42 protein-coding genes and 4 pseudogenes are annotated in these 57671 nt (G+C 34.7%); 42 read left to right on the top strand and 4 right to left on the bottom strand.

Annotated elements, in window-relative coordinates; all coding sequences use genetic code 11:
- Positions 1-121: 121 nt before the first annotated feature.
- Positions 122-1978 carry an asparagine synthase-related protein gene (locus ACYVFA_RS07650; protein WP_460471222.1) on the top strand — a complete coding sequence of 619 codons (1857 nt, stop codon included), beginning with the start codon at positions 122-124 and terminating at the stop codon, positions 1976-1978.
- 12 nt (positions 1979-1990) lie between these two features.
- Here ACYVFA_RS07650 and ACYVFA_RS07645 read toward each other — a convergent pair whose 3' ends face one another.
- Positions 1991-3508, bottom strand: a complete 1518-nt coding sequence (locus tag ACYVFA_RS07645; RefSeq protein ID WP_460471221.1) for a DUF6734 family protein — start codon at positions 3506-3508, stop codon at positions 1991-1993.
- A gap of 510 nt (positions 3509-4018) precedes the next feature.
- On the opposite strand from ACYVFA_RS07645, the gene ACYVFA_RS07640 reads away from it, so the two are divergent.
- Genes ACYVFA_RS07640 through ACYVFA_RS07620 form a run of 5 tightly spaced genes read left to right on the top strand, consistent with a single transcriptional unit; the run spans position 4019 to position 8013 of the window.
- On the top strand, positions 4019-4441 hold the full coding sequence (locus ACYVFA_RS07640) for a PqqD family protein (protein ID WP_460471220.1): 423 nt from the start codon (positions 4019-4021) through the stop codon (positions 4439-4441).
- 6 nt (positions 4442-4447) lie between these two features.
- Positions 4448-5434, top strand: coding sequence for a phosphoenolpyruvate carboxykinase (ATP) (locus ACYVFA_RS07635; protein WP_460471219.1), 987 nt, complete (start codon positions 4448-4450; stop codon positions 5432-5434).
- Positions 5424-6095, top strand: a complete 672-nt coding sequence (locus ACYVFA_RS07630) for a glycosyltransferase family 2 protein (protein ID WP_460471218.1) — start codon at positions 5424-5426, stop codon at positions 6093-6095. Before ACYVFA_RS07635 ends, ACYVFA_RS07630 begins: the two co-directional genes overlap by 11 nt.
- Positions 6092-7213, top strand: coding sequence for a nucleotidyltransferase family protein (locus tag ACYVFA_RS07625; protein ID WP_460471217.1), 1122 nt, complete (start codon positions 6092-6094; stop codon positions 7211-7213). The genes ACYVFA_RS07630 and ACYVFA_RS07625 overlap by 4 nt, the downstream gene beginning before the upstream one ends.
- Positions 7213-8013: a lipid II flippase family protein gene (locus ACYVFA_RS07620; RefSeq protein ID WP_460471216.1), complete on the top strand. Its 801-nt coding sequence runs from the start codon at positions 7213-7215 to the stop codon at positions 8011-8013. Before ACYVFA_RS07625 ends, ACYVFA_RS07620 begins: the two co-directional genes overlap by 1 nt.
- A 38-nt stretch (positions 8014-8051) precedes the next feature.
- Here the strand turns inward: ACYVFA_RS07620 and ACYVFA_RS07615 are convergent.
- A pseudogene (locus tag ACYVFA_RS07615) lies at positions 8052-8294 on the bottom strand (magnesium chelatase subunit ChlI family protein); the annotation flags it as partial.
- A gap of 848 nt (positions 8295-9142) precedes the next feature.
- On the opposite strand from ACYVFA_RS07615, the gene ACYVFA_RS07610 reads away from it, so the two are divergent.
- Positions 9143-16669: a 3-coathanger stack domain-containing protein gene (locus ACYVFA_RS07610; RefSeq protein ID WP_460471215.1), complete on the top strand. Its 7527-nt coding sequence runs from the start codon at positions 9143-9145 to the stop codon at positions 16667-16669.
- A gap of 225 nt (positions 16670-16894) precedes the next feature.
- Here ACYVFA_RS07610 and ACYVFA_RS07605 read toward each other — a convergent pair.
- Positions 16895-18454, bottom strand: a pseudogene (locus tag ACYVFA_RS07605) (YifB family Mg chelatase-like AAA ATPase); the annotation flags it as partial.
- Positions 18455-18668: 214 nt separating this feature from the next.
- Here ACYVFA_RS07605 and ACYVFA_RS07600 point away from each other — a divergent pair.
- The 4 genes from ACYVFA_RS07600 to ACYVFA_RS07585 are packed head-to-tail and all read left to right on the top strand — an operon-like array spanning position 18669 to position 21465.
- The gene (locus ACYVFA_RS07600) at positions 18669-19529 is read left to right on the top strand and encodes an ABC transporter ATP-binding protein (protein WP_460471214.1); all 861 of its coding nucleotides are present in this window, start codon (positions 18669-18671) and stop codon (positions 19527-19529) included.
- Positions 19530-19539: 10 nt separating this feature from the next.
- Complete coding sequence (locus ACYVFA_RS07595; protein ID WP_460471213.1) at positions 19540-20373, top strand: hypothetical protein; 834 nt, start codon at positions 19540-19542, stop codon at positions 20371-20373.
- A gap of 4 nt (positions 20374-20377) precedes the next feature.
- The gene (locus tag ACYVFA_RS07590) at positions 20378-20773 is read left to right on the top strand and encodes a GntR family transcriptional regulator (RefSeq protein ID WP_460471212.1); all 396 of its coding nucleotides are present in this window, start codon (positions 20378-20380) and stop codon (positions 20771-20773) included.
- A complete protein-coding gene (locus ACYVFA_RS07585) occupies positions 20770-21465 on the top strand; it encodes a hypothetical protein (RefSeq protein ID WP_460471211.1) in 696 nt (231 codons plus the stop codon). The genes ACYVFA_RS07590 and ACYVFA_RS07585 overlap by 4 nt, the downstream gene beginning before the upstream one ends.
- A gap of 61 nt (positions 21466-21526) precedes the next feature.
- Here ACYVFA_RS07585 and ACYVFA_RS07580 read toward each other — a convergent pair whose 3' ends face one another.
- A complete protein-coding gene (locus ACYVFA_RS07580) occupies positions 21527-23008 on the bottom strand; it encodes a zinc-binding metallopeptidase family protein (protein WP_460471210.1) in 1482 nt (493 codons plus the stop codon).
- A 267-nt stretch (positions 23009-23275) separates the two neighbouring features.
- On the opposite strand from ACYVFA_RS07580, the gene ACYVFA_RS07575 reads away from it, so the two are divergent.
- The 31 genes and pseudogenes from ACYVFA_RS07575 to ACYVFA_RS07425 all read left to right on the top strand — a co-directional run bounded on the left by ACYVFA_RS07575 (position 23276) and on the right by ACYVFA_RS07425 (position 57577).
- A complete protein-coding gene (locus ACYVFA_RS07575; RefSeq protein ID WP_460471209.1) occupies positions 23276-25363 on the top strand; it encodes a S9 family peptidase in 2088 nt (695 codons plus the stop codon).
- A 230-nt stretch (positions 25364-25593) separates the two neighbouring features.
- On the top strand, positions 25594-27306 hold the full coding sequence (gene porG, locus ACYVFA_RS07570) for a type IX secretion system protein PorG (protein WP_460471208.1): 1713 nt from the start codon (positions 25594-25596) through the stop codon (positions 27304-27306).
- Positions 27307-27597: 291 nt separating this feature from the next.
- Positions 27598-28557, top strand: coding sequence for a hypothetical protein (locus ACYVFA_RS07565; RefSeq protein WP_460471207.1), 960 nt, complete (start codon positions 27598-27600; stop codon positions 28555-28557).
- A 50-nt stretch (positions 28558-28607) separates the two neighbouring features.
- Positions 28608-29567, top strand: coding sequence for a quinolinate synthase NadA (gene nadA / locus ACYVFA_RS07560; protein ID WP_460471206.1), 960 nt, complete (start codon positions 28608-28610; stop codon positions 29565-29567).
- 87 nt (positions 29568-29654) lie between these two features.
- Positions 29655-30119, top strand: coding sequence for a nucleoside deaminase (locus tag ACYVFA_RS07555; RefSeq protein ID WP_460471317.1), 465 nt, complete (start codon positions 29655-29657; stop codon positions 30117-30119).
- Between the two features lie 77 nt (positions 30120-30196).
- On the top strand, positions 30197-30823 hold the full coding sequence (locus ACYVFA_RS07550) for a superoxide dismutase (protein WP_460471205.1): 627 nt from the start codon (positions 30197-30199) through the stop codon (positions 30821-30823).
- Between the two features lie 195 nt (positions 30824-31018).
- Positions 31019-32038, top strand: coding sequence for a UDP-N-acetylglucosamine 4,6-dehydratase (inverting) (gene pseB, locus ACYVFA_RS07545; RefSeq protein WP_460471204.1), 1020 nt, complete (start codon positions 31019-31021; stop codon positions 32036-32038).
- A gap of 6 nt (positions 32039-32044) precedes the next feature.
- Positions 32045-33229: a DegT/DnrJ/EryC1/StrS family aminotransferase gene (pseC, locus tag ACYVFA_RS07540; protein ID WP_460471203.1), complete on the top strand. Its 1185-nt coding sequence runs from the start codon at positions 32045-32047 to the stop codon at positions 33227-33229.
- Between the two features lie 2 nt (positions 33230-33231).
- Positions 33232-33864 carry a class I SAM-dependent methyltransferase gene (locus ACYVFA_RS07535; protein ID WP_460471202.1) on the top strand — a complete coding sequence of 211 codons (633 nt, stop codon included), beginning with the start codon at positions 33232-33234 and terminating at the stop codon, positions 33862-33864.
- Between the two features lie 7 nt (positions 33865-33871).
- Positions 33872-34558: a glycosyltransferase family protein gene (gene pseF, locus ACYVFA_RS07530; protein ID WP_460471201.1), complete on the top strand. Its 687-nt coding sequence runs from the start codon at positions 33872-33874 to the stop codon at positions 34556-34558.
- Positions 34555-35574, top strand: a complete 1020-nt coding sequence (locus ACYVFA_RS07525; protein WP_460471200.1) for a GNAT family N-acetyltransferase — start codon at positions 34555-34557, stop codon at positions 35572-35574. Before pseF ends, ACYVFA_RS07525 begins: the two co-directional genes overlap by 4 nt.
- Positions 35571-36602: a pseudaminic acid synthase gene (gene pseI / locus ACYVFA_RS07520; protein ID WP_460471199.1), complete on the top strand. Its 1032-nt coding sequence runs from the start codon at positions 35571-35573 to the stop codon at positions 36600-36602. Before ACYVFA_RS07525 ends, pseI begins: the two co-directional genes overlap by 4 nt.
- Before the next feature lie 302 nt (positions 36603-36904).
- A complete protein-coding gene (gene rfbA, locus ACYVFA_RS07515) occupies positions 36905-37768 on the top strand; it encodes a sugar nucleotidyltransferase (RefSeq protein ID WP_460471198.1) in 864 nt (287 codons plus the stop codon).
- A gap of 101 nt (positions 37769-37869) precedes the next feature.
- Positions 37870-40215, top strand: a complete 2346-nt coding sequence (locus ACYVFA_RS07510) for an SLBB domain-containing protein (protein WP_460471197.1) — start codon at positions 37870-37872, stop codon at positions 40213-40215.
- 171 nt (positions 40216-40386) lie between these two features.
- A complete protein-coding gene (locus ACYVFA_RS07505) occupies positions 40387-41424 on the top strand; it encodes a GumC domain-containing protein (RefSeq protein WP_460471196.1) in 1038 nt (345 codons plus the stop codon).
- Between the two features lie 10 nt (positions 41425-41434).
- Complete coding sequence (gene tviB, locus ACYVFA_RS07500) at positions 41435-42703, top strand: nucleotide sugar dehydrogenase (RefSeq protein WP_460471195.1); 1269 nt, start codon at positions 41435-41437, stop codon at positions 42701-42703.
- A gap of 2 nt (positions 42704-42705) precedes the next feature.
- Positions 42706-43680 carry an SDR family oxidoreductase gene (locus ACYVFA_RS07495; RefSeq protein ID WP_460471194.1) on the top strand — a complete coding sequence of 325 codons (975 nt, stop codon included), beginning with the start codon at positions 42706-42708 and terminating at the stop codon, positions 43678-43680.
- Positions 43681-43896: 216 nt separating this feature from the next.
- Positions 43897-45174 carry an oligosaccharide flippase family protein gene (locus ACYVFA_RS07490; protein ID WP_460471193.1) on the top strand — a complete coding sequence of 426 codons (1278 nt, stop codon included), beginning with the start codon at positions 43897-43899 and terminating at the stop codon, positions 45172-45174.
- A 183-nt stretch (positions 45175-45357) separates the two neighbouring features.
- Positions 45358-45744: a transposase gene (locus tag ACYVFA_RS07485; RefSeq protein ID WP_460471192.1), complete on the top strand. Its 387-nt coding sequence runs from the start codon at positions 45358-45360 to the stop codon at positions 45742-45744.
- A gap of 286 nt (positions 45745-46030) precedes the next feature.
- On the top strand, positions 46031-46591 hold the full coding sequence (locus tag ACYVFA_RS07480; protein WP_460471191.1) for a transposase: 561 nt from the start codon (positions 46031-46033) through the stop codon (positions 46589-46591).
- A gap of 88 nt (positions 46592-46679) precedes the next feature.
- On the top strand, positions 46680-47789 hold the full coding sequence (locus ACYVFA_RS07475; RefSeq protein ID WP_460471190.1) for a glycosyltransferase: 1110 nt from the start codon (positions 46680-46682) through the stop codon (positions 47787-47789).
- Positions 47779-48873, top strand: coding sequence for a glycosyltransferase family protein (locus ACYVFA_RS07470; protein ID WP_460471189.1), 1095 nt, complete (start codon positions 47779-47781; stop codon positions 48871-48873). Before ACYVFA_RS07475 ends, ACYVFA_RS07470 begins: the two co-directional genes overlap by 11 nt.
- A gap of 88 nt (positions 48874-48961) precedes the next feature.
- Positions 48962-50857 (top strand): asparagine synthetase B family protein, encoded by a 1896-nt coding sequence (asnB, locus tag ACYVFA_RS07465; RefSeq protein ID WP_460471188.1) that lies wholly within the window; start codon positions 48962-48964, stop codon positions 50855-50857.
- A 365-nt stretch (positions 50858-51222) separates the two neighbouring features.
- Complete coding sequence (locus tag ACYVFA_RS07460; protein ID WP_460471187.1) at positions 51223-51657, top strand: helix-turn-helix domain-containing protein; 435 nt, start codon at positions 51223-51225, stop codon at positions 51655-51657.
- Between the two features lie 2 nt (positions 51658-51659).
- On the top strand, positions 51660-51881 hold the full coding sequence (locus ACYVFA_RS07455) for a hypothetical protein (protein ID WP_460471186.1): 222 nt from the start codon (positions 51660-51662) through the stop codon (positions 51879-51881).
- Between the two features lie 202 nt (positions 51882-52083).
- A pseudogene (locus ACYVFA_RS07450) lies at positions 52084-52269 on the top strand (transposase); the annotation flags it as partial.
- Positions 52270-52545: 276 nt separating this feature from the next.
- Positions 52546-53952, top strand: coding sequence for an MBOAT family O-acyltransferase (locus ACYVFA_RS07445; protein WP_460471185.1), 1407 nt, complete (start codon positions 52546-52548; stop codon positions 53950-53952).
- A gap of 3 nt (positions 53953-53955) precedes the next feature.
- Positions 53956-54894, top strand: coding sequence for a hypothetical protein (locus tag ACYVFA_RS07440; RefSeq protein ID WP_460471184.1), 939 nt, complete (start codon positions 53956-53958; stop codon positions 54892-54894).
- 91 nt (positions 54895-54985) lie between these two features.
- Positions 54986-55312 carry a transposase gene (locus ACYVFA_RS07435; protein ID WP_460471183.1) on the top strand — a complete coding sequence of 109 codons (327 nt, stop codon included), beginning with the start codon at positions 54986-54988 and terminating at the stop codon, positions 55310-55312.
- Between the two features lie 135 nt (positions 55313-55447).
- Positions 55448-56194, top strand: a pseudogene (locus ACYVFA_RS07430) (IS3 family transposase); the annotation flags it as partial.
- 120 nt (positions 56195-56314) lie between these two features.
- Positions 56315-57577: a hypothetical protein gene (locus ACYVFA_RS07425; RefSeq protein ID WP_460471182.1), complete on the top strand. Its 1263-nt coding sequence runs from the start codon at positions 56315-56317 to the stop codon at positions 57575-57577.
- The last annotated feature ends 94 nt before the right edge of the window (positions 57578-57671 follow it).

The raw sequence follows: 57671 nt of genomic DNA, 5'->3' as shown, positions 1-57671 counted from the left end.
GGCGAAGCAAATATCTGGAACAAACATTTGTATGCTTGGCTCGAATGTAAAAACGAGGTTATAAGCAGGAAATCAGAATCAGGAAAGTTTTTCAATAATCAATCGTATACAAGGATTTTATATGGATGCTATTTTCGGGCTTATTAAAAAGACTCATTACATTATTGACAATAATGATAGTTTAATCAAAAAACTTAAGTCAAAGTCAGCTTCTTATCATGCCATAAAAGGGATAAATGAGATTATTATTGGTAGTATTCCTCCTCTGGGTAGTTTGTCCTCAAACCATGTTTATTCTTTAGGCGAATTAACCATTATAGCGAATGCCAGAATCGATAATAGAATCCAATTATCCAGCAAGTTAAATATCCCTCCTAGCGATCAAAAAAAGATGAGTGATGCTGAATTGATATTGATTTGTTTCCAAAAATGGAACAAATTATGCTTAGAACATTTAGAGGGAGACTTTGCTTTTGCTATCTGGAATCAGGAATCTCAGGAACTATTTTCAGCAACTGATCATTTAGGACAGCGCTCTTTATATTATCATGAATCTACTAATTATTTTATTATCTGTAGTTGTATAAAGGAGTTGACAGCTTTAGTTGATACTCCTAAAATAATTAATGATGAGTATATCATTAATTATTATTTCAGAATTCATAATCCCGCAAATACATTTGATAAAAATATACATTTGCTCCCAGCAGGTAGTTATTTAAGTTACTACTCTGATAAACCTTTGCAAATTAATAAATATTGGGTGCTCCTTAACAAAAGAAAATATGCATTCACTAAAGATGAAGACTGGTATGCATGTGCAAGAACATTAATATTTCAATCTATTGAAAAAAGAATATCAGAAGATAAGCAGATAGGTATTACTTTGAGTGGCGGGCTTGACTCGTCTTCTATTGCTTGCATACTGGCCTCTATACTTAAAGAAAAAAACAGGTCACTGTATGCCTTTTCATCAGTATTACCATTAAATCATCAGGAAAAGGATGAACGGCCTTTTATTGAGCACATACTTCAAATATATGATAATATTGATATAACTTATATAGAGTTGCCGGAATCAGGTACATTTCAGAATCTGGAAAAAAACTTTTATATAGATGAAGCTATCCCAAATACTTTTCATTATGTTGATCATGCAATTTTAAAGGCGGCTCAATACAAAGGTGTAAACAATCTTTTTACAGGCTATGGCGGAGATTTCTGGATTTCATGGAAAGGTGAATCTGTCATATTTCAATTAATACTTGATGGGCATTATCAACAAGCGCTAGGCTTGCTTAAAGCATCTCAACAATACAAGAAACATTCGATTTTAGCGAGTGTATGGAGGAATTTGTTTATGCATATCCCTATTTACAAAGGCCTAAAAAGTAAATTAAGCATAGGAGAGTTGAAAAGTTTTTTCAGAAAAGATTTTATTAAGAATTATTCCGACTTATTAGTTCCTGAGCCACAATCGTATAAAGAAAGGACAGCTCAAAAAGTAGAAGATGGCACGATAGGGAAATTGCTGACCTCTATTTATAATAGAAATCAGTATTATGGAATTGACTCATCCGTTCCTTTTTTCGACAAATCCTTATTGGAATTTTTTCTTGAAGTGCCTCAGCAGCTTTTTATTAAAAACGGTGTTCCAAGAAGTCTACTTCGAGAGAGTATGAAAGGCATATTACCAGAGTATATCAGGCAACGTCCCGACAAGCGTCCTTATGCACCAGATTTTAAGAACCGCCTAGAGAATGATAAAGACACGATTCTAAAAATAGTAAATGAGGAAGACACTGATTTTATATTTGAAAAGTATATAGATAAGTCGGCACTCATTAGAAATATAGATATGCTAGGTACTTCAACTTTTCACTCTTCTCAGACAAGCATTATCATTTCACTTATTCAAACTATCAATATTATTGCTGCATTAAAAGCGCTAAAAAAGCAGCAGTATTTATTTGTATAGAGATTTTAATTTTTACGGGTTGATGATCGAATCAACTGTTAAATTAATTAAATTAAGGTTAATCAACTCTTTCAATATTTCATGAATGGTCTTTTCAATTTTCTGCTTATTTTGAGCTGGATATTTATTGAGCCATAATGTGGTTAACTCTTCAAAGCTGGTTTCTCCCTGAAACATTTCTACCAATTCACACTGGGGTTCTGTTAACATAAACTCCTGAAAACATTCTTTTTGTGAATCTATAATTAGGTTGTACCAATAATATTGAGATTCATAACATAAATCGTTGAACCAATTGTTTTTACTCTTCAATATACGAGTCTGGTTTAGCTCGAAAACCAACCCTTTTACCTCTTCAAGATTTTTTAAACAGAAATTCAGGTGTGATTCGAAATGCAGAAACATGGTATCTGAATCTGTTGTTTTCAACATACTCTTTAATACTTCCACTCTCCTTTTTTCAAATTCAAGACAATCAATCAGTTTTTCATCTTCAGACGGATTGACTTTGTATTCTTCCACGCTAATGTCAAAAATAGTCTGAGTTCTAAGGAATGGATGGTCTAAAACATCTTGTACTTTGTCGAATAACCATTTCAGATGAGGAAGTAGCTTTTCCCTTTCAGGATTTAAGAAGTAGGATAATCCGGTCATTTCTCTTTTCTCTGACTGATAAATAGCATTAATTTTTTCTAATTGCTCGGGCCAGAACTTTTGAAGCCAGAATTCTACGAAATTACAGTAATTAAGCCTGCAACGATAGGAGCCCAATAAATGAATAAAATTAGGAGTTTTTGAAACTGGTGAAATCTGGTTAAAATCAAGTACTTCAATAAAGTTACATCTGAAAACGGACCTCTTCAGAAATCTAAGCTTGGTTTGCAGATAATTGGCAAAATAGATGAATAGTAATTGCTCGGTAAAAACGCAAACAAATTCATAATTCTGCTTATTCTTTTCAAAAACTTCTAGGTTCTTATCGATAAAAAGTACCGCTTCCTGATAAAAATCTTTAAAGAATTTCAATTTGTTTCCTCCAACAATTCCCATATTGGCTGCTAAACATGCTTTTACATTCGGTACTTTTAAGAAATCAGGTAAATATCCATTGTCTGTCTGAATATTTTGCAGAATGTTTTTATACATTACTTCATCCATTTCTAGGCATTGCGCAAATATTTCTGCTTCAAAAAAATCTTTGTCTGGCAAATCAAACCAGAACGCGTCGCCATCTACATGCACAAAGGGCTCTTCCTGTAAAGAGTAATTAAGGACCTTTGCCAAACTCCACGATTTCGATATTAATTCTTCCTGATTATCTAAGGTTTTATTAATTTTATTATAATTTAAACCCAATTTGTCTATGAGCATTTCATACCCGGCCGAATTACAATATAAATGAACTTCCTTGAAATTTTTCTGCAGTAAATAATAACTTAAAGACCAACCTATGTATTCGAAGCGCTTATTTATCCAACCTCCGGTATTGCTTGATTTGGAAGTAATCCAAAAACTCTGAACAGCATTCATTCTTAAATTTCTTAATTATTATTTAATTTTGTCAGGTAATATTTGTATAATGCAAGCTTAAACAGGCAAACCGGATGAGGGCTCTCTGAACAACAGCCTTGTCTTTGATTTTTCAGTAGGCAAGATAAAAGGTTTGTCAATTATACCCAAAAATCATTTACAAATACCCTAAAGTTTTATTGAGTCAGACGTCATCAGGAAGTTAAATATTGGTCAGACAAAATCATTCAATAGGTTATCTTTCGTATCAGTTGCTTTAAGCAGATGAATAGAAATAGCCAATTGAAAAAAATCTTCTTGTAGTTCAGAACTTCCTTTAAAACAAACCAACTATATAGGTAGAAATCCTTACTAGCAACTAAGCGTTTGCTTTAATAAGGAGAATCAATTCCCTTTTGCAAAAAGTATAGTTTTAATCGTAATTTTCAAAGGCTGAAGAAAAGAAAATCTGCATAACAGAAAAAATATTATAAAAGTCTTTATAAGCTATTTTTAATTAAATTAACCTAAATGAAAACTTACCAGTTAGATAGTGCCACCATTGCACAAGAGGTTTTTGGAAACGAAGCAGTTTTAATTAATATCCCACTAGGAAAGTATTATAGTATCAGAGGAACTACGGGAATCAGAGTACTGGAATTGTTGCAGGAGCCAGCAAATGCAGAAAGTATATTAACCACTGTTCAGAATGAATTTCAGTTAGATGAAACCACTGCCAGCGCAGAAATAGTATATTTTCTTGACCAATTAGCAAATGAGAATATTATTACTGAAGCATCGGCAGCAGTTCCGGGGGTTGGTGAAGAATCTGCTATCAAACTTCCCTATGAAAAGCTTGAACTGGAGATATTTGACGATATGCAGGAGCTTATCTTGCTCGACCCGATACATGATGTAGAATCGTTCAGAGGATGGCCACAAAAAAGTAATTGAGGAGAAATGCTTAATTTTGAGAAAGAGGAATTACTAAAGACTGAAAATATTTATAGTATCGGCGGGCAGACTTTTAAGATTCTATCGTATGGAGAATTCAATTCGGAGAAATATCTCAGAGGTCTGGCACATTTAGCAGTCCGGAGCGAAACAGAAGAAATGGTAAGGGTGCATCTGATCGAGTCAAAAAGTACTGGCTCAACTCCTCCGGAGGAATGGTTAAACTGGCCCACCATTGACCCCTATAGTGGTGAATTATTAGACTTTGGAGATAACCGTGCTCTGTTTAACTCAACAGAGCCTTATTTTATATTTGTAGATTACGCCTCTCGTGATATCTATTACTGGATAGATGACTTTTGCCGTCTGTCACCCAACGAAACGGCATCTCCTTTAAGAATGGTTTTCCATTTATGGTTTGATCCTACTGAGTTATTCTTATGCCATGCGGCCGGATTAGGTTTCTCTAAGAAAGGTATTTTACTAACCGGGAAAAGTGGTTCGGGTAAATCGACAAGTACATTGTCTTGTCTGAACACAGAACTCAAATATGCCGGAGATGACTTCATTCTGGTTGATTCAGAGAAGAGCATGGTTTATAGCCTTTACAGTGCTGCAAAATTAAATATCGACCAATTTGATAATTTCCCTCACCTAAAACCACTGATAAGCAATATTGAGCATGTACCGAGAGAAAAAGGGCATGTATATATCAACGAATCTTTTACTGACTCTATGATAAACCAATTCAGTATTCAGGCCATTCTTTTGCCCACTATTACCGGGCTGGAAAATACCTTTATCAAAGAATGCTCTAAAATTGATGCAATCAAAGCACTGGTTCCTTCTTCGGTCTGGATTTTAAGAACCAATAAGAAATCTGTTGAAAAGATGAAACTGCTGATTTCAAAAACACCAACGTTTCGATTGATGGCGGGTGTAAATCTGGAACAAATTGCACCAACTCTAATAGATTTCATTAATGAAAATTAGTATAATTATTACAGCTTATAATGTAGAAAAGTACGTTGCCGAAGCAATAGAATCTGCTTTAAAACAAACCTATAAAAACATTGAGATTATCGTAATCAACGACGGTTCTACTGATAATACCCTACAGATTCTTGAAACTTTTAAAGATAAAATATTATTGGTCAACCAGGAGAATATTGGGATTGCCAAAACTTTGAATAAGGGCTTAAAATTAGCAAGTGGAGAGCTGGTGGCTTTTCTTGATGGAGACGACGTCTGGACAGAAAACAAACTGGAAAAACAGATTAAAGAATTTGAGCACAACCCGGATCTTGAAACTACATTCGGAAAAATGGAGCAATTTCTGAGTCCGGAATTATTATCAGATAAAGACAGATACCAGTTTTATAAAGGAGAGGTGGCGGCTCAAGTGAAAATCACTTCATTGTTCAGAAAAAAAGTGTTTGAAAAGTATGGATATTTCCCTGAAGTACAAACCCTTGATTTTATTATCTGGTTTGATTCGGCCAAGTTACAAGGAATTGTTTTTAATCAGACTGAAGATTTAGTAGCATACCGAAGAGTAAGAAGCAATTCTCATTCGCAGGGGCAGAATTATTACCCTAATCTGTTGAAGTTTTTAAAGGACAGAATCAATAATAAAAGAGCATTAAATTCATGAAATATACGGGTGGGCATTTCCCAAACGAAAAACAAACACTATTATTAAAAGCAGCACTGAGCGAACGTTTGAAAGCCATCAGGTACTTTACTGAATGGTTGGAGGTGAATCATTTAGCTAATCTTGATATGACTTCTCCGAATTTTCTCTCTGATTTCATGGATAGTCTTGATTTGGGGAGTCATAGAATGTTGCCCTTAGTCATTCATAATTTAGGAGAGCAAACTCATCCATATTTTGGCTTTTTACTCGGAACAAGAAAAAACTATTGGGTACGCAATAAACAAATTGAACATAAAGCACTACAGATACAGAAGTTTTTAGAGCAGCATGGTATACCTAGTATGCAAATAAAAGGCTTAGATGTAGCTAACCGGTTTTATGAGAATACGGCTCACAGGCCAATGAATGATGGAGATATTCTGATACCTTATCAATTTCGTAAAAAGGCAATTGAATTAGCAGAGGCTGGCGTTTTTGGGAATAAAACAAAAATCTATCATCTATCGATGAAGGACTTTACCCATGCCATCCATCTTGAATTTGATGGCAGTGTTGATATTGACTTACACTGGAATACTTTTCGGGAATATATATATACCCCCAGTTCCTGCGATTTTATCTGGGACAAGGCAACCAAAGAAACAAAATCGGGTGTAAGTAATTATCGGATGTCGGCCACTCATGCACTTTTTTTGAGTATGGTTCATGGAAGAAATTTTGATTCTACACCCCCTTTCAGATGGGTAGCTGATGCCAGAATTATTATTGACAAATCGGAAATTGATTGGGAAGAATTACTTGAAATAATTAATCGGTTTCAGTTTAAACCTTTTCTCAAAAAGGCGTTTCCTTATCTGGTTGAACAACATCAGTTTAATATACCTAACGATTTTCTGGAAAAATTAAGCCAGCTTAAAACTGATGAACTGGAAGAGAAGTATTACCGATCTATATCAGGCAATATCAGAAAATATGGATTAGTAAGTATGTTATGGGGCGGGACTGCCAAGAGAATTCTTTATCATAGATTATTTTTGCGAGAATCAGACATCTCGCTTACCAGATTTATCGTCTCATGGTATTTTAACAGAATAAAAGCATCATTCCTTAGTTAATGATTATCAACCTGGTTTTACTCCTTACTTTTTTTATCAATTTTTTTAGTATCGCCGTACTTTCAGTACGGTTGGTTGGTATACGTACTAACAAAATGGCGGCTTCGTATGCAGTTTATAATATTATTTTCTTAACTGTCAGGTTTTTAAATACATTTCAGGCGCCTCTTTTAGTAAAAACAATTGAAAAGTCGATTCTTAAAGGGCAGGGGCCAGACAACTGGTTGTTTTTCAAATTATGTCTGGTTTCTTTGCTAGGGAGTATTATCGGAGGATTATTTATACCCACTCTTCAGAGAACGATGTATCAGACAGTAGAAAAAGTATATCAGAAAAATTCATTGATAAGAGTCATCGCCAAGTCTTTTACGCTTAATTCTTTACGTCACTTTCTGCAATCGTTTTCTTTACCTAAGTTGTCAAACATTAGCAGGTTGAATCGCATAAGTGATATGCCTAAGCATATTATTTTAATGAATGTAATTATTACTTCATTAACCACCATCAGTGTGCTTTCATGTTTATATGCAGGCTATATAAATCCGGATTTGCGCACAACCTCCTTGTCTTTAAATGGCTTTATTGTCGGATTCTCTACGGTTTTGTATATGATTATTGTAGAGCCTAATTTAGGTATTATGGCCGATAAAGTTATTAATGGCCTTTATTCTGAGGTTTACTTCAGAAGGTACCTGACTTTTGTTGTCATTGCCCGGATAATCGGCACCGGATTAAGTTTTTTATTGATTATTCCGCTGGCACATCTGGTTGTATTTCTGGCAAAACTGATTTATGTATAAATAGTTGTCTGGCAAAATCAAGTGCAACAGATAAAGACTCATCCCGCCCAATTTTCCCTATCCAGACTTCTAAACTGTATAGCCTTTGCCAAGTACTCAATGCGTATCTCTTCTGAATCCGCTAAATCGGCAATGGTACGAGATACTTTTAATATTCTATCATAAGCTCTGGCTGATAGGCCTAATCACTCCATTGCCTTTTTCAAAATTACTTTGCCACCCTCACCAATATCACAAATCTCTTTTACCATTTCTGGTGGCATCATGGAATTTGAATGAAGACAGAAAGATTTAATTGGTATGTAAATCTCTGAAAACGAAAAGGGAGAAATTCTGGTTATCTCTTATTGCTGACTTAAAAAAGATTTAGATGATACTCGTTAGGTGAAATTAAAAATATATTATCCCTACGGGAACGTCCAGTCAGGGTACTAGATTCGGAAAAAAATATTTTTATCTAAAGACCGATATATTAATTACTTGCATTGACAGCCTACAAACAGAACGCCGATGCGGGTTTTCCGTAAGCTATTGCTACCGTTTTTCCCTCTACCCAAATTCAAATCTGTATTGTTCCGCATCGGAAGTCCGAATTAAATCCGAAATGGCTTGCGCTATATTACTGAAAACATAAAAGGGGTTTTAGAGCAGATTTAAAACCTGAATATAAAGCTATTTGCATACAGGAAGATTTTGGAAAATTAGTGAGATTAGAGGAAGCCTGGGATAGAAAATATCCTTTCCCTATTCAGTCCCGATACAACAATTGTGAAATTTTTTCTACCTTTTTTGTCTTTATTATTATCTTATTTAATATCTGCAAGTTCTTCAATATTCAAGGTAGCAACTTAAGTTAATTAATAAAATCTTAAGTAAATAAGACCGCTCAATAAGTAAGTTACAAATTTAGTATTCATTTCATTATTAAATGGTATATTTGGTTACAGATAATTTAATATATCACCTTCCTTAAAATATAATTTATGTAATAATTTCTACTATAAATCCATTTTCTTCTATTTTTTATGAGTCATTGATTCATATTCTAATCATCTCAAAATTTGTCAGACACTTCCTGCTTTGCTGTGTAAAAGTTTAAGTCAGGGACTTATACCATTCTATAATTAATATGATACAAACAACAAAAACAAACGAAAGCTGTTTGCTGGTACTTTTATTATTTGCATTTAGAGTTACCTGCTGCTTTTCTCAAAGTACGCCTACCATCACTATTAAACAAAACTTGCCTATAGGCAGTTCGTCGTCATTGTGTGGAGTAGCTTATGGCAATAGCAAATATGTAACTGCAGGTAGTTATAGTCCGAATCCGGGATTGATATATATATCAGATGATGGTAATAATTGGACAAAGGTAATAGACTCAGATATTCCGGCTACCAGCACATTCAAAGGGGTTGCTTATGGAAATGGAATTTTTGTTTTAGTAGGTGACGACGGTTTGATTTTATCTTCTACAGACGGGCTGGACTGGACTCAAAGAACTTCAGGTGTAACAGCAAATTTTAATAAACTAATATTTGTTGAAAGTAAATTCTACGCTGTTGGTGCAAGTAGGACACTTGTCTCTTCAAGTGATGGTATAAACTGGAGCCAGGTGAGTTTTAATGTTGGTTCGGCAAGTGATGATTTAGGAAGCATTACTTTTGGTAACAGTCTATTTGTAATAGGAACGAGGGGGAGTAATGGTGGCTCTAACGTTTATAAGTCTTCTACCGCAACTTCCGGATCTTGGACATCCCAGACAGTTTCGGCAAGCCTTTCTATTAATAGAATACAGTACTTAAAAGATAGATTTTACATATTTACAGCCTCAAGCGACATTTTTACGTCAGCCAACGGGTCAAGCTGGGCCAACAGTACAAGCAGTATGGTGGCAACAATGCCGAATTCTACTACTCAGACTTTGGCTAGTCCAAATCAGATATTTCATGGTATCTATGACGGTACTAAACTATATCTATTTGGCAGTTCTCAATATCATGGTGGTTATGGAAGTGTATTTTCTTCAAGCGATGGTACAAATTTCACCTTGCATAACCGAACAACTACCATCGTAGCTCAGCATTCTGATTATGTGAACGGAAAGTATTTTCAGACAGGAAATGAGGGTTTATGCGTTTCGACCGATGGGGTAAATTATACTTATCCGGGTGGAAGTTACACTGGGATTACAACTGATGGAACCAATACCGTTGTGGTAGGGAGTACGGGTAGTAGCGAAGCAGTAATGATTAGCTTTACAGATTTAAACACTATTTCAAATAATACTTCAGCTATTTATTCACCTTTGCAAAGTGTAGGCTATTTAAATAACAGATTTATTGCAGTTGGAAACGGAGGTACGATTCTTTCATCTACAGATGGTACTACATGGACGAAGCAAACCAGTGCTGATAGTGACCCTCTTAGGGCGGTAGCTTATGGGAATGGTAAATATGTTGCAGTAGGAGCACAAGGGAAAATTATCAATTCAACTAATGGGACAAGTTGGACTTCGGTACAAAAAGATGGCGCAAGCGGCAGCAACTTCTACTCAGTAAGATACCTGAATGGCTACTTTATAGCAGTAGGAGGTGGGGCTGCTAATACTGGAGCTGCCAGAATTGCTTACTCAACAGATGGCCAGACCTGGACAGAGATTGATCCAGGTATTACAGGTCATTTTCATGATATTGCTTACAATGGAAGTAAGTATTTGTTAGTTGGTAGACTTAATTCTGCAACTATCTCCAGTAGAGAGTTCTTTTCAACTACCACTACCGATATTACCTCAAATACTTTTACGAGTAATGTAACGGTACCAACTACTAATACCGGAGGGCAGGAACTAGGTGCTTCTGGAGTTGGTAGTATTGCCTATTCAAATGGACACTTTGTTGCAGTAACTAATCAAATAGAAACCCCTTTTGATCCTTATATATTAGAATCCTCTGATGGTACGTCTTGGACACCTTACTTGGTAAGTGCAACATCCAGATTAAGAAGTGTTACAGCTAGCGGTAATAATTTTTATATTGCTGGTACAAGTTCGGCTCTTGTTAAATTTTCGTATGCATCTACTAATACTACCGCAACAGTTACTACAGGTAGCGCAAGTAGTATCTCTACAAATTCAGCTACTTTAGGAGGCAATGTAACAGCTGATGGTGGTACTACAGTTACTGAACGAGGTATTGTCTGGTCGACTTCTACAAATCCTACAACGGCTAATAACAAAGTGGCAATAGGTTCCGGCACAGGTACTTTCAGCCAGACAATCACAGGACTTCCTTCTAATACAACTATTTATGTCAAGGCTTATGCCATTAATACTACTGGCACCGCATATGGAAATGAAATCAGCCTTACAACTTTAGCCCCTTCTACGCTTTTATTTATAGCGACTAACGACGGAATAAATGGTTTCTCTGAATTTTATGGGTATAACCCGACAAAAGGTTCTGCCCAGAAAGCTCTGGATATAAATGCTTTTGGTAATGACAATATCTCTGGCAAAGGGTATGTCTGGAATAATAAACTATTTGGCTCTTTCCAGAATTCAAATGGCACTGCTCAGTTTGGGTATTATGACGGAAGTAATTTTGTAGCTATCGGCAATCTTGACCCATATGTTAATCCTTCGATAAATGAATATGCTGAATATAATGGTGATTTATATTTCGAAGCAGGAGATAATTCATATTATCATTTATGGCGTTATGATCCTGATACTAATACGCTTACTAAAATAAGTGCTTCTCTGGGCAGAACCAGAGGCTATGGGCTTGCGGTTTATCATGCAAAGCTCTATTTTAGTGCAACAACGTCAACAGATTTAAATGCGCTGACTACTTTATATACCTGGGATGGAAGTACCGTGAGTACTGTCTCTAACTTTTCAAATGTAGCGTCAAATCCATATAGATTTTTTGTTTTTAATGATTATATATATATGGCGGCCAGCCCTTCCGGGCAGGCCTTAAACACAGAACTATACAGATATACTGATGCTGGCTCTGGTTCTACTTCTTTGGTCGCAGATTTGAATACCACGGGTAATAATAATAGTAGTTCGACTATTTCTGATTTTACGCTATTTGATGGAAAATTGTTCTTCACCACTGCGGCGAATTATCTTGAAGGCAGAGTATACTCTATAAATACTTCTAATTCACTTACGATAGAGTATGACCCCCCTCTAATCAATAACTCCAATCAGCCATCCAACTTAGTAGTACTTAATAATATTTTGTATTTTAAGTCTCCTTATAGCACAACTAAAATGGAGATTATGCGATATAATAGTACTAATAATGTTACTGTATTGACTAATCATACGGCAACAAACAAAACAATTTTCAGTTTAGCCGCCTATGAGAATAACCTATACTTTGTTCGTTCAGAAAGCAATTCTGATGATAAAGAAATTTTTAAATATGATATTGGCACACAGACAGTTACACAAATAACTGATATAAATACTACTGGTAACGGTTCAAGTATAGATTCTTATATGTATGTATTGCCTGTTGAAACCGCCCCCGCTGTATATGGTGGTGCCAATGTATTAATGCATCAGGTTGGAAGCGGTAGTAGCACAATTAATTCAGCTATTAAAATATCAGATATAGATGTCTCTATAATAAGCGGTGGTGCAGTAACTATTGGTAATGGATTTATGAATGGCGACCAGCTTAATTTTACAAATCAAAATGGCATTTCAGGAACGTATAATAGTTTAACTGGCGTATTGACTTTAACAGGAAATGCTACTATAAGTACCTATGAAACAGCTCTCAGCACCATTACATTTTCTACTTCTTCAACTACAATCGGCGATCGGATCATTATTTTTCAGGTGTCTGACGGAAGTAAAAATAGCTCGGCAACAGCTAAAGCTTCACAGACATCTGTTCGCGTTTATAATGGCAGCCTGTTTGCCTTTAACTTTGATTCTGCGCCATCTGGTGTTCCGGTATTGAGTTCTTCCCCTTCAAGTTATGCAAATGCCTTTAATCTAACAGATGCTTCGCTCGGCACCATTAATTTCAAAGTTACCGACGATTCCCTTACTACTTCTTTTGCCTCATTAACCCCTACTTCAGGAACAGATCATGGTTTAGTCTGGAATGATGCGCAATATGGAGGTATTAACAGTCTATCTATCGTCTCTAACTATACCAGCCCTAAATATCTTGCTTTTAAAACAGCTAGTGGAAAAAAAATCAATTTTGAAAGTTTTACCTATTGGGATGATGGTTCTTTTTATGGCGGCGGCCCTTATTTTGGTAATATTTATGTTGTCGGTTATAAAGACGGAGTTCAGGTAGCTTATGCCAAATTGCCAGTACATTTAAATAGCCCTAAGCCGATTCTTTTAAATGCTGATTTTAGAGACCTGGACGAGGTTAGATTAAGAGTATACGACCCCGCTGACCCATATTTTTTGTATACACCAGTATTTGGTGTTTTTGATAATCTTGTGTTTACAGAGGCAACAACTGTATTACCTCCAACTATTAGTTCTGCATCTTACGATGCATCAGGTGGCATCTTATATGTAACAGGCACTAACCTGGTTAATATGATTGGGCCTGATAACGATGTGGTTGTTAGTAAATTAACTCTGACAGGTGAAGGAAACAGTACTTATACACTAACATCTGACGATGTTGAAATCACTTCAACTACCTCTTTTGAAATAACATTAAATTCTACTGACAAAGCAGCAGTTAACCTGATTTTAAATAAGAATGGTGCAGTTTCTACTAACGGTACTACCTATAACCTTGCGGCCGCAGACGACTGGTTGGCAGCAACAAGCGGAAGTGCTGATTTAACGAGTAATGCTGTTACTGTCAGCAATGTTTCGCTTCCGACTATTACTTCCGCATCTTATGATGCTACTACGGGTGTTCTAGTAGTAAGCGGCACTGGATTTCTGGTAGCTGATGGCTTAAATAATGATATTAATGTCAGTAAATTAAAGATAAGAGGAGAAGGAAACAGTACTTATACATTAACATCAGCTAGTGTTGACCTTACTAATGGAACTACTTTTACAGTTATTCTCAATAATACAGATATTACAGGTTTAAGTGTAATACTTAATAAAGCGGGAACTGCTTCGGCAGATAATACTACTTATAATCTAGAGGCTACTGATGATTGGAATGCAGGAGCTAATGCAGCAATTGATATTTCAGATATACTTAACAATAGTATTACAGTTAGTAACATTCCAGCCTCTCTGGCAACAGTTATCACTGCCTCTGCCACTGCTATTTCACCAAGTTCAGCTACTTTGGGAGGTAATGTTACTATCGACGGAGGAACCGCAGTAACTGAAAGAGGAATAGTATGGTCTACAAGCACTAATCCAACAACGGGAGATAATAAAGTAAATATTGGCACCGGAACTGGTACTTTTAGCCAAAATATTACTGGTCTGCCAGAAGGAACAGTTATTTATGTAAGGGGCTATGCCATTAACAGCGTAGGAACGGCTTATGGGAATGAAATTTCTTTTTCTACTTGTCCGGCGGCGCCTATAATTACACCACCTGGCTCTTTGGTAATATGTTCTCCTTCAACCCTGACCCTTACCGCTAGTGGATGTGCGGGCACTGTCAAGTGGTCAGATAATAGTACAGGGACTTCTATAACACTTTCAGGAGTTGGTACTTATAGCCTATCAGCCGTATGTATCATAAATGGGTGTATGAGCAATGCTAGTTCAACTGTCACAGGATTAGAAATTAAAAGTAACACTGTACCTTCAATAAGTATTAACCCGCTTTTAATTTGTGCCGGAACTAATCAGACATTGACCGCTTTACCCGTTAATGAAGGCCTTAATCCTAAATATTTCTGGTATAAAAATAATATAGTTCAATATATATCTGCCTTTGTTAATAAAACAACCAGCCAAGGTCTGGTAGGGAACACAGTATATGATGTCTTTTTCGATAATAATGGTAAAATCTATGTAGCGACCTCAGTAGGGCTAAGTATATCAAGTGATGGAGGAAATACTTTTAGTAATAAAACTACGGCAAATGGACTAGGAAACAATACAGTCAGAGGGGTACATGTGACAAGTGATGGGAAAATTTATGTAGCTACATTAGGAGGATTGAGTATATCAAATGATGGGGGAAATACATTTACTAATAAGACTACTGCAAGTGGTCTGGGAGATAACAATGTTTATGAAATATTTGTAGCAACAAACGGGAAAATATATGCCGCTACTAACGGCGGTTTGAGTATTTCAACGGATGGGGGCACTTCTTTTATCAATAAAAATACCACTAATGGTCTTGGTAGTAATACAGTATACGCGATTGCCATAGGAGCCGATAATAAAATTTATTTGGCAACAAGTGGTGGTGGGGTAGGGATTTCGAGCGATGCAGGAAATACTTTTACAAACAAGACAACAATAAATGGATTAGGGCATAATACCGTTCGTAGTATCTATTTAGCACCTGATAATAAACTGTATGCGGCAACTTCGGGAGGATTGAGTATTTCAACCGATGGAGGAAATACATTTAATAATAAAAATACGAGTAACGGGCTAACAGTTAATTCAGTGCTTGGTGTTACATCTGGTGCAGATGGGAGAATTTATGTAGCTACGCAAGGTGGTGGAATTGGTATATCGTCTGATGGAGGTAATAGTTTTACAAATAAAACGATAGCGGACGGACTAGGAAATAATAATGTATGGGGAGTATATATAAGCCCCGATAATAAACTTTACTCCGCAACACTAGGCGGAGGGTTGAGCATTGCTAGTATAATTAATGGCAATTCTTATGCTGCAAATGGAATCAGTACATCAGATACTTATAAAGTTGTGTTATTCCCTTCCGCAGAGATGTGCTCAAATCCTGCCTCTGTGCAAGCAAGCATTAGTGCTAGTTCAACACCTGCGCCAACTGTATCAGCCCCGGCAAATTTAAGTGTTTACTGGCCAGATACACTTACATTAACTGCCAGTGGTTGTGCAGGAACAATAACCTGGTCGAATAATACTACCGGTACGAGTGTTACGCTTTCAGCTGTCGGAACCTATACTCTTTCTGCTACATGCACTGCAAATGGGTGTACTTCTTCGGCTAGCACGGCAATTACAGGATTAGAAATTAAACAAAGCCTAACTCCAATAATTGGAACACCTGTATTGTCTGCTTCAAGCATTTGTGCCGGATCAAACCTTACTATCACATTTGAGGTATCAGGACCATTTGGAGCAGGCAATCAGTTTTCAGTGCTGCTTTCAGATACTACGGGTTCTTTTACGAATCCTACCACTATTGGTACAAGTAGTTCTTCTGGAACTATTACCTATAATGTTCCTATTGCTATAAAAGGAAGTACTGCATATAAAATAAAAATTGTTTCAAGCAATCCGGTAGTTGAAAGTCCAGAAGTCTCATTAAAAGTTCATGCAAATAACAAAATTATCTCTGCTACCGAAAATCTCACGGGCAATAATACTATAAAAGCAGTTAATTCAATTCAAGCAGGAAATAAGTTCATAACACCAACGAATACTTTGTTTAAAGCCGGAAACTCTATTTTACTTACAGCAGGTTTTGAAACCAATGGGGTTTTTGTTGCAGAAATAGGAAGTTGTTCAGAATAAAACTTGTCAAAGAGGAATATCTTTTGGTTCAAATTTAAATGTAGTGGTAGTGAAACTGATTTCGGAAGCGAACTAAGTTAAGATTTAAATGAGTTGTTTTATAGAGTCAAATATATTTATAGAACAACTCATTTTTTAGGCTGGTTAGTTTAATTGCTTGCGTTTAAAAAGGGTTTCCAAGTTTTTTCTATTAAAAGGTTTTTGATAGTTTCAAGAACTATTCTATTACCCTGCCCAATTTTCTCTATCCAGACTTCTGAATTGTATTGCCTCTGCCAAATGCTCAATGCGTATCTCTTCTGAATCTGCCAAATCGGCAATGGTACGAGATACTTTCAGAATTCTATCATAAGCTCTGGCCGATAGTCCTAAACGTTCCATCGCCTTTTTCAGAAGTGCTTTGCCACCCTCACCAATATCGCAAATCTCTTTTACCATTTCTGGTGGCATCATCGCATTTGAATGAATTTCTGGATAATTCTCAAAACGTTTTGTCTGTATTTCCCGGGCTTTTACTACTCTTTCTCTGATAGTGGCAGAAGATTCATTCTTACGGGTCGATGAAATCTGTTCAAAATTGACAGGTGTTACCTCTACGTGTAAATCAATTCTATCCAATAATGGCCCTGAAATTTTATTCAGATATTTACCCACTGCTCCGGGAGGGCATGAGCACGACTTTTCCGGGTGATTATAGTAGCCGCAGGGACAAGGATTCATGCTAGCCACTAACATGAAATTGGTCGGGAATTCAACCGCCTGTTTTGTTCTTGAAATGACTACTTTTCTTTCTTCTAAAGGTTGACGCATTACTTCCAGAACTGTTCTTTTAAATTCGGGCAATTCATCTAAAAACAAAACACCGTTATGCGCCAATGAGATTTCTCCAGGTTGTGGGAAACCACCCCCACCTACCAGCGCTGCATCAGATATGGTATGGTGCGGTGCTCTGAATGGCCTGCGAGCAATTAAAGAAGACTTTACACCCAATTTACCTGCCACTGAATGAATTTTGGTAGTTTCTAAGGCTTCATGCAATGTTAAAGGTGGTAGTATTGATGGCAGGCGCTTGGCAAGCATAGTTTTTCCAGCACCCGGCGGGCCGATCATAATCACATTGTGGCCACCTGCCGCAGCTATTTCCATTGCCCGCTTGATATTTTCCTGTCCTTGAACGTGTGAGAAATCTGCTTCATATTCATTGATAGCGCTATAAAAAATATCTCTGGTATCAGTTACTAGAGGTTCTATTTCTTTTTTACCTGTCAGAAAATCAATAGCTTCGGTCAGATTCTCTACTCCTATTACATCTAAATTATTCACAATAGATGCTTCCATTGCATTTTCGGCCGGAAGAATGAAACCTTTTAGCTTACTCCGACGAGCTTCTATGGCAATAGGTAAAACTCCTTTAATAGGTCTAAGCATACCATCTAGTGCCAGTTCACCTAAAATTACATATTCTTCTAAATTCTTGATAGGTTTGATATGCTCTCCGGCGGTAAGTATCCCTATAGCCATAGGCAAATCATAAGCTGAGCCCTCTTTTCTAATATCTGCAGGAGCTAAGTTAATGACTGTTTTTTGTCGGGAAATCTGGTAATTACAATATTTCAGAGCAGCATCTATTCTTTGTTGACTCTCTTTCACAGCTCCATCAGGTAACCCTACAATTGCCATTCCTACACCTTGCATTACACTTACTTCAACTGTTATCAAGGTGGCATTTACCCCATACACAGCAGCACCAAAGGTTTTTGATAACATAGTATCTCTTGTTTGTTCTTCTAAATTAAAATTGTATCAGTATTTTACAAAACTACAATATTTCTTCTAAATGTATTGAGCTAACTGAGTTCTAAAAAAAATCATAAAGTCCTTGCAAAATAAAATCTTAATATCTTATTTTGTAGTGTATTATTTAACTAGTACACTATATTGTCAATAATTAAATAAAATGTTCGCTGATTAACCGGATTCCAATTTAAATATCTCTTTTATGCTCACTATTCAGAACCTCAGCTTTGGCTATAACCGACAAAAACCGGTATTTAACAATCTTTCGCTGACACTCAAACAAGGAAACATTTATGGTTTACTAGGCCGTAATGGTGCAGGTAAATCATCTTTGCTGCGACTCATGGCAGGTTTACTATTCCCTAAAGGTGGCACCTGCCAATTTAATGGAATTGAAACCCGTACCCGAAATATAGCGATGCTTGAAAACTTGTATTTTCTACCTGAAGAATTTCACACGCCAGCCATTAGTATTGCTGAATTTTTGAATATCAACAGTCCATTTTATCCAAAATTCAGTCATGAACAATTTGATAATTATTTAAAGGAGTTTCAACTATCAAAATCTGATAAGCTCTCTAAGCTCTCATACGGACAAAAGAAGAAAGTCCTCATTGGCTTCGGGTTGGCAACCAATGTGCAATTTTTGCTATTAGATGAACCTACAAATGGCCTGGATATTCCTTCCAAAAGTCAGTTCCGTAAATTGATTGCTTCAAGCCTGTCAGAAGAACAAGCCATTATCATCTCTACACACCAGGTAAGAGACCTTGATGGGCTCATTGATAATATTATCATTCTGGAAGAAAGTGCCATTCTCTTACAACACTCAATTGAAGAAATTGGTGAACGGTTAAGTTTTAAATCTGTTTCAAATACTGAAAATGTACTTGGTGCTATCTACACCGAACAGACTCTTAAGGGCTTGATGGCGCTTATGCCTAATCTTAGCCATGAGCATACCAAAGTAGATTTAGAATTACTTTTCAATGCTGTTACGCATAAGAAAGAGTTATTACAGCAAATATTCAGTACTGACCTAATTGACAACTATCACGCTTAAACTTAAGACTATGATTCATTTCAGCACAAAAAGACTTTTTCTTCTGATAAAGAAAACCTGGATAGAAAACTATAGAATTTGGGCGATAGCACTAGGTGTGCTAGTAGCGGTATATATAGTCTTTCATTTTCTGACAACTGACCGGACTCACATTATTGCTTTTTACAATCGCCAGTTAATTTATAGTTTTGGGCTTATAGCTGCGGGGACTATTTTTGCCAATTTTATCTGGAGAGACTTTTCTACCAAGGGTCAAAGTATCAATTTTTTACTTCTACCCGCTACGCCATTTGAAAAATTAATAACTGCTATTTTTTATACATGCATTGTATTCCCCACGGTATATATTTCTGTATTCTTCATTCTAGATTTTTTCTATATCCAGGCTATCCAATCAATTGTCACCATAAAAATTGATGAATGGGATTTGCATCCATTAAGTTTCAAAGATCCATATTCTGTCGTTTTAAGAAATACTATATTCTTTTTGGTACTACAGCCTATCGCTTTAATGAGCAGTCTTTTATTTGAACGTTTTTCTTATATAAAAACAGCCTTACTACTTTTTATTCTATTATTTGTACTGACTTATCTATTTAATAATATCAGAGAGCGTATTCTTACAGATACAATTGGGGACAGAACGTTAAGCGGAGGCCTATTTAATCTTACCGAGATGGATGTTCAAGATGCTAGAAGAAATGTACCTGTTTATGACAATATCGTCGATACTATTAGACTTCCCTCTTCTCTCAGTTATATAATCAATTTGACTTTAACCGTAGGTACCGTTATATTTTTTACGTTTATTACTTTTTTGAAACTCAAAGAAAAAGAAGTTTAAGTTTATGGAATTCAGAAACAATCAGGCCATTTACCTGCAGATTGCCGAAATGGTTTGCGAAAATATATTGATAGATCGATGGCGAGAGTGTGAGAAAATTCCATCTGTCCGTGAGTTGGCTATCAGCCTTGAAGTCAATCCGAATACAGTGGCTCGTACTTACGAGTTTCTGACGCAAAAGGAAATCATTTTTACAAAACGCGGTATGGGATACTTTGTCATGGAAGATGGCAAAAGCAAGGCCTTAGCTTTCAGGAAAGAAGATTTTCTAAAAAATGACCTGCCACTTTTCTTCCAGAATATTGACCTGTTGAAAATTGATTTTGACGAATTACGAAATCAATTTGAGATTTTTAAGAAAGAGAAAACCGAAACCTTTTCCGCTGATACAACCTTATGAAAACAAGCAATAAACTTTTAATCGCCTTTTTAGGCTTTTTGATTCTGACAATGATCTTTACTGCTTTTCAGTTAAAAGCAGCATACAAAAAAATTAATCTGCATGACAAGTTCCGCAATTACGACCGAATAGCTTTAAACCCTGTAAAGTACCTGATTATAGAGGGCAGTACTAAAAATAAAGCGGATCTGGTCGATGAGTTTAATGTGGATTGTGTTCCTGGCAATGAAAGAACCATATTTTTACCAAGAAATCCTTTTTTCAGAGAGCATTTAACTTACAAGCAATCGGGCGATACGCTTAAGATTAGCAGTACGCTACCTTATCCTTATGGTTTGAATATTTTTCTTTCGGGAATAAACCCTGAGAAAATAGAGGCTAATGCCGCCAGAGTTCTATTAGATGGCCTTACGATAGATAGCCTACAAGTAAATCTTAAAAAAATTGCAGTAGTAACCATTTCTCGCACAAAAATAAAAGAGTGTACTATTAATACTACGGATAAATCATTCGTAAGATTTGCCAAAAACACTTCTGTCGGTAATCTGGATATGAATCTTCAGAAATTTTCAGGAATCGAATTAGGAGTAATGAAACTCAATAAGGCATCTTTACAAATGAGTTCCTCAGCCAGAATCACTGCTACCAAAGAGCATTTACTTCTATTACAAAAATCTGGTGGTCTGCAATAAAAAGAAGAAGCCGTTTCGAAATTATCTTTGAAACGGCTTCTTCTTTTTTATTTCTATTATCTTATTGCTCCCAACGCCAGTCTTTACCGATAATCAACTCATTTTTGAGGTTTTGTTTAATCAAAAACTCTTTGGTATCATTATCGTTCATTTTCTTTACAGGTAGTGCATCTGCATTAGCCAGAGCGTAAAGCATCATAGCCGTAAAACGTACGTTATTGTTGATTTGTTTTTTGTCTATCAAATCAAAGCGGTCGCAATTGGCATGATAACAGTTATACGCTTTTACAGGGAAACTGCCTGATGGCGAACACACCGGAACACCCTGAATCATGAATGGCTGGTGGTCTGAATGCAAGCCTGCCGAATTTGGATTGGTATTACTGAAAGTAGAATCTATATTCTTGATTTTCTTACCGATTTCATCAAAGAATGCACGTAATTCAGGACGACCCATCGCATTGAATCCTTTGGCATTGTTTACCATATCCAGATTCATCATTAACTGAATCTGATCTAATTTACCTTCTTCTTTATATTTTTTCACCAGAGCTTTAGAACCTAGCAAACCTTGTTCTTCACCCATAAACATCACGAATTCAATCGGGCGTTTAGGTTTCAGTTTTAATGACTGAAAAACTCTGGCTACGTCTAATACCGTAAAAGAGCCAATGCCATTGTCCATTGCTCCGGTAGCTAAATCCCATGAATCCAGGTGACCACCAATCACAATTTTATCATTGGCATATTTTTTAGAACTTCCTGGTAAGGTAGCTATTACGTTTCTGGCCTTGATAGGGCGGCTGAAATTCTGCATATCAATTACTGCCCAGATATTCTTTTCATCGTTCATCCATCTACGGATAGCTTTACCACTTTCAACCGATACACAAACCGCAGGAATAGGAATCAATGCCCCAGTCACCGAAGCGGTTCCGGTCAATAACACTCCCCCTTCTACTGCATTTGCAATAATTACACCCGTAGCACCATACTTAATAGCCAAGGCTGTTTTTTCAGAGCGGTGAAGGTTTTTCTTACCCTTATTTTCTGTTGCCTGAAGGTTAATATTAAATAAGGCAATCTTACCTTTTACCTGGTCTTTTACTTTCTCGAAATCTGCTTCTATCCCATCGCCACAATCAACAATAGGACCTTTGATGTGCGACGATACCGGCGAGTGTGCCAGTGCTACCACCTCTACATCGCGGAAATTATCACTTCCTTTAGGTACAATTGCCAGACTTACCGTATCTCTTGCCCATGATTCTACCTCAAACGGCATATACTTCACATCAGCATAGCCATATTCTTTTAGTAATTTGTAAGCAAAGTCTTCTGCTTTTTTCCCGTTCGGACTACCTGTCAGTCTATGGCCTATTGTAGAAGTAGCCTCTTCTAAAGTTTCATAGGCACGTCCACGGCTTAAGACATCATCATTAATCTTTGTGAATAATGCTTCTAATTCATCCGCCGGAGAAGTAAATGCCGAAAATAAGGCAATGCTAATGGTAAGCGTTAAAAATAAAATTCTCTTTCTCATCTACCTGTAATTTATGTTGTTGGGCCAATTCAGTTTAGGCGTGTAATATTAGTGTAAACATCGCTATTTTTTTTATTTTATACAAAAGGCCGTTTTATTTTCAGTTATAATCGTTTTCAAGAAGATATAAGTATCAGCATTTTTCTGTCTGAATACCTAGATTTTTAGAACAATTCTGGTAAAAAAGCACTTTCTTTGTTACGCTCTTCAATCAAACTCAAATTTTACCTAACAAAACCGCCTGGAGAAATTCTTAATTATTTCAACATGAGTAACACACAATTGATGAAACATGACGGTATTGCCACACCGACAGTTAAAATACAACCCAAAGAATTATCTATTCATGGACATACCAGAATTGATAATTACTATTGGCTTAATGAGAGAGAAAACCCGGAAGTAGTAGCTTATCTGAATGCAGAGAATGATTATTTAGACCAGGTAATGGCTCCTGTCAAACCTTTTGAAGAAAAGCTTTTTCATGAAATGAAGGGTCGCATTAAGGAGCAGGATGAGTCTGTGCCTGTAAAAGATGGCAATTATTATTACTACGTCAGATTCATTGAAGGTGGTGAATATCCTATTTATTGCCGGAAGAAAGTAGGGTCAGATGTACCTGAGGAGATTCTACTAGATGGAAACAAATTAGGCAAGAATAAAAAGTATTTCAATATTGGTGGTTATGAAGTAACAGACAATGAAGAAATAATGGCCTATGGTGTTGATACCGTAAGTCGCCGGAATTATACGGTTAGATTCAAAAACCTGCAAACAGGTAAATTATATAAAGAGCAGATAAAAAACACCGAAGGCGGCAATTATGCCTGGGCAAGTGATAACAAGACTTTCTTCTATATCTTAAGAGACCAGCAAACCCTTTTGGGTTATCAGGTATGGCGACATATTTTAGGCACTGATGTAAAAACCGATGAACTGGTCTACGAGGAAAAAGATAATCAGTTCTATATGGGGCTGGCCCGGATGAAATCTAAAAAATATATTGCCATCGGTTGTGACCATAACGGGGTTTCGACAGAATTCCGATTACTTGAGGCCTCAAAACCGATGGGTGAGTTTAAGGTGTTTTCTGAAAGAGAGCGAGGGCATGAGTATAGCATTGAACATTTTGAAGATAAATTTTATATCAATACCAATCGGGATAAAGCCATTAACTTCCAACTGATGGAAGTAAAAGAAAATCAGGTAGCAGATAAGACGCAATGGAAGCTGGTTATTCCTCATAGAAAAGAAGTACTTCTGGAATCTATTGAAGTTTTTAAAAATCATCTGGTTTTACAGGAAAGAAAAGAAGGTCTCATTCATCTAAGGGTTATTAATCAAACCACCAAAGAAGAACATTATGTAGATTTCGGCGAGCCTGCTTATGATGCATATATAGGAGCAAATCCAGAGTTCAATACCAATACTCTAAGATTTATTTATACTTCGCTTACTACGCCGGGCTCAACGTTTGATTATAATTTAGACACCCAGACCAAAGAGCTAAAAAAGGTACAGGCCGTAATTGGTGAATTTAATAAAAACAATTATGTGTCTGAAAGAGTTTTTGTTATTGCAAGGGATGGAGTAAAGATTCCGCTCTCAATAGTTTATAGAAAAGGCACACAACTTGACGGCAAAGCGCCACTGCTTCAGTATTCGTATGGTTCTTATGGGTACTCTACAGACGCCACTTTTAGCTCTGTTCGTTTAAGTCTGCTCGATAGAGGTTTTGTCTATGCTATTGCTCATATAAGAGGAGGTCAGGAGATGGGTCGTGAGTGGTACGACAATGGGAAGATGTTTAAGAAAATAAACACTTTTAATGATTTTATCGACTGCTCTGAATTTCTGATCGCCAATAAATATTGTAGCCCGAATAAATTATTTGCCATGGGTGGCAGTGCGGGAGGATTATTGATGGGAGCCATTACTAACATGAGGCCTGATTTATATAGAGGGATAGTAGCCTCTGTGCCATTCGTAGATGTAGTAACAACCATGTTAGATGAGAGTATTCCGCTGACAACAGGAGAATTTGAAGAGTGGGGAAATCCGAAAAACAAGGCCTCTTATGAGTATATGCTTTCGTATTCACCCTATGATAATGTTGAGAAAAAGGCATACCCTAATCTACTGGTAACCACTGGCTTACACGACTCTCAGGTGCAGTATTTTGAACCGGCCAAGTGGGTTGCCAGGTTACGTACGTCTAAAACCGATAGCAATTTATTATTGATGTATATAGATATGGAAGCAGGTCATGGCGGTGCGTCAGGGCGCTTTGCTTCCTTAAAATTAATTGCAAAAGAATACGCTTTTATTTTGGATTTAGCTGATATTTTGGGTTAAAACAATTATGTACTTTTATTGGTTTATATTTTTGGCTATTAAAAACACAAGATAAGGTTCCAATTTTACCGATTAATCATATTCGTAAAAAAAATGAGCCTTTTTTTTAGAAATTTATAACATTTTGTTTTTTCTTTGCCAAATATTCCGAACAGATTGTGACCCAAAATGCTTTATTTAGTCCAATTTTTACATTAGTTTTATTTGATATAACATAAAAATTCCCCAACATGAAGAAGGCAATACTATTATTTGCGGCGTTATTTACAATCTCGCTGGCGTCGCAAGCCCAAGACACCTGTAGAGTTTGTAAACCATATAAGTGGGAAGTTGGTCTCCTACTTGGCGCTAATCAATACTTCGGTGATATGCACTGTAGTAAAGCATATCTTTCAGAAAACCGCCCAATGTTCGGGGCATTTGTTCGTAGACACTTCGGTAACTATTTCGCATTAAGAGGTCAGGTAATGGTAGGTGCTTTAGCAGGAAATGATTTAGATCAACCTGATGGAAGATGGGATTACCGTCGTCTTAAATTTAAATCTCCATTAACAGAAGTAGCTTTATTAGGTGAATTATATCCGTTTGGGGAACGTTTTTATTATTGTGACGGAACTTTCAAGAAAACTATAAAACCTTATATTTATGGTGGTGTTGGTGGCGTATTCACTAACCCGACTTTTGAAGTTCAACCGGGTGGTGCTTTCCCTCCAATTCAAAGATTAATGGATGAGGATAGAGCTAATCTGAAAAAAGCAGCTTTCATGTTGCCGTTTGGTCTAGGTGTTAAATGGAACTTAGCAGAAAGATGGACACTTGGCTTAGAAGCTGGCTACCGTTATGTTTTCTCTGATTATCTGGATGGTACACATGCATCTACTACAAGTTTGGAAACCAATGTTCCTAAAAATGACGGTTATGCAGTAGTTAACTTATTAGGGTCTTATCGTTTCGGTGATAAAGATACTGATAAAGATGGCGTAGTTGACCGTTGCGATGCTTGTATTAACGAAAAAGGTTTACGTAAATTCCAGGGTTGTCCTGATACTGACGGTGACGGTATTCCTGATAAAGATGATGCTTGCCCGACTCAAGCCGGACCAATGGCATTACAAGGATGTCCTGATACTGACGGTGATGGTATTGCCGATAAAGATGATGCTTGTCCTACAGTAGTAGGTCCTGCTTCATTGAACGGTTGTCCTGATAAAGATAAAGATGGTGTAGCAGATAAAGATGATGCTTGTCCGGATGTTCCAGGTTTGAAAGCTTTGAAAGGTTGCCCTGATACAGATGGTGATGGTATCACTGATAAAGATGATGCTTGTCCAAACGAGCCTGGTCCTGCTTCATTGAATGGCTGTCCTGATTCAGATGGTGATGGTATCGCTGATAAAGATGATGCTTGTCCTAAAGTAGCTGGTGTGGCTTCTGCAAAAGGTTGTCCAGACCGCGATGGTGATGGTGTAGCTGACGATAAAGATAAATGTCCTGATCTACCAGGTTTACAAACAAACGATGGTTGTCCTGAAGGATATGTAAACGGTTTGGCTCCGGGTTATAGAACATTGAGCGGCTGTATGATTTCTAAAGCTGAATTAGACGAATTGAGCTTCGCAGCACAAGGCATCGAGTTCTACAATGGTACAAACAAATTGAAACCAAGTTCTTACAAAAAACTGGATCGCGTTTGTTCATTGTTGCAAAGATGTCCGGATAGCATCTTGAATATCGTAGCTTACAATGATGGTTCAAGTACTTCTGCTAACCTTCGTTCAGCTAAATTACGTTCATGCGCTATCTACGCTTATTTCTTGAAGAAAAAATGTATCAGCAAAGCACGTATGACTTATGAAGGAAAAGGTGACGAAGATCCATCAACTCCTTACATGACTCCAGACGGCAAAAAAGCTAATACCCGCGTAGAATTCCAATTGAAATAATCATCTGATTGAATTATATCAAAAGAGCAGAACCTCAAAGTTCTGCTCTTTTTTATTCTCCGTTTTTCTGGTATAATTTATGATTTATCTTCGCTGTAGGTGTTCAATGATATATAGATTATAGGACTTTTCCCCTAAAACTCTTTAATCGAATAAGCGATACTCTTAAGAAACTTTGCCATTAAATAAAAACAGGAGTAGCATTTTCGGGAAAAGTTGTAATTTTATGACTAAAAAATCATCACGCTTACGTTACATTAATTAATTTCTCACATTTATTTCATTAAGACAATGAAACTAAATCTAAAACATACGAGCGTCTATATTTGTCTGGGAACAATATTATTATTCGTCTCTTCTTGCACTGCTCAATTAGATATTATCAATCCTACCAGCAATTGCCTTGAAACTAAATATACTTTTTCAAGACAAGGAAGAGTTGAGCAATCATTCCTGAAACAGTATGATGCACAAGGAAGAATGTTGAATGAAACAAACAATTATTCAAGCCAGTTCTCAGGTAGCTACAAAGAAACATTTGTTTATGAGTATGATGCCAAGGGTAATAATACTAAGATTACTTATAGCCTCAACAATGTGGTGAAAAAAGTAACCAAGAGAGAATATAGTCTGCTGGGGAAGCTGACGCAGGAGGTTATTTCGGTCGATGGTGTTTCAAGTGCACTTCAAAAAACCTTGTTTACAGAATCAGGTTCAACGCAAATCTTTTATGATAAAGATGGAGTTACTGAGACCGTAAGAGAAATAACAGGGTTTGATCTGAATGGACAGATTATCACCAAAGAAGTAATAAGTGCGAATGGAGTTGTGGCTTTCTCGGATAAATATACCTATGCGCAATTAGGCAAAGTAAGTCGTTGGGTACACTATGATGCTGCCGATAAAATGACCACTATTACCAATTATGAATATGATCTCGCGGGGAATCTGACGAAAGAAACTACGACACGCAATGATGTATTGTTTGCTTCAACTGTAAATACTTATAGTGCCAAAGGAGTTTTAGAAAAGAAAACCCGCCTGAACGGTAGCAATCAGGTTGATTATTACTTTACCTACGAATATAATAGTAAAGGATTAATGGTGAAAGAGAACTATTTTTATAATAATGAGATTTTAAGTACAAGAAGTTTTGAGTATGATGCGAAGAGTAATAAAACAAAAGAATTATTCTCTGATGCCAAAGGTACAGCCACTACTCAGAAAGAGTGGGAATACCTTTGCAAATAAGCTCACGACTTGCACATTTTTTTTGACAGTTATTTAGAAAATCATCCAAAATGGTAAAAGAAGACATTGATCTGGTAGCAGAGATAGCACGATTGAAGAAAGAAAAAAACGCAGTTATTCTGGCTCACTATTATCAGGTAGCTGAAATTCAGGATATTGCTGATTATATTGGTGATAGTCTGGGTCTTTCTCAGCAAGCGGCTAAAACAGATGCCGATATGATTGTTTTTGCAGGAGTGCGCTTCATGGCTGAAACAGCCAAGATATTGTCTCCGCAAAAGAAAGTAGTATTGCCTGATATGAACGCGGGTTGCTCATTAGAAGAGTCTGCTCCTGCAGATGAATTTGCGGCTTTCAAAGCACAACATCCTGATCATATCGTTATTTCTTATGTTAACTGTTCGGCTGCACTGAAAACATTGACCGATGTGGTTTGTACGAGTAGCAATGCGGTGAAAATAGTGGAGAGCTTTCCGAAAGATCAGAAGATTATTTTTGCACCTGATAAAAACCTGGGTGGATATATTAATCGGGTAACAGGCCGTGATATGGTTTTGTGGGATGGTGCCTGTATGGTACACGAGACTTTCTCAGGCAAAATGATTCAGGACTTAAAAGATAAGCACCCTGATGCCAAAGTAGTAGCTCACCCTGAAAGCGAACAACCTGTTTTAAAATTAGCTGATTATATCGGCTCAACTACTGGTTTATTAAAGCACGTAATTGAAAGCAAGGATAAAGAGTTTATCGTAGCCACCGAGTCGGGCATTTTGCACCAGATGAGAAAAGCTGCACCAGATAAGAAATTCATTGTAGCGCCTACTTCTCGTAATGGTCATGCTTGCCAGGCTTGTTCTGATTGTCCGCACATGAAATTAAACACGATGGAGAAACTTTACTGGTGTTTAAGAGATGAAACGCCGGAAATCATTTTACCAATGGATGTAATCGAAGCAGCCAGAAAACCTATTGAAAGAATGCTTGAGCTTTCGGCCAAATTTGGTTTGTAATAGCTCAATTTTATAGATTCATAACAGAAGGTTCGCTCAACAGGCGAACCTTTTTTTTCTGAAAAACATTCTACGAATAAACCTCTTATACTATTGGCACTCTCCTACCCTCTTTACTCTCACGAATATTTCATGGCAAAGGCACTTGATTTGGCTATTCAATCGGGTGAAGCAGGAGAAATTCCTGTAGGTGCTATTGTAGTGGCCGGAGGTAGTAAGATTATCGGGAAAGGCACTAACCAGACTGAGCAGTTAAATGATGTGACAGCTCATGCCGAAATTATTGCCATTACGGCAGCCTCTCAATTTTTGGGTGGCAAGTATCTGAAAGACTGTACATTATATGTAACACTTGAGCCTTGTGTGATGTGTGCAGGTGCTTTACAATGGACACAAATTGACCGTATTGTGTATGGCGCATCTGACCCGAAGAGAGGGTTTGCAAGGGTTTCTCCAAATATTCTTCACCCCAAGACGACTATTGTCAAAGGCATTTTAGAAAAAGATTGCGAAATGATTGTGAAGAATTTTTTCAGGAATTTGCGAACATAATTTTTGCCGTTAGCGTTTAACTTTTAGGCTGTAATAAACGAACTATTATATTCAACATTTAAAACTTACTTTAGAATATGGCATACACACTCGATCCGCTCCCTTACGCAAGTGACGCACTGGAGCCTCATTTTGACAAGGCAACTATGGAAATTCACCATGACCGTCATCACCAAGCTTATGTAACCAATCTGAATAATGCGATTGCAGGTACAGAAATGGAGAGCTTATCATTGAAAGAATTATTAGCTAATATCAGCAAATATCCAGCACCTGTAAGAAACAACGGTGGCGGACATTTCAACCACGATTTATTCTGGAATATTCTTTCACCAAACGGAGGCGGAACTCCATCAAGTACTTTGGGCAAAGCGATTGATGATGCTTTCGGTTCATTTGATGCTTTCAAAGATGAGTTCAAAAAAGCGGCTATCAGTCGTTTCGGTTCAGGTTGGGCATGGTTAGCAGTAGACGACCAGGAGAAACTTTTCATTACTTCTACCCCTAATCAGGATAATCCATTGATGGATGTGGCTGATAAAAAAGGTATTCCGGTATTAGGATTAGACGTATGGGAACATGCTTATTACTTGAAATTCCAAAACAAACGCCCTGACTATATTGATACTTTCTGGAATGTAGTTGACTGGGATGCTGTACAAAAACGTTTCTCAAATGCTAAAAGAGTTATTCCAAACGAATAATTAATTTTTAGCCTGATTATATCAGAGAGATGTCCATCGGGCATCTCTTTTTTATTTTTAGACCATCATTCAAAATGATACGTTTATAAGTAGTTTAGGCGTTATATTCTTTTTTAAAGCAATCTTAACTACTTTTGTACAAAACTCCTTACTAGCTGTAAGAAGAGTATACCAAAATCATTTTTCAGGTTTGATATGTCATTCACTTTCAAAGATAAAACCATATTGATTACCGGTGGTACTGGCTCTTTAGGAAAGGCCCTTACCAAGCACATTTTAGCGAAGCACCCGGAAATAAAGAAATTAATCATTTTTTCCAGAGATGAGCAGAAGCAATTCGAAATGGCCCATGAGTATCCTGATAGCAAATACTCGCAAATGCGGTATTTTATTGGAGACGTGCGGGATTTCGAACGCTTGAAAAGAGCCTTAAAAGGGGTTGATTATGTGATTCATGCTGCGGCCATGAAACACGTTCCGATTGCAGAGTATAACCCCATGGAATGTGTAAAGACTAATGTATTAGGTGCCGAAAATGTGATTAATGCTTGTCTTGAAACAGATGTGGAGCGCGTAGTAGCTTTATCGACTGATAAAGCCTGTGCACCTATCAATTTGTATGGAGCAACTAAACTGGCCTCTGATAAACTATTTGTGGCTGCTAATAATATCAAAGGCTGGAATCCAATTCGGTTTTCGGTAGTAAGATACGGAAATGTAATGGGCTCAAATGGTTCTGTGATTCCTTTCTTTATGAAGAAAAAGAAAGAAGGCGTTATTCCGGTTACAGATCCTACCATGACCCGTTTCAATATCTCATTGCAAGGTGGTGTTGATATGGTGATGCACGCTTTAGAGCATGCGTGGGGCGGCGAAATTTTTATTCCTAAAATTCCTTCGTATCATATTCTTGATGTGGCTAAAGCCATTGCACCAGAAGCTGAAGTAAAAATTGTAGGTATCAGACCCGGCGAAAAGGTACATGAAGAAATGATTACAGAATCTGACTCGTTTCTGACTTATGATTTAGGTAAATATTATACCATTTTACCTTCGACACATAAGTGGAAAATCGAAGATTTCATGACTGAGTTTAATGCGACAAAAGTTCCCGTAGGTTTTAAGTATACCTCAAATCAGAATACAGACTGGGAAACTGTAGAAGATTTGAGAGCCCTCATTAAAGAACACGTAGATCCAAACTTTGAAGTTTAAACTCAGATGAATAGTATTCCATACGGCAAACAGCATATCACTGACGAAGATATAGCTGTAGTGATAGAGACGCTCAAGAGTCCTTTCCTGACCCAAGGCCCGAAGATAAAGGAGTTTGAAGACAATTTTGCCAGCTATATCGGAGCAAAATATGCCGTAGCCGTAGCAAACGGTACAGCTGCTTTGCATTTATGTACTTTGGCTTTGGGAGTAAAAGAAGGGGATAAAGTGATTACTACTCCCATAACTTTTGCTGCATCGGCCAATTGTGTTCGCTATTGTGATGGAGAAGTAGTCTTTGCGGATATTGAACCGGATACTTATTTATTGGACATTGATAAAGTCCGAGCATTATTAGAAAGTTCTCCTAAAGGCACCTATACCGGAATTATTCCTGTTGATTTTGCTGGTAGAGCCGCTAATCTGGAGGAGTTCAGAAAACTGGCAGATGAATATAATCTCTGGATTATTGAAGATGCCTGCCATGCACCCGGTGGTTATTTTGTAGATTCAAAAGGACAACAACAATGGTGTGGCAATGGCAAATTTGCAGACTTAGCCATTTTCTCTTTTCACCCGGTGAAACATATCGCAAGTGGTGAAGGTGGAATGATTACGACCAATGACGAAAAACTCTATCAAAGCCTCCTGCAATTAAGAACGCATGGCATTACGAAGCTAGAGAATCAATATATAAACAGTATCGAACTTGCTGGTGGGATTGATAAATATCCGGGTTGGTATATGGAAATGCAAAATCTGGGCTTCAACTACCGGATAACCGATTTTCAGGCAGCTTTAGGAAGTAGCCAACTCAAAAGAGCTGATGAAGGCTTAATCAGAAGAAGAGCAATTGCTGCCCGCTACAATCAGGCGTTCAAAAATACAGATGGCATCAAAGGCCAATCAGGAGACATAGAAGGGCACGCTTATCACTTATATGTCATAGAGGTTCAAAATAGACTAGGTCTTTACAATTACTTAAGAGAGCATAATATTTTTGCGCAAATCCATTATATTCCTACTCACCTGATGCCTTATTATCAACAATTAGGGTCAAAAGTAGGCGATCAACCGATGGCGGAAGAATATTATAGGCATTGCATCAGTTTACCTATGTATCCCACACTGACTGATGAAGAGCAAGCGTATGTAATTGAGACTATCACTAATTTTTTAAAATCTGAATAACGTTGGAAGAGAAAAAATATATCACTCCACAGGAAGAATTCTGGGCAGGAGAATTTGGTAATGACTACATCAACCGCAATCAAAGTGCTGAATATCTGGCTTCTAACCTCAATTTTTTTGTTAAAGCTTTAAATCAGGCCTCAAGACCCAAGTCATTGATTGAATTTGGTGCAAACATAGGCATGAATTTAAGAGCCATTAAAGCCTTATTTCCCAACATTCAATTAAGTGGTATAGAAATCAATGCGGAGGCAGCTAAAGAATTAACTGATGTGATAGGTGGCGACAATGTATTTCATGGCTCTATTTTTGATTATGATAGCACAGATAAATTTGAAGTAGCATTAATCAAGGGTGTATTAATTCACATCAACCCCGAAATGTTGCCTGTTATCTACCAGAAATTATATGAGGCTTCGAGCAAATATATTCTGGTTTGTGAATACTATAATCCTGCTCCGGTTACGATTAACTATAGAGGTCATAGCGACCGATTATTCAAGCGCGACTTTGCCGGAGAGATGTTAGAAAAATATCCTGACTTAAAGTTAATCGATTATGGCTTTGTCTATAAAAGAGACCCAGCTTTCCCTCAGGACGATATTACCTGGTTTTTAATGCAAAAAATCGGGTAATTCAACTATGAGCAAAATAGCTATCATTCCCGCACGTGGAGGCAGTAAAAGGATTCCCCGAAAAAACATTAAAGATTTTTGTGGTAGACCCATTCTTGCCTATTCTATTCAGGCGGCACTTGATAGCCAATTGTTTGATGAGGTAATGGTATCAACTGATGATGAAGAGATTGCTGCCATAAGTAAGCAATATGGTGCAAGTGTGCCTTTCTTTCGTTCGGCAGATAATGCAAACGACTACGCTACAACAGCATCTGTTTTGACTGAAGTATTAGATAGCTACACTAATTTGGGTAAAAAGTTTCAATACGGCTGTTGCATCTACCCTACTGCTCCGTTTGTTACAGCACAGAAATTGAAAGATGCTTATCAATTATTGGCTGATAAAAACTTTGATACTGTTTTGCCTATTCAACCTTTTTCGTTTCCTATTCAAAGGGCATTCTATAAAGAAGATGATAAAGTGAGGTGGGTAGAACCGAATCATGCACTGACCAGGTCACAGGATTTAACCAGGACCTTTCATGATGTAGGGCAATTTTATTTTTTTAATGTCGATACGTTTCTGAAAACCAAACAATTATTGACTGCCAATTCAGGAGGGATAGAGATAAGCGAACTAGAAGCACAGGATATTGACAACGAAACTGACTGGAAATTGGCCGAAATGAAATTTAGATTGATGAATTCATGAGAAAATACGCTATTTTAAACACACGGGTATTTAGTACTGGTAAATATTCTATTGTGCCACTACGCGATGAGGATAAGTACGATATTATGAAATGGCGCAATGAACAAATCTATCATTTACGTCAAAGCGAACCTCTTACCACCGAAAAACAGGAATGGTATTTCAGTAATGTAGTGGCAAATTTATTCGAACAGGAAAAACCAACACAAATACTTTTCTCTTACCTGGAAAATGATATTTGTATTGGCTATGGAGGATTGGTTCATATTAATTGGATTGATAAAAATGCCGAAATCTCATTCATTATCAACACTGCTCTCGAAAAAGATTTCTTTGAATTTCATTGGACAACCTATTTTAGTCTCATCGAAAAAGTTGCCTTTGAGGAGCTTAATTTGCATAAAATATATACGTACTCTTTTAATTTAAGACCTCACTTATATCCAGTTCTTCAAAAAAACAACTATCAACAAGAAGCCATGCTTCACAATCATTGCTTGTTTGAGGGTAAATTTGTGGATGTTTTCTTTCATTCAAAATTCAATCCGATTAATATCCGGAAAGCAGGAAAAGATGATTTGATGCTATATTTTGAATGGACGAACGATGAAGAAGTAAGGAAACAATCATTTAATAGTGAATCCATTGTCTTAGAAAATCACGAAAAATGGTTTCATAAGAAATTGGTTGATAAGCATTGTTTAATGCTTGTTTTTGAGGATAAGGAACAAACACCTATCGGACAAGTAAGATTTGAAAGCAACGAAGAGCAAAAAATCAGTGTTATAGGAGTATCAGTAGACAAAAACTTTAGAGGGCAAAAATTAGCTAACAAAATATTAGCCTTAGCCACTACTTACTTTTTTAAAGAACACCCTGATTATACAATCCAGGCCTTTATAAAAGTAAGTAATGAAGGTTCTATTAATGCTTTCAAAAAAGCAGGTTTTTCTTTTGAAAAGGAGTTAGACTATCAGGGGATAGCCTCAGTACTATATACAAAGAGTAATCAATGAAAATAGGAAATTATCAGATAGGCCAAAACCATAAGCCTTTTATTATAGCCGAAATGAGTGGCAACCATAATCACTCATTGGAAAGAGCTTTAAAAATTATTGAAACAGCTGCTAAATGTGGAGCAGATGCGCTCAAATTACAAACGTATACTGCTGATACGATAACTATTAATCAAAGAGGTGGCCTTTTTGATATAAAAGACGATACCTCTCTATGGAAAAACAGAAATCTTTATGAATTATATCAGGAAGCGCATACTCCTTGGGAATGGCATGAAGCCATGTTTAAATGCGCTGCTGATAATAATATTATCTGCTTTTCTACGCCATTTGACGATACAGCAGTAGATTTTCTGGAGAATCTGGGAGCACCTGCGCATAAAATCGCTTCTTTCGAAAATAACCATTTCCCTCTATTAAAGAAAGTTGCCAGAACCGGCAAACCAGTCATCATGTCAACTGGCGCAAGCACATTGGCTAATTTAGATGAAGCTGTCAATGTTTTAAAAGAGAATGGATGTAAAGATTTAGTATTACTGAAATGTACCAGCAATTATCCGGCAAACCCTGAGAATTCAAACGTACGTACAATTCCGCATATGCGTGAATTATTTCAATGTGAAATTGGCCTGAGCGACCATACCATGGGGATTGGTGTGCCATGTGCCGCGGTAACCTTGGGAGCAACTGTAATTGAGAAACATTTTTGTTTGAGTCGAGCAGAAGGAGGCGTAGATTCAGCCTTTTCTTTGGAGCCTGATGAACTTAAATCATTAGTAGTTGAGACGGAACGTGCCTGGCAATCTTTAGGACAAGTTCAATATGGTGTACAGGAATCCGAAAGAAAGAGTCTTTTGTTTAAACGTTCTATTTATGTAGTGAAAGAAATAAAGGCTGGTGAATTATTTACAGAAGAGAATATAAGAGTGATACGTCCGGGAGATGGTATGCCACCTAAGTATTATGAAGGCTTATTGGGAAAAGCGGCAAGTAAAGATTTTAAAGCCGGAACACCCTTAAATCTTTGAATTATTTAAGTGATAACAGTAAATATGCTAAGAAAAAGGAGATGATTGAAAACATCTCCTTTTTCTTTATTTTTCGGTTATTAGAATAATACAATTTGCCGATAGATAAAGATTTTGTAAATTTTCTCCATATTTGTATTAACATTCACATTAAATGATATAACTTGCATAAAAAAACCACGATTTTTATTGAAATGCTTTTTACGTGAAGAGTGTAGTTTAGTCGCAAACTCTTAGACTTAGGTCGATTTTTTCATATTAGCGGTTAAAATATCTTTTACTTCGTTTTTCTATTTAATCTAATGAAAGGAATTATTCTTGCTGGAGGCTCTGGTACACGTCTGCACCCACTCACCCTTGCAGTTAGCAAACAATTAATGCCTGTGTATGATAAACCTATGATTTATTATCCACTGTCTATCCTGATGTTAGCAGGTATCAGAGAAATTTTAATTATCTCTACCCCTCATGATTTACCGCATTTCAAAAAATTATTAGGTGATGGTAGTAGAATAGGATGTCAGTTCAGTTATGCCGAACAACCTAGTCCGGATGGTTTAGCTCAAGCTTTTATTATAGGTGCAGATTTTATTGGAAAGGATAGCGTAGCATTAGTTTTAGGAGATAATATTTTTTATGGTAGCGGATTAAGTAAACTACTTCAGAGTAGTACAAACCCTGATGGCGGTACTGTATTTGCTTATCAGGTTCATGATCCTGAAAGATATGGCGTAGTTGAATTTGATGAAAATAAGAAAGTCATATCAATTGAAGAGAAACCTTCAAAACCTAAATCTAACTTTGCCGTTCCGGGCTTATATTTCTATGATAATGATGTAGTAGAAATTGCCAAAAACATTAAGCCTTCTCCTCGTGGTGAATTAGAAATAACCGATATTAACCGACAATATCTTGAAAATGGCAAATTAAGTGTAGGAATCATGAATAGAGGTACAGCCTGGTTAGATACAGGTACTTTCGCTTCATTGATGCAGGCAGCTCAGTTTGTACAGGTTATTGAAGAACGCCAAGGGCTTAAAATAGGATGTATTGAAGAAGTGGCTTATAGAATGGGCTTTATTGATGCCCCACAATTAAGAAAAATTGCTGAGCCATTAGTAAAAAGTGGTTATGGTCAGTATTTATTAAACCTTAATTTAGAATAGTATACTATTCCTGGATGCCTAGCATTTATGATTTGCCTCTTTCATCGTATTTAACTAGATTTGCAGTGTTTGTTCATAAAGTGTGTTTTTAAAATTAAGTCATGACCTACTCTAAAGTTTTCTATAAAGTTCTATTTCTATTAGTATTCAGTGTATTTGAAGTAGCTTATTCACAAACGCCAACTCCCCCCGCTAATGTTGATAACCTGACTGATAAGCAAATTGAGGCTTTTCTAAAGGAAGCTGAGTCAAGAGGGCTTAGTGAAGCTCAAATTGAAGCGGCTGCTTTGGTGAATGGATATTCTCCACAGGATATTGCGAAGGTAAGGGAAAGAATTAATCGTTTAAAAACCGGAACTACAGAGGTAAAAACTAACGCCCCAGGTACTGGAACAAATACAGCTAAACCAGATAACGTTACACGTGAACAGATTGGTGAAGTAGCTGAAAGAACTTCGGTAGCTGTATCTGATAAACAAGAAGTTGGCAAAAAACTAGAGACATTTGGTAGTCAGTTGTTCAATAACAAAAGTCTTACTTTTGAACCTAATCTTAGGCTCCCAACGCCCAAAGGATATATTTTAGGCCCTGACGATGAACTTAAAATAGATATCACTGGCTATGCTTATCAACATTATGATACTAAGGTTTCACCAGAGGGTACTATAAAAATTGAGAACCTTGCCCCTATTTATGTAAATGGGAATACTATTGAGCAGGCAAAAACAAAAATTATTGAGCGATTGAAAACTCTTTTTGCAGGCTTGAGAAATGGAACATTAAATGCTGACATTACACTTGGTAACGTCAGAAGTATAAAAGTTACCATAGTTGGTGAAGTCAATAACCCTGGTACCTATACAGTTTCTTCTTTAGCATCTGCTTTTAATGCACTCTATTTATCAGGAGGGCCAAACAACAATGGTTCGTTCCGTAATATTCAGATTTTCCGTAATAATACCTTAATCAAAAAAATAGATGTTTATGATTTTCTTCTGAAAGGAACACTTGAGGATAACATAAATCTTTTTGATCAGGATGTAATATTAGTTCCACTTTTTCAGAAGAAAGTAAAAATAGAAGGAGAAGTAAAAAGAAGTGGCATATTTGAATTAAACGAGGGTGATAATTTTAAAGCGCTATTGAACTATGCCGGAGGCTATACAGAACAAGCCTATACTTCTACTATTAATGTAAAAAGAAATACAAAAACAGAGAAGAAATTATTCACTTTTGACCCTCTGACAAACGCTGAATTCATAACACAAAATGGAGATCAATTTTATATTGGTACTATATTGGATCGTTTTGAAAATAAAGTAGAAGTACTTGGAGCGGTATTCAGACCAGGTGAGTTTGCTTTAGGAGATAAAATTAAAACAGTTAAGCAATTAATCGAAAGTGCAGAAGGGTTAAGAGAAGATGCCTATGCAAACAGGGCGATTTTAGTAAGAGAGCAAGATAACCTTGACCCAATGTATATGCCCATTGATTTAGGAAAATTGCTAAAAGGCGAAATTCCTGATATCGAGTTAAAGAGGCAAGATCAATTATTGATAAAATCAATAGTAGAAATCAGACAAGAGAGAAAAGTTAATATTGAAGGAGCTGTTAATAATCCAGGCAGCTATGCTTATGCTGAAAATATGTCAATAAGAGATGTTATTCTATTAGCCGGTGGTTTCAATGATGGAGCAGCTTCTAAAAGAATTGAAGTCGCCCGAAGACAATACAATGATGATTCCAATGAAAAGCCTGTAATAATTATTCCAATTAATATATCAAAAGATTTAAACCCGGCTGAGGGAGGTATTAAATTAATGCCTTTTGATAGGATATTTGTTCGTAATCTTCCAAATTATGAAGTACAACAAACGGTTAGTATTCAAGGTGAGGTAAACTATCCAGGAGCATACACTATTGAGAGTAAAAGCGAAAGACTAAGTGATCTTATTGATAGAGCTGGTGGGCTTCGTTCAGAGGCTTATATTAACGGTGCCCGATTGTATAGAAATGATAAACTCATATTTGTAGATTTTGATAAAGCTTTAAAAAATAAAAAAACGGCGTCTAATCTATTACTTGAAAGTGGAGATAGAGTAGAAATACCTAAAGAAAGACAGACAGTTTCAGTTGGTGGTCAGGTACTAAACCCTACAAGAGTTGCGTATCAGCCGAGTTTTTCTTTTGGAGATTACATTGCTCAAGCCGGTGGATTTACAGATAGCGCGTTTGTAAAGAAAACCTATGTTCAATATGCAAATGGCAGTACAGATAGAACACGCAGTTTTTTTGGAATAAAGGTATATCCGAAGGTGCAACAAGGTATGGCTATCTATGTTCCTACCAGAAACAGAATGCGTATGTCACCAGCTGAAAGAATAGCCATTGGGACAGGCTTTGTTTCTCTATCTGCAGTATTATTGACGCTTATCAGGCTTCTATAAATGTTTAGCTGAAGAATTGTTTTTTAAAACTTCACATCACTTAGATCAGCCAGAAGATTAAACTAGGTCAGATTTAGAATAAAATATAAAAGTCACTCTTTTGTATTTTATATAATTGATATTATATTTTTTACTTTTACGAAGTAGCGATTTTATTTATAAAGTGTAGAAATGAAAGAACCCGAAAAAGAAAATATTACGATTAGTTATACAGCCCTAGTTCAGATTCTTTGGAAAGAAAAAATTTTCTTTTTATTGATAGTAATTCTTTTCATGGGATTTGGTCTTTTACATGCTTTTTTGGCAAAAGAGCAATTTGTTTCAGAGGGGAAGATATTACCAGAAATACAATCCAAAACTGGCAAACTTGATAATTTAGCTGGCCTTGCTTCTTTAGCAGGTATAGATGTTAATAATATGGATGGTTCAGATGCCATTCGTCCGGATATCTATCCTTATATATTAAAAAGTACTCCATTTTTTTTGGCACTTTTTCAACAAGACATAAAGACCAAGGATAATAAAACTTTAAAATTTCAAGATTATTATCATCAGTATATTGAAGACGGGAAAGAAATTACTGAAAAAAATCTTCGTAAATACCCAGTTAAAGAAGATGGTTTCTTAGTTCTGAATCGATTGAGTGAAAGAAGAATAGAAAAACTAGAAAAACTTATTGACGCTAGTATAGATATAAAAAGTGGTATTATCAGTATTTCTGTAAAAATGCCAGATCCTGTTGTTGCGGCTAAAGTTGCTCATTTCTCAATGCAATACCTAACCGACTATATTACCAAGTACAGAACAGACAAACAGAAGAAAGATGTAGATTTCTTAGAAGCAAAGGTACAAGCAGCCAAAGGGAAATATTATTCCAGCCAGACTCAGAAAGCAAAATATAGTGACCAGTTTCAATTGCCAACTATCAGGTTACAATCTGCTGATATTCAACGCGAGCGTATTGAGGCTGATTATCGTACTAATTCTACTTTTTATAATGAATTACTAAAAAAATACGAGGAAGCGAAAATCAGATTGCAGCAAGAAACACCTGTTTTTCAAGTATTGGAGCCTCCAACCACTCCAGCAGAAAAGACAGAACCTAAAAGAGCATTAATCTTGATTTCTTATATATTTTTAGGCGGACTTATTGCCATCATTGCAACTTTAATAAAAAACAAAAATTTCAAACAAGTAATATTTATTTAATTGATTTATAATGAACTTAAATAATGTACAAATTACCGTAATTGGTCTAGGATATGTTGGATTGCCACTAGCAATTGAATTCGGAAAAAAATATTCAACTGTAGGGTTTGATATCAACCAACAACGTATGGATGAGCTAAAAAAAGGTCATGATCGTACTCGAGAGGTTGAAAAATCACAATTTGCAGAATCAGTTCATTTATCATTTTCTTCAAATATAGAAGATATTAGAAATAGTAATATTTATATTGTTACGGTTCCTACTCCTATCGATAATTTCAAAAAGCCGGATTTAAAGCCATTACTTTCAGCTACTAAAACAGTAGGAACAGTTTTGAAAAAGGGTGATATTGTAATATATGAGTCGACTGTATATCCAGGTTGTACAGAAGAAGATTGTGTACCTATCTTGGAGAAAGAAAGTGGATTAAAATTCAATCAGGATTTCTTCTGTGGATATTCTCCAGAAAGAATTAATCCAGGTGATAAACATCACACTTTGACTAAAATCAGAAAAGTAACTTCAGGAAGTACTGCAGAAACTGCTGACTTTGTTGACAGCCTTTATAATTCTATTATTGAAGCTGGCACTTTTAAAGCTCAATCATTAAAGGTTGCAGAAGCGGCAAAAGTAATTGAGAATTGTCAAAGAGACATTAATATTGCTTTTGTTAATGAATTAGCCTTAATATTCAATGAAATGAATATTGATACGGCTTCTGTATTGGAAGCTGCCGGTACTAAATGGAACTTTTTAAACTTTAGACCAGGTCTTGTTGGTGGGCATTGCATTGGTGTAGATCCATACTATTTGACACATAAGTCAGAATCACTTGGCTATCACCCACAGGTTATATTATCAGGAAGAAGAATCAATGATAATATGGGTAAACATATAGCAAGCAGAACTGTAAAGCTTTTAATTAAGAACGGAAAATCTGTAAATAAATCTAAAGTTCTTATACTAGGTATTACTTTTAAAGAAAATTGCCCTGACATTCGCAATTCTAAAGTAATTGATATTATCAATGAATTAAAAGATTACGAAGTAAATCTGAGCATATATGATCCTTGGGCCGACCACGAAGAGGTTAAGCACGAATATGGAATAGAATTAACGTCTTCAGTTGACATTAATGATTTTGATGGAATTGTGCTAGCCGTATCTCATAATGAATTTAAAGAAGAATCGATGCTTAGTCAATTAAATCAATTCAAAGGAATTATATTTGACATCAAAGCATTTTATCCAGAAGAGATTTCAACTTATAGATTGTAATAATGTACGAAATAAAATATCACCATACAAGCTTAGAAGACAAATCTTTTCTGGTAACAGGAGGGGCAGGTTTTATTGGGTCTAATATTGTTGAGTACTTACTTAAATTTAAAGCAAAAAAAGTACGAGTACTTGATAATTTTGCTACCGGTAGTAGAGAAAATCTAAAAGACTTTGTAGATAATCCAGCGTTAGAGATATTAGAAGGAGATATTAGAGATTTAAGCACTTGTCAAGCTGCTTGCAAGGATATTGATTATATAACACATCAGGCAGCCTTAGGGTCTGTTCCTCGTTCTATTCAAGATCCTATTACAACTAATGAGGTAAATATTACGGGCTTTCTAAATATGTTAGTTGCTGCGCGAGATAATAAAGCCAAGAGATTTGTATATGCTGCTTCAAGTTCCACTTACGGTGATAGTAAAGAATTGCCTAAAAGAGAAGATCGCATAGGTGCTCCTTTGTCACCCTATGCGATAACAAAACTGGTAAATGAACTATACGCCAATATTTTTGCGAATTTATATAACATCCAGACAATCGGGTTAAGGTATTTTAACATATTTGGACCAAAACAAAGTCCAACAGGACCTTATGCCGCGGTTATACCTTTGTTTATACAATCTGCAAAAGAGAATAATCCACCCTTTATTAATGGTGATGGTGAAACTTCAAGAGACTTTACATTCGTTGAAAATGCTGTACAGGCAAATATTTTGTCTTTACTGACAGAAGAACCTAATAATATCAATCAAGTATATAATGTAGCTTGCGGAGAACGTATTACATTAAATCAATTGTGGGAGACTATCAATAGCATAAACGAGTCAGATATTAAACCTATATACCGTGAAACGCGATCAGGAGATATTAAGCATAGCTTAGCAGATATTAGTAAATCAAGAACTTTGCTTGGCTATGATCCAAAGGTATCAGTTAGAGATGGGATAGAGAGGACGTTTAAATTATTTTGATTTATAATTTATTAGTGTAATTTCTAAAAATTACTATTTGAATAATAATAGTTGTTAGAAATTGCACTAAAATAATGGCTTTTATGTAAGTAGAATTATTCTTTTAGACCTCCGAACAAGCAAGACTTTAATTTTTTAAAAGATATTTCTTAAGAAATATTATTGTAAGGAATATATCTCAAATTAAAAAGTAAATGAAGAAATTTAGAATTTTATATGTTTAGGGCGATCAAATTTATTAACAAGTTAGTAAGTAGAAATCGAACAATTATCAATAATTTCTTGGGATTGTCTACCATCAATGGTATAAATTTATTATTCCCAATTTTAGTTACACCAATCCTGATTCAAAAAGTAGGGCTTGAAAATTTTGGAAAAATAGCATTTATTCAGACAATTGGATTATATCTCAAAACAATAATTGATTTTGGTTTTGAATCAATATTAATTTTTAGAAATGTTAATAATAAAGATATTAAAATAAACAGTGATTTTTCTACAACATTATTTCTTCGAATTGTTTTCTTCTTAGCTGGCACATTAATATTTGGAATATTTATAATTATTTTTACAGATATTGAGAAACATTTATTCATATCTACAATAATTTTGTCCTTTACCTATATAATAAATATTAATTGGGTATTTATTATAAAGAGTAAAACTAAGATAATTGCTGTTATATTATTTTTCACCAAACTTTTATATTTTTTACTCATAGTTCTTTTTATTAAGGAAAAAAAAGATTTCATCTTAGCTAATGATTTTTTAACAATTACAAATGTAATTTCAACATTAGTCATTCTCTTATTTGCTATTTATAATAGGTATATTAAATTAATTATTCCTAGTTTTTTATCTTATCTGTATTATTTAAAACATGGGATGTGGCTATTTTTACCCATTTTAATATCTACGACCTATTCTTCTTTATCTGTATTGACATTGGGTTTTTTTTACACTAAAAAAGAGTTAGGAATATATAGTATATCTGAAAAAATAGTACTGGCTTTTATCTCAATAATAAATGTTTTTAATATTGCTAATTTTCCGATTTTATCAAAAACTTTTAAACAAGACAAATTTGTATTTTTTAATGCTTTTAAACGATTTGAAAAACTACTATTATTTATTGGTTTTTTAACTGCTATAATAGTTTTCATATCTTCTAAACTAGTTGTATCATTTCTGCTAAGTGAGAATCAGGAAGATGCAGTCTCTAAAATTAAAATAATGTGTTTTGCTATAATATTCTCTCCTTTTGGTGGATATTATAATCAATTATTCATACTATTAAATAGAAAATATGTAATTGCAATATTGACAGCTATATATCTTAGTATAAGTTTAACTTTAATAATCATCATTTCGAAATATCTTAGTTTTGATTATTTTGGCTATAATTATCTATTTACACAAGTAGCTGTATTTATGATTGGATTCTTTACTTGTAGACATTTTTTAAACAAAGAGATTTCCACTTTAAATAATTAAATCATTAGCTATTTCATTAAAAAATCCTACTCCGAAACAACTCCTAGAACACACTTTGGAAGAATTACAAATATTCATTGGAGTCTTTATATTCACTAGCATATACTTTACTATAATAGGTTTGGTAGTAGCGTAATTAAAAATTGGACACAAAAATAAGTTAACTACTTAACTTTGTGTACTATGACAAAACATCGGAAGAAATGGACTCCGGAGAAGAAAATGGAGATTCTGGATTACAAGAAGACGTATGGACTTACGAAGACTTCACGAAAGTTTGAAGTAAGTACGGTAAGCATCCTTAATTGGGAGAAGGTTTATTCAGAACAAGGCCCAGAAGGTTTTAAAAAAGGCGCCAAGACCTCACTTGAAAGAGAACTTCAGCAACTTCGCAGGGAGAATCGGGACTTAAAAGCAATAGTGGCTGAAAAAGACTTAGCCATTCGTGTAAAGGATTCTTTATTAAAAAAAGCCAGCAACGAAAATAGAGAAAATGATGGTGGTAGAGGATTTTCAGGAAACAGGTTTTCCATTAAGTTGTCTGTTAAAGCTGGCGGGTTTGGCTCGTAGTACCTACTACTATATTTCTAAGGGAATCAAACCAGGCAAAATAGCAAGTTCTTTTATAGTAAATTCTTCTGGAAGTAGACATTCTTTGCAAGCAATAAAGCAAGAGATTGAAACACTGCTTTCAGGGGAATTTGTAGATTATGGACGGTTCGACGATTCGATATTATAAAACCTACATCTATCTTATTCAGGAATTAGGCTATCAAATTGGTTCTTGTAGTGTTTATAAGCTAATGATCTATTAAAGTATCAACGAGCAGGAAGAATCAGAGGCAAACGAAATTGGGTGAAAGATTTGGTACCTAATCCTTTAACTGAGTTTTTGTTTCTGGAATTTGATGTTAAATATATGTATGTGAGTGGCAAAAGAGCTAATGTACAGGTGTTGAAGATGTTAGATATTTATAGCAGATGGAATATGGGACATTTTATCAACTGGTCTATTAAAGCCAACGATGTAATTGATCTATTTGAGGAAATCTTTCAGAATTATCAAATGCCTGAATATTTTATTGTAAGGAATGACAATGGTAGCCAATTTGAGGCTGATATAGTTCAGCAATACATGAGAACTAAAGGGGTGGTTCAAGAGTTTACTCTGCCCGCAACTCCAAAGCAAAATGCACATATTGAGTCGTATCATTCAATACTGGAAAGTGCTGTTTGTCAGAGAATGGAATTTGAAAATTTAGAAAATGCAAGAGACATTATGAACCGTTTCAGAGAGTTTTATAATTTTAACAGAATTCATGGAGGATTAGGATTTAAAAGCCCTTATAAATATCTAATCCATAAGAATGTTGACATGAAAAATCCCATTCTCAAAGAAAATTTACAAAATTATTAAATCAATTATAGTGTCCAATTAATTGCATTTGAAACAGTTTAATTAATTTATCTTTATCGATACTGCTAAATTTACTTTTTAATGAGTTATGAAAAATAAAATTTTCAAAAGTAAATCTCCAAGAATATTTTTCATTTTGCCAACTTTAAAAGGAGGGGGGGCAGAAAAAAATACTATCAATATATTAAATTCGATTGATCTGAATTTTTATAATGCTAGCTTAATTATATGCGGGGGAGAGAACAATTATGGTCAGTTATTACCTAAAAATCTAGATATTATATATCTCAAAAAAAAAAGTGTTAAACATGCAATTTTTAATATTTACAAAATTCTCAGTAAAGAACGTGTAGATATTGTATTCACTACTTCAGAGCATTTAAGTACGTTTATTGTACTTTTTAAAAAAGTTTTTAGCAAGAAATTCATATCAATCACTAGAGTACCTACTTTACCAAGCAATAAATTAGCCCAAAATATAAAGTCTAAAATCGTATCAAAGCTAAGTTATTATACTTATAAATTTGCTGATGTTGTAATATCACAATCAGAACAAATGAAAGAAGAACTTGTAAATATTCTTAATATAAAGGAGAGTAAAATAGCTGTTATACCGAATTTAGTGAATCAAAGCCAAATCCATCAATTATCAATACAGGAAAGGTCTAATTTCGTAGAATCTGATTATAATGTTGTTAGTGTAGGAACACTTGGCCCAGCAAAAGGTTTCGATTTATTAATAAAAGCATTGCCAAATGTGGTAAAACAAATTCCAACATTAAAGTTACATATACTTGGCGAGGAAGGGAGTAATAAAGGCTATAAGCAATTTTTAACTGACTTAATTATAAGTTTAAACCTAGAAAATCGTGTAATTTTGCATGGATTTAAATCTAATCCCTATCCGTTCTTAAAAGATGCAAACCTATTTATTTTATCTTCAAGAAAAGAGGGCTTCCCCAATGTTGTATTAGAGGCTTTGTCACTTGGCACTGTCGTGTTAGCAACAAACTGCGTGAGTTTTAATAATATCATTTTTGATTATAAAAATGGATTAGTAGTAGAAAAGAATAGTGTTAAGTCTTTAGAAAATGGTATTATAGAATGCCAACAACTATCAAAACAAAATCCAACAGTTTTAGAAAATTTTAACTTTAATAATTGGCTTATCAAACAACTGAATAAAAATGCAGAATAAATTGAAAGTACTACAAGTAATAACTAGTCTTTCAACTGGAGGAGCAGAAAAACTTTTAGTTGATAGCCTAGATGTATATATAAAAAATAATATAGAAGTTGATGTATTAACTATTAGCAGTAAAGAAACTCCATTTTCACAAAAAATAAAGAATAACTCTTCTACCAACTTATTTTGCTTGACAAACAAGAGTGTTTATAACCCATTATTAATTTTTAAGCTAATTCCTTACTTAAAAAGATATAATATAATTCATGTACATCTATTTCCAGCACTCTATTGGGTGGCTTTAGCAAAATTTTTCAGTTTCTCTACCACTAAGATTATTTATACTGAACATAGTACCTCTAATAAAAGACGAACTTCAACTTTTTTCAAATTTACTGATAAAATAATTTATAGTATCTATAATAAGATAATTACAATAGCTGAAGAAGTTGATTTAAACTTAAAAAAGCATTTAAATAGTTCTTCATCAGAAAATTTTCAGATGATTAAAAATGGCATTGATACTATTTTATTTTTTAATTCGAATTCATACCCTAAAACAGATTTCTTTAATGAATCTGATAAAATACTAATTCAAGTATCTAGTTTTAGGAAAGAAAAAGATCATGAAACTCTCATAAGAGCAATGGTTGAATTGCCAGAGAATGTTAAATTAATTTTAGTTGGTGATGGATATTTAAAAGAATATTGTATTAACTTAGTAAACTCCTTAAATATAGGAGAAAGGGTAAAATTTTTGGGTCTCAGAATGGATGTCCCTAGATTACTCAAAACAAGTGATATTGTTATTCTATCATCTGTGCATGAAGGTTTATCTTTATCTAGTATTGAAGGGATGGCGGTTGGAAAACCTTTTATTGCCTCAAACGTACCAGGATTACGAGAAGTAGTTCAAGGTGTAGGGTTGTTATTCGAAAAAGGAAATTCAAAAGAGCTAGCTAACCATATAATAGAGTTAATCAACGATAAGAATTATTATAATGAGATTGCTCAAAAGTGTTATATCCATTCTCAAAACTATGATATCAATCAAATGGTGAATTCATATATAACAGTTTATAGAGCGCTTACTTAAGACTTAAGTTCTTATTCTATATAAAACAAGACATATATTCTCAAGACTTATATTAGTGGCCTAAATTTCAAGAAAAATATATAAAGTTATGTGCAGAATCATTGGAGTTCTAAATAAAAAAGTATCTGAAAATCTCATCGTAAAAATGAGAGATGAACTCTCCTATGGAGGACCTGATGACGCTGGAGTATTCTGTAATCAATCAAGTGGAATAGGTTTAGGTCATAGAAGACTAGCAATTATTGATTTAACCGAAGCTGGTCATCAGCCAATGTTCTATAAAGATTTAGTAATTGTATTTAATGGAGAAATTTACAATTACCAAGAAGTAATGTTAGAGCTTCAAAAAGAAGGTTATGAGTTCCAATCAAAATCAGATACTGAAGTAATACTAAAATCTTTTGAATGCTGGGGATATGATTGCGTGAATAAATTTAGAGGTATGTTTTCCTTCGCAATCTGGAATCAAAAAACAGAAAAGCTTTTACTATGTAGAGATAGGGTTGGTGTTAAACCATTATATTGGTATTATAAAGATGGTTTATTTATGTTTGCTTCTGAGATAAAGGCCTTTCATAAACATCCGGATTTTGATAAAACTATTGATCAGAGAGCAGTCTCTCTTTATTTACAAACCGGATATATTAAAGCTCCATTTAGCATTTTTACCTATGCACACAAACTAGAACCAGGAGCGTTTCTAGAAGTTGATAAAGATTTCAACATAAAAACCTGGAAATATTGGGACGTTAGAGAGAAATATAATAATACTAAACTAAATACTGATTCTGAGACTGATATCATTAACCAATGTGAAGATGTATTAACAGAAAGTTTTCAATTGAGAATGGTTGCCGATGTACCTGTCGGGGTATTTTTAAGCGGAGGCATAGATTCATCTTTAGTTACTACACTTCTTCAAAAAGAATCACAAGTACCATTAAATACCTTTACTATTGGTTTTGAAGATAAAAGGTTTAATGAGGCCGTTCATGCTAAAAATGTTGCCAAAACACTAGGAACAAACCATACTGAGTTATATTGTAAAGAAAAAGATTTTATTGATATAATTCCCCAACTATCAGATATGTATGATGAGCCATTTGGGGATAGTTCAGGAATTCCAACTTTTTTAGTTTCTCAACTTGCACGTAAGTATGTCACTGTTTCATTATCTGCAGATGGAGGTGACGAAATATTTACTGGCTACAGTAGATACCTACGCACTCAAAATCATTACAAAAAAATTACATCTATACCTTATCCCATAAGATATGCTGGAGGAAATCTATTAGATAAATTAACCATGAAGCAAATTGAAAGAACAGCTAATCTTATAGGGAATGGTTTTTCTAATAACTTAAATATTAAATTACCGAGACTGATTGAAACGTTAAAAGCAAAAAATGAAATTGATTTTCTGTATAATTCCACCTCATATATGACTCCTAAAGAGTTAAAGGAAATCCATCCATTAGTTGAACCTATCTTTAATAAAGATATTGCATTATTTAATCAACGCTCCTATTCGTCTTTTGGCATTGTTGATATTGAATCATATTTAGAAGGAGATATTCTTACAAAAATAGACAGAGCAACCATGCAAATTGCTTTAGAAGGAAGAGAGCCGTTTTTAGATCATAAGATAATAGAATTTGCTTTAGGGATACCAAACCATTTAAAATTGAGAGATGGGAAGGGGAAATGGATATTACGCCAAATACTCTATAAGTATCTTCCGAAAGAATTAATTGATAGGCCTAAACAAGGCTTTGCCATACCTTTAGATAAGTGGATTTCAACTCTATTGATGAAAGAATTGTTAGACCTAACAAACGATAAAGATTTTTTTGAATTATTTTCTTTAAATCAATCAGCCATTACTGCAATTATTAAGAATTACGCAATAGGTAAATATCAAAAACCATCATTTATCTGGTATATATATATATTAAATCAGTGGTATAAACATTGGCTAAAATAAATTATTTGGATGATAAATGGGTTGTGTAGTATTTATGAAAATTATACTACACATAATAACGTTATTGATAAGAATCACCTAGTTTAAGATCAATTTATTTATATACTGAGTTTTTTTAGAATAAATAGAAGATTTCCGAATTAAGATAAATAAAGACATCAACCATCATAATTTATGTGAGCTTATTTAGGCTTAGAACTATGCCCAATATTTAAACATACGATTATAAATGTAAATGTATTGCTTTTTAAATGCTAATTCTGGATTTATAAGAAAGAGTTTCGTCTGATTATAAATAAAAAGAAATAAGTATAAGGAATAAATTATTTAATAATATTAGTTAACTTTCCCCAAAATGTAAACATATGGGAAGAGTTTTAACAATAGAACTAATAGTTGAGCAAAAAGCAGAATTAGAGCATTTTTACAAACAAAGTACTAATCATATTTTACGACAACGTTGTCAAATTATTTTACTTAAATCAGCTAATCGTAAGACTTCAGACATCTGCGATATTGTTGGAATCAAGAGTCAGAATCAAGTCAATAAATGGATAAAACCTTATAAAAAGCATTATTTAGCACTTGGAATAGAGATACTTCGTAATAAAGAAGGCCAAGAACGTAAACCAATTTTCGACTCTGAAAATGAAGCTCAACTTATTAAGAATGTTGTCATCAGTGAGCGACAAAAATTAACAAATGCCAAAGAGATATTCGAAAAAGAACTTAACAAGATGTTCAATATCAAAACATTAAGGAATTTTTTAAAAACCTTGGCTGGCGATATAAACGTATAAGATTGCGACCCAAAGGTCAACCAGATGCTGAATTGTTGAGTATTAAAAAAGGACAACTTAAGCTTTTAGAACAACAAAGTCAGTTAAGCAACATTGAACTATTTTATGGTGATGAAACAGGTATTAGTGAATTAGGATATGTGCCTTATGGATGGCAGGCAAAAGATGAAAATATCTCCATAAGGGCTAATCGTGGACAACAGCTGCGGCGGCGAACCGATTAACTGCTTTGGAATACTTTCAAGAACCAATACCTTGTTCTATAAAACAACTATAAACAGCATTAATGCTGACTTTATAGTCGATTTTATGGAAGATTTTTCTTTTAAAATCCAAAAACATACAGTCGTTGTATTGGACAATGCTCGTATTCACATTGCTCAAAAAGTCAAATAACGTTTAACGTTTTGGCAAAAAAGAGGACTTTATCTTTTTTATCTGCCTCCTTATTCGTCACATTTAAACATTATAGAAAGATTATGGAAAGAATTGAAGGCTGGTTGGCTGAAACCTGTTGACGATACTTCTTTCGATAACCTTCGGTATGCGATTGTCTCTTGTTTAAATCAGGTAGGTTCCAAACTGAAAATTAGATTCTCAAAATATTGTTAATTAATTCTTTGCTCGTACTTAGAAGAAAATATTGATACAAGTTTTAGGAGTACAAAAAGTGAATTAGAAATTGATGTATATTTATACTTTGATAAAGAATTTTATAGTAAACGTACTGTTAAAACAGGCAAACGCTCGGGTATATAGTTTTAAAGGATTATTAGTTAGATTTGAGACAAAGGTTGCAAATTGGACAGTTTTAGCTTTAATTTCATTCCCTATCCAATTTCTACCCAAAATTCAAACAAAAATATAATACTAAACACGTTCGATTTTATGATTTTTAACTCTATTGATTTCTTGATTTTTTTTTCTATCGTATTTTTTCTTTTTTACTTTTCATATGGAGTTACCAGAGGATTAGTCCTTCTTATATCTAGTTGTATCTTTTATATGTGGTTTATACCAGTATATGTAATTATTCTATTTATTACAATTTTTATAGATTACTATGCTGCAATTCATATTGAGGACAGCAAAAATAAGGCTGGGAGAAAGAAGCATCTTGTTATAGGAATCGTTAATACATGTATTGTCTTATTTTTTTTTAAATACTATAACTTTTTTATAGATAATTTAAATTACATAGGCTTCACTAGTATTAAACACTGGGATATTATACTTCCAATAGGGTTATCTTTCCATGTATTTCAAAGTTTAAGTTATGTAATTGAAGTATATAGAGGCAATATTAAAGCCGAAAGAAATCTCCTTAATTACTCTAACTTTGTAATGATGTTTCCACAACTAGTAGCTGGTCCTATTGAAAGAGCAGATAATATTTTACCTCAATTGCGTAACAATAATCATAATATATCATATTCAGATTTTTCAATAGGATTCAGTCGTTTTTTTTGGGGATTATTTAAGAAAGTTGCTGTTGCAGATGTAGTTAGTCAATTTGTTGATGCTGCTTATGATAATTATTATCAGCATTCAGGAATTACATTATTAGTAGCTACTTTTTTATTTGCTATTCAAATATACTGTGATTTTTCAGGATATTCCGATATGGCCATTGGGATTGCCCGAATGCTAGGATTTAAATTTAGAGAAAATTTTTCTATACCCTACTTTTCTAAGAGTGTCACCGAGTTTTGGAGAAGATGGCATATTTCTTTGTCAAGTTGGTTAAAAGACTATATATATATATCTTTTGGGGGAAATAGAAAAGGAGCAATTAATACATATAGAAATCTTTTGCTTACAATGCTAATAGGAGGTCTCTGGCATGGTGCATCTTGGAATTTTGTTATCTGGGGAGGTCTAAACGGCATATATCTATCTTTAGAAAAAATGCTAAATATTTCTTTAAAAAATCCTGAAAATTTCATTATAAAATTGATGCGAGTAATGTATGTTTTTATTGCGATATGTTTTACTTGGATATTCTTTCGAGCAATAACTTTTTCTCAGGCGACATTCATTATTAGCAAAATTTTCACAGATTTATCTCTTAGGAAATTTAATCATTTAGATGGGTCTATTTTTCTTTCAATAATATCTGGAATTATACTATTAATTATTTTCGAGTTTTTCTTATTCAGAAAATATAGTTTTGATAGAATATACTTAATGAAATATGGAAAGAGATATTTAAATGTAATTACTATATTCTTTATCATATATACTCTTATGCAAGGAAATTTCAACGGGGCACAGTTTATCTATTTTCAATTCTAAATTATGAGAGCAATACTTTTAAAAGTGATAACAATTGTAATAATCCTAATTGTTATTGATAAGGGTTTTGGGGCTCTTTTCAATAATTTTATTTTTAAAAAAACAATTTCTGGTGAACGAGGGGGGAGTTTAAACTATTTATTAGAACGAAAGAAAAATATAGATTTTGTTATTTTGGGTTCTTCTCGCGCAAAACATCATATAAATCCAGATAGTTTATTTAATATTAATGGTGAGGGATTTAACGCAGGTATAAACGGGGCAGGAGGAGTTATATATTGTAGTGTAGCTTTAGAAGTAATATTGAAGCGAGGTATAAATCTTAAAACTGTAATCCTGCAGCTTGATTCGAGACAATTTATAGAATCAAATAATTGTGTTAAAGAAATGAGTGCTATCTATCCTTTTCTTTCTGAAAGTTCATTTTTAAGAGATTATGTTGAGCAAAGTGGTTGGAAAGAAAAAATTTTAAGTAATTCCGATTTTTATAAATTTAATAGTAAATACTATTTTCTTATTTTTAATTTTTTTAATCGAAATAAAGTTAAAGATGATAATGGATTTTCACCTTTAGGTGGGTCTTTAGATACATCAAAAATTATAAATCTACCTCTTAAAAAAATAAAATATGAAAGTTTTTCAGATATTAGGTTAGAGGCATTAAAGAATATTATTAGCATTTGCAAAAAAAATGTCATAAAATTATATATAGTTTTACCTCCTAATTTTAAAGAACTAAATAATGAGGAGTCTTTTTATAATAATATCCTTAAATCGTCTATTTATCAAAAAGCAAATTTTGTAAGAGTAATAGATATGAGTAACATTAAAAGTTTTAATGATTTAAGAAGCCCAGAGAATTGGAAAGATGGAGGACATCTTAACGAAATAGGTGCAAATAAATTTTCAAGTTATTTAAATGATAGCTTATTAATTAGATAAATGTGAATCAAGGGTTGAAATGATAAACAGCAAACAAGCAGCATTTTGTCAAATTGCAAAATGAGGTGGTGCTATAAAACGTTACACTTTTTTGCTTAAAAGAAGCAAAAAATGGAAAAAGAAAAGGAGTAGTCGACAATATTATGCGGCTGATTTCAAGGAAGAAATTATCAGGATGCTCAATTCTGGGAAAAAAGCCAGTGAAATTTCAAGAACATTTGGTATTGGACAAAATGTTCTTTACACTTGGAAGATGAAAGCAAAAACAAAAGTCAAGACCAAAACCACCGAAGAGCAAAGCAGCTACAGTTTAAAGCTAATAGCTGAAAACGAACGGCTTAAAAAAGAGAATGCAAGACTACAAGATGAACGAGACATTCTAAAAAAGGCCTTAGGTCTCTTCAGCATGTCCAGTTAAGAGACGTCTATGAGTTGATAAAAATGCTCAGTACGGACTACAAAGTTGCATTACTCTGTTTGATTTTTGAAGTAAGCCGAACGTCGTAATTATAATTTCAAAGCTGGGCGGAGTTATAATTTAGAGAGAAAATATACTCGTCCCAGACATGAAATTCGCTTAGAGTTTCTTAGAAATATGAAACGATATGGTTCAAGACGCATACAAGTAGTGTTGAGAACAAAAGGGTATAAATTAGGTCGTCGAACGGTTTCAAAAATCATGAAGGAAGAAGGCTTAAAAGCGATCCAGCCCAGGTCATTCATACCCAGAACGACCGATAGTAAACATGGTAAACGAGTTTGTGAGAACCTTTTATTGGATAAATCAAAGCCAACGTCACCGAATCAAGTATGGGTGTCAGATATTACCTATATGCCCATGAAAGGTGACAAGTGGGCATATTTATCTTCTTGGCAAGACTTATACAGCCGAGAAATTGTTGGTTGGAGCTTGGCAGATAATATGCGTGAAGAGATGGTCAGAGTCCCGTTAGAAAACGCTTTATTGAAAAGGAATGCTCCCAAAAACATGATAATTCATTCCGACCGTGGGGGGCAATATTTGTCAGATAATATCAAGAACATTGTGACTATCTTTGAGTTAAGACAAAGCATGAGTAGAGCCGATGACCCTTATGACAACGCTACGGCTGAGTCATTTTGGAGTAGATTAAAAGCTGAGTTAGATATGCCCAAAGGTGGTTATGCAAGTATCAAGGAATTACGTGGAATTTTGTTTGAATACATTGAAGGGTATTACAATCAAATGCGGTTGCATTCCTCTCTCAACTATCAAAGTCCACAAAGTTTTATGGAAAATTACTACAAAAAGGCAAGTTGAAAATTATTCTAAAACTCGCAAAAAGTGTAAAGCATAAAGGAACCACGTCAATTGAATAGGCAACCACTTAAACATATAGTTTCTACCCATTATTCGCATAATTAATTATTTTCGCTGAATATGCAATTAATTTTTATAATATTAAGTCTTTTAGGAATTATTTATATTCTTATAAAAAAAAGACAATTCGATTTTTTTTCAATTTCGTTCTTATCAGCTGTTGTCTATTTTACACCAGGTCTTGTAGGAAAGGTTATGAACCCTTATGCATATACCAAGCTAGACACACCAATATCTGATAAAACAATCTTAGTTTTTATATTAGTAGAAATTACAATATTTATAGGTATGGTTTTATACGATTTTTCAGAAAAATCGGACAGAAAATTTGATATAAAAAAACCAATATTATTTACATATACTTCTTTTTTTATAAGTCTAATAGCTTTTATAATAATGTATCTAAAATTCGGGAATATAGTTTTCAGTTTTGGTACTTATAATAAAAAAGAGGTTCTAGAACTTATGGCTGGAGACCGATGGAATCTTCTTTGGATATACTCTGCAAGTTTTTGTCTATTATCAGCTTGGCATGACAAATCTAAGATATTTATTAGTCTTTCAATACTTATGTTTTGTATACACTTAGTTATTGGTCATAGATCTAATGCTGCATTTATTTTCATTACTGTCACTACTATTTTACTGAGTGACATGACTAAAAATAAAACTTTAATAAAAATAATAAAAAAGCATGCATTAAAATTCATTTTATTTATAGTATCTATCACTTTTTTCTTCTTTATAAAGTTGATTTTACCATTATTAAAAGTTCTAAATTTTGAATATCTTTCGAAAAATGCGGAAAAGTCTGAGTATTGGATGTTAGCATTTACTAAATCTGAGCCTTTTTTAATTCAAGCAAACCTAAACAAAGTTTTAACTGCTGATATAACTACTGATGGCTATCATATATTTGATATTTTAAGCGTTTTGATACCTTTTTCTCCTGAAATTGGATTTGAAGCCTCTGGTAATACTTTTGGCAAGTATTTAAGTCAAGAAATGATATTTCCAGGAGTAAAATACGGAATAGCTAGCAACATATGGGCATCGATATGGACAGGCTATGGATGGATAGGGTTATATGTATTTATAATATTTTTCGTTATCATAATCGTATGGGCTTCTAATCTATTAAGATCAACAACAGGTTTTTTAAGAGGGTTTATTGCATTATTTTTTACGCAGTTTTTCTTTTATATTCATAGAAATGATTTATTTACACAAATAGGGCTTCAAAAAAGGACACTAATGCTCTTTATTACTTGTTTTATTATTTCTACGATTACTACACGAATATTAAAACTCCTATTAAAATAACGTGAGTTCGGGATTATTTTTTAATAAAAGCGGTAGGTTTAGTTTCATAAAAACAATAAGCTGCCAAAGCTCCAAAGATATGCACTATGGCATT

It is taken from the genome of Emticicia fontis, from assembly GCF_054779675.1.
The sequence above is the reverse complement of the archived record's forward strand: the minus strand, read 5'-3'. Positions and strand labels throughout refer to the sequence as shown.

What these genes read in the sequence shown, in the direction of transcription:
- ACYVFA_RS07650 (WP_460471222.1), top strand. Translation starts at nt 122, where the DNA reads ATGGATGCTATTTTCGGGCTTATTAAAAAGACTCATTACATTATTGAC.
- ACYVFA_RS07595 (WP_460471213.1), top strand. Translation starts at nt 19,540, where the DNA reads ATGATTCATTTCAGCACAAAAAGACTTTTTCTTCTGATAAAGAAAACC.
- ACYVFA_RS07475 (WP_460471190.1), top strand. Translation starts at nt 46,680, where the DNA reads ATGAAAAATAAAATTTTCAAAAGTAAATCTCCAAGAATATTTTTCATT.
- tviB (WP_460471195.1), top strand. Translation starts at nt 41,435, where the DNA reads ATGAACTTAAATAATGTACAAATTACCGTAATTGGTCTAGGATATGTT.
- ACYVFA_RS07600 (WP_460471214.1), top strand. Translation starts at nt 18,669, where the DNA reads ATGCTCACTATTCAGAACCTCAGCTTTGGCTATAACCGACAAAAACCG.
- ACYVFA_RS07585 (WP_460471211.1), top strand. Translation starts at nt 20,770, where the DNA reads ATGAAAACAAGCAATAAACTTTTAATCGCCTTTTTAGGCTTTTTGATT.
- ACYVFA_RS07630 (WP_460471218.1), top strand. Translation starts at nt 5,424, where the DNA reads ATGAAAATTAGTATAATTATTACAGCTTATAATGTAGAAAAGTACGTT.
- ACYVFA_RS07590 (WP_460471212.1), top strand. Translation starts at nt 20,378, where the DNA reads ATGGAATTCAGAAACAATCAGGCCATTTACCTGCAGATTGCCGAAATG.
- ACYVFA_RS07510 (WP_460471197.1), top strand. Translation starts at nt 37,870, where the DNA reads ATGACCTACTCTAAAGTTTTCTATAAAGTTCTATTTCTATTAGTATTC.
- ACYVFA_RS07495 (WP_460471194.1), top strand. Translation starts at nt 42,706, where the DNA reads ATGTACGAAATAAAATATCACCATACAAGCTTAGAAGACAAATCTTTT.
- ACYVFA_RS07580 (WP_460471210.1), bottom strand. Translation starts at nt 23,008, where the DNA reads ATGAGAAAGAGAATTTTATTTTTAACGCTTACCATTAGCATTGCCTTA.
- pseB (WP_460471204.1), top strand. Translation starts at nt 31,019, where the DNA reads ATGTCATTCACTTTCAAAGATAAAACCATATTGATTACCGGTGGTACT.
- pseI (WP_460471199.1), top strand. Translation starts at nt 35,571, where the DNA reads ATGAAAATAGGAAATTATCAGATAGGCCAAAACCATAAGCCTTTTATT.
- ACYVFA_RS07550 (WP_460471205.1), top strand. Translation starts at nt 30,197, where the DNA reads ATGGCATACACACTCGATCCGCTCCCTTACGCAAGTGACGCACTGGAG.
- nadA (WP_460471206.1), top strand. Translation starts at nt 28,608, where the DNA reads ATGGTAAAAGAAGACATTGATCTGGTAGCAGAGATAGCACGATTGAAG.
- ACYVFA_RS07490 (WP_460471193.1), top strand. Translation starts at nt 43,897, where the DNA reads ATGTTTAGGGCGATCAAATTTATTAACAAGTTAGTAAGTAGAAATCGA.
- ACYVFA_RS07505 (WP_460471196.1), top strand. Translation starts at nt 40,387, where the DNA reads ATGAAAGAACCCGAAAAAGAAAATATTACGATTAGTTATACAGCCCTA.
- porG (WP_460471208.1), top strand. Translation starts at nt 25,594, where the DNA reads ATGAAGAAGGCAATACTATTATTTGCGGCGTTATTTACAATCTCGCTG.
- ACYVFA_RS07425 (WP_460471182.1), top strand. Translation starts at nt 56,315, where the DNA reads ATGCAATTAATTTTTATAATATTAAGTCTTTTAGGAATTATTTATATT.
- ACYVFA_RS07525 (WP_460471200.1), top strand. Translation starts at nt 34,555, where the DNA reads ATGAGAAAATACGCTATTTTAAACACACGGGTATTTAGTACTGGTAAA.
- ACYVFA_RS07645 (WP_460471221.1), bottom strand. Translation starts at nt 3,508, where the DNA reads ATGAATGCTGTTCAGAGTTTTTGGATTACTTCCAAATCAAGCAATACC.
- ACYVFA_RS07610 (WP_460471215.1), top strand. Translation starts at nt 9,143, where the DNA reads ATGATACAAACAACAAAAACAAACGAAAGCTGTTTGCTGGTACTTTTA.
- ACYVFA_RS07575 (WP_460471209.1), top strand. Translation starts at nt 23,276, where the DNA reads ATGAGTAACACACAATTGATGAAACATGACGGTATTGCCACACCGACA.
- asnB (WP_460471188.1), top strand. Translation starts at nt 48,962, where the DNA reads ATGTGCAGAATCATTGGAGTTCTAAATAAAAAAGTATCTGAAAATCTC.
- pseC (WP_460471203.1), top strand. Translation starts at nt 32,045, where the DNA reads ATGAATAGTATTCCATACGGCAAACAGCATATCACTGACGAAGATATA.
- ACYVFA_RS07460 (WP_460471187.1), top strand. Translation starts at nt 51,223, where the DNA reads ATGGGAAGAGTTTTAACAATAGAACTAATAGTTGAGCAAAAAGCAGAA.
- ACYVFA_RS07640 (WP_460471220.1), top strand. Translation starts at nt 4,019, where the DNA reads ATGAAAACTTACCAGTTAGATAGTGCCACCATTGCACAAGAGGTTTTT.
- ACYVFA_RS07470 (WP_460471189.1), top strand. Translation starts at nt 47,779, where the DNA reads ATGCAGAATAAATTGAAAGTACTACAAGTAATAACTAGTCTTTCAACT.
- ACYVFA_RS07620 (WP_460471216.1), top strand. Translation starts at nt 7,213, where the DNA reads ATGATTATCAACCTGGTTTTACTCCTTACTTTTTTTATCAATTTTTTT.
- ACYVFA_RS07625 (WP_460471217.1), top strand. Translation starts at nt 6,092, where the DNA reads ATGAAATATACGGGTGGGCATTTCCCAAACGAAAAACAAACACTATTA.
- ACYVFA_RS07485 (WP_460471192.1), top strand. Translation starts at nt 45,358, where the DNA reads ATGACAAAACATCGGAAGAAATGGACTCCGGAGAAGAAAATGGAGATT.
- ACYVFA_RS07445 (WP_460471185.1), top strand. Translation starts at nt 52,546, where the DNA reads ATGATTTTTAACTCTATTGATTTCTTGATTTTTTTTTCTATCGTATTT.
- ACYVFA_RS07440 (WP_460471184.1), top strand. Translation starts at nt 53,956, where the DNA reads ATGAGAGCAATACTTTTAAAAGTGATAACAATTGTAATAATCCTAATT.
- pseF (WP_460471201.1), top strand. Translation starts at nt 33,872, where the DNA reads ATGAGCAAAATAGCTATCATTCCCGCACGTGGAGGCAGTAAAAGGATT.
- ACYVFA_RS07565 (WP_460471207.1), top strand. Translation starts at nt 27,598, where the DNA reads ATGAAACTAAATCTAAAACATACGAGCGTCTATATTTGTCTGGGAACA.
- ACYVFA_RS07635 (WP_460471219.1), top strand. Translation starts at nt 4,448, where the DNA reads ATGCTTAATTTTGAGAAAGAGGAATTACTAAAGACTGAAAATATTTAT.
- rfbA (WP_460471198.1), top strand. Translation starts at nt 36,905, where the DNA reads ATGAAAGGAATTATTCTTGCTGGAGGCTCTGGTACACGTCTGCACCCA.